This window comes from Streptomyces sp. NPDC029526, assembly GCF_040637405.1.
Taxonomy (GTDB): Bacteria; Actinomycetota; Actinomycetes; order Streptomycetales; family Streptomycetaceae; genus Streptomyces.
This window is the reverse complement of the sequence record NZ_JBEZWE010000004.1, coordinates 113,539-171,209: the sequence shown is the minus strand read 5'-3', so window position 1 is coordinate 171,209 and position 57,671 is coordinate 113,539. Positions and strand designations below refer to the sequence as shown.

Below are 57,671 nucleotides of genomic sequence, written 5' to 3'. Positions count from 1 at the left end.
GGCGATCTCCACCAGGGCGTCGAGGTGCGGTGCGGCCTTGTGGGCGAGTTCGTCCCCGACGGGGGTCGGTGTCACACCGCGGGCCTGTCGCAGGAACAGGGGCCGCCCGATCTGACGCTCCAGCGTCCGGATCTGCGAGGTGACGGCGGGCTGGGAGAGGCCGAGCAACGCGGCGGCGCGGGTGAAGGAACCGGCCCGGTGCACGGTGACGAACGTCCGCAGCAAGGCCAGATCCACGGCAGGCACTCCCCCTCGTCGGCACCGGCTGACGCCCCCGGCGGCGTCCCACTATAAATAAGTCGATAGGTCGCTGTCGTTTGTGTGATTGGACACTGACAGTGAGTCAACTAGCCTTGGTCACGCGGTTCTTCGCGCGCAGAACCGAGGACGGTCCGAGCCACGAGGGGGGAGGCTCGGACCGTCCTGTCGCCGGACCGTCCTGTCGCCGGGCCGACGGGGGCGCCGGCCCGGCCCGTGGGTCAGTCGGCCGACACGTCCAGGGCGTGCAGGACGTCCGCCACCAGGTCCTCGGCGTCCTCGGCACCGACCGAGAGGCGGATGAAACCCTCCGGCACGGCGTCCCCGCCCCACCGCCCCCGTCGCTCGGCCGTGGAGCGGACACCGCCGAAGCTGGTCGCGTCGTCCACGAGACGCAGCGCGTCGAGGAAGCGTTCCGCGTGGGCGCGCGTCGGCAGCGTGAAGGACACCACGCACCCGTACCCGCGCATCTGCCGCGAGGCGACCGGGTACGACGGGTCGCCGGCGAGTCCGGGGTAGCGCAGCCCCGTCACCTCGGGACGCTGCCGCAGCGCACCGGCGAGAACGAGCGCGGTCGCGTTCTGCCGTTCCACGCGCAGCTGCAGCGTGGCGAGCGAACGGTGTGCCAGCCATGCCTCCATGGGGCCCGGGATCGCGCCGGTGATCTTCCGCCAGCGCCGCACGGCCGCCATGGCCCGGCCGTCCCGCCCGGCGACGTAGCCGAGGAGGAGGTCACCGTGCCCGGTGAGCTGCTTGGTTCCGCTCGCCACCGTGAAGTCGGCGCCGAGTTCCAGGGGGCGCTGCCCGAGCGGGGTCGCCAGTGTGTTGTCGACGGCGACCCGGGCGCCGCGGGCATGGGCCTCGGCGACGAGCCGGCGGATGTCGCACACGTCCAGACCGGGATTGGACGGTGTCTCGATCCACAGCAGGTTCGCTCCGTCGAGCACGTCGAGCTGGGCGTCACCGCCCGTCGGCGCGGTGCGCACCTCGATGCCGAATGCCTCCAGCTGGGCGCGTGCCAGCGGCAGCGCCTGGTAGCCGTCGTCCGGCAGGACCGCCACGTCCCCGGAGCCGAGCTGGGAGAAGAGCACCGCGGAGATCGCCGCCATGCCGGAGGCGAACACCAATGTCTCGACGCCGTCCTGGCCGGGTGCCTCCAGCTCGCCGATGGCCCGTTCCAGCAAGGTCCAGGTCGGGTTCTCGTCCCGGCCGTAGGTGTATGGGCCGGTGGGGTCTCCGGAAAGGTGGAAATGGGCCGCGAACACCGGCCCGGGCAGGGTCGGCTCGTGCTTGACCGGCTCGGGGAGCCCGGCCCGCACCGCGCGCGTGCCGTCCCCGGGGCCGGGAGCAGCGGGGTGACCGTTCGTCGTGGGACCGCTCATGCCGCCCGTCCTTCCACCTGTGCGCGCACCGCGGCGAGCAGTCCGTCGCTCGCCGCCTCCACCATGGCCAGACATGTCTCGAACCCGTCCCGCTCGCCGTAGTAGGGGTCCGGCACATCGGGGTCGTCGGCCGCGCCGGGATCGTACGACCGCAGCAGACGCACCTTGGCCGCGTCCTGCTCGGTGGGGGCGAGCCGGCGCAGGGCCCGCAGGTGGCCGGTGTCGAGCGCGACGACGAGGTCGAGGCGGGGGAACCACGACGGATCGAACTGCCGGGCCGTGTGGTCGCAGTCGTAGCCGTTCTCACGGAGGACGGACACCGCCCGGGAGTCGGCGCCGTCCCCCTCGTGCCAGCCGCCCGTGCCGGCGCTGTCGACCTCGATCAGGCCCTCGAGCCCGGCCTCCGCCACGCGGGCGCGGAAGACGGACTCGGCCATCGGCGAGCGGCAGATGTTGCCGGTGCAGACGAAGCAGACGCGGTAGCTCATGTGTTCAGTCCCCGTCGGGCAGGACGAGGTTGAGCGCCCACGAGACGACCGAGATGATCAGTCCGCCGAGCACCGCGGTCCAGAAGCCCTCCACGTGGAAGCTCAGGTCGACCACCTCGGCGAGCCAGGAGGTCAGCAGCAGCATCAGCGCGTTCACCACCAGGGTGAACAGCCCGAGCGTCAGGATGAGCAGGGGCAGGCTGAGGAGCTGCACGACCGGCTTGACCAGGACGTTCACCACGCCGAAGATCAACGCGACGAGGATCAGGGTGCCGGCCTTCTTGCCCGTGCTGTCCCCGGTGAGGGTGATGTTGTCGACCAGCCACACCGCGACGGCGAGGGCGCCCGCGTTGGCGATCGTCTTGACTAGGAAATTCATCATGTGTCTGATCGTGGCAGACACGATCGGACCTGGGCAGTGAGGTGGGGGCGGGCATCGCCATGAAGGCATTCCGACTGGACGAACTGGAGGCCGAGCGGGCCGCCAACGACGGTGCGTACCTGCAGTTCCTGCGGGAACGGAACATGTCGGTCGGCCTGTACGCGCTCGATGCAGGGGTCCAGGACCCGCAGCAGCCGCACCGGCAGGACGAGGTGTACTTCGTCGTCAGCGGCCGTGCGTCGATCACCGTGGGCACGGAGACCACGCAGGTGGCGCGCGGCAGCGTCGTGTACGTACCGGCGGGCGTCCCGCACAAGTTCCATCACATCAGCGAGGACCTGCGGGTTCTGGTCGTCTTCTCTCCGCCCGAGAGCTGAGCCGGGGTCTCGGGGTTCCCTAGGGGTTCGCTCAGGGGAGGACAAGGGGTCCGCGACCCCCGCGGAACCTCCGGCCGTCCTAGCATCGAGTGCAGGACATCATCGACACGACCCGTATCCGGCGGGCGGAGAGGTAAGGACGAGGGCCATGCGAGAGATCTTCACGGGACTGCCGTGGTGGGTGAAGTGGATCGCGGTGCCGGTCATCGCCCTGGTCGTGTTCGGCGGCCTGATAGCGAGTGTGGTCGGCTTCGTGATCAGCCTCCTCTTCAAGCTGCTGGTGTTCGTCGCCCTGGTCGGCGGACTCATCTACGTCGTACGGAAGTTCATGGCCGGCTCCACCTCGCGCAGCGACTGGTGAGCCCGCCGGGAACCGGGGCGGCAGCACGGCACGTCACCGGTTCCCTCGGCCGAGGGAACTTCGCCGGTGGACCGGCCCATGGACGGTGACGGACGGTTAGAGTCCGACACGCGGCGTGGGGACGGCGCATCCCCGCGAGCGGCCCGCACGCCCACCCGTGTTCCCCGCACGGGCCGCCCCTCGCCCTCGGGAGTGATCCTTGGCCCCGGCCGACACCGCCCCTGCCCACGTGGCCTCCGTCCCCTCGCAGCCCGGCGCACCGGAGTCCGCCGCGGCCCTGCCGACCGCGACACTCATCGGCTCGGTACAGCGTGCGCTGCGGCTGCTGGAGTGCGTGGCGGGACACATGTACGGGGCTCCGGCCAAGCAGCTGGCCCGGGAGACCGGTCTCGCCCTTCCCACGACGTACCACCTGCTGCGGACCCTGGTCCACGAGGGTTATCTGCGCCGGGACAAGGGACTGTTCTTCCTCGGAGAGGCCGCCGAGCGGCTGAGCAGCAGCGGAGCGCGGCAGAAACGTCGCACCACGTTCCTCGAGACCCTCGCCCACTGGAGGGACGCTCTCGGCACGCCCGTGTACTACGCGGTGTACCGCGAGGGCGAGATCGACGTCCTGTGCGTCTCGGACACCCCCGGCAACCCCGCCGTCGAGGAGTGGGCCGCGTTCCGTGAGACCGGTCACGCCCACGCCATCGGGCAGTGCCTGCTCTCCCAACTGGGCGAGGAGGACCGCCGTGACCACCTCGCCCGCCACCCGGTCCGGCCCGTCACGCCGTACACGGTGCGCGACGGGCACAGTCTGCTCCGGCGCCTCGAACGTTCCCGCCGGACGGATGTGGTGACGGAGCGCCAGGAGTACGCCGTGGGGACGGTCTGTGCGGCGATCCCGGTCACGGTCGGCAGTACGGCCGCGGCGATCGCCATTTCGCTGCCCGCACACCAGGCCGACCGCCTGGTCCCCGCGGCGCAGCGTCTGCAGACAGAGGGGGCGCGTCTCGTCGGGTCGCTCGCACTCTCTATCAGTATCTGAAAACTTACTCCTTGTGATCTGCTGTGTACTTTCAGCAAGATTCCATCAGGTGTCAGGTGGTCCATTCCCGGCCAGTCGACGGCAAATGACGGGGTAGGCGATGCGCGAATCCGTGCAGGCAGAGGTCATGATGAGCTTTCTCGTGTCGGAGGAGCTGTCCTTCCGCATCCCGGTGGAACTCCGCTACGACACCTGTGATCCCTATGCCGTGCGGCTGACGTTCCATCTTCCGGGTGATGCGCCGGTGACCTGGGCGTTCGGGCGGGAGCTCCTGGTCGACGGTGTGGGGCGCCCGTGCGGTGAGGGCGACGTACGGGTCTCTCCCGTGGAACCGGACGCCCTGGGCGAGGTGATGATCCGGCTCCAGGTCGGCAGCGACCAGGCGCTGTTCCGCTCCTCGACGGCTCCGCTGGTGGCGTTCCTCGACCGCACGGACAAGCTGGTCCCGCTGGGCCAGGAAGGCGCGCTCGCGGACTTCGACGCCCACCTGGACGACGCACTGGACCGGATCCTGGCGGAACAGAGCGCCGGCTGACGCCCGCGCGGGCCGCCCGGGTGGGTGGAACGCTCCTGAGCGTTCCACCCACGATGCGCAGAAACGCTCCGTCAGCTTCCGGCGGCCACCTCCTGGTGGCCACCTCCGGCGGTCAGCCCGCGTCACCGCGGTGGACGACCGCTTCCCCCGCGGTGGAACGCGAGGGTCACAGCGGGGCACCACGGGTGCCGCAGTGCCGGGCAGCCGGTGGGGCGCCGGGGTTCGCCGGCCCTGGGGGAGGCCCGTCGGCCGGCGCAACACCTCGACGCGGGGCGTTCCGCGACGGAAGACCGGGCCGTCCGGCCGGGGCCGCCGAGGCTCAGCGCTTGCGCCGCCTCCCCCGCCCTCCGCGCGGGGAGGCCGGCCGGGCTTGCGGGACCGTCCCGCCGCCCCCGGCCTTCGCGGCTGCCTTCGGCCGACTGCCGTCCGTCGGACGGTCCGCCGAGACGACCAGGGCGGCCAGCGCCGTGGTCACCGGCACGGAGGCGACCAGTCCGATCGACCCGATGAGGGTCCGCACGATCTCCTCCGCCACCAGTTCGCTGTTGGCCACCGTTCCGACGCCGCTCTGCGCGATGGAGAACAGCAGCAGCAGCGGCAGGGCGGCACCCGCGTAGGCGAGAACGAGCGTGTTGACCACCGAGGCGATGTGGTCACGGCCGATCCTGATCCCCGCGCGGTACAGCGCACGCCGGCTCATCAGCGGATTGGCCTCGTGCAGTTCCCACACCGCGGACGTCTGCGTGACGGTGACGTCGTCCAGCACACCCAGCGAGCCGATGATCACTCCGGCCAGCAGCAGACCGCTCATGTCGATCCCCGGATACAGCCCGTGGATCAGACCGGTGTTGTCGTCCGTGTTCCCGGTCAGCGCCGCCCAGCCGATGAACACCGAGCCGAGGATGCCGATCAGCAGCAGGGAGATCAGGGTGCCCAGGACGGCGACCGACGTGCGGGCGGACAGTCCGTGACAGAGGTACAGCGCGATCAGCATGATGGCGCTCGCCCCGACCACGGCGACCGCCAGGGGGTTCGACCCCTGCAGGATCGCGGGCAGGATGAAGAAGTTGAGCACCACGAAGCTCATGGCCAGGGCGACCAGCGCCATGACCCCGCGCAGCCGTCCCACGGCCACGACCGCGAGCGCGAAGACGCCGGCCAGCAGCGCCAGGGGGAAGCGCCGGTTCACGTCGGTGACCGAATACTGCAGGTCCTTCGGCGCGGACGGCTCGTAGGCGACGACGACTTCCTGATCGCGGCTCAGCTGGCGGGACTGGTCGGGCTGCACGATCTCGGTGAACGTACGGCCCTTGTCCTTGCCGGAGTCCACGCGGATCGTGGCCTTCTTGCAGGTGCCGTCCGCCTGTTGCTGGGCCGACGAGCCCTCCGCCGTGGACGTGTCGCCGGTCGGCACGCCCCCGGAGGCGTTGACCGACCTGCAGCTCACCTCGACCACGTCGGTGACCGTCGCCTGCTGGGTCTGCCGGTCGAAGCCGACACCGGTGCGTTCGTGCCCGGGGGTACCGCCCGGCCACAGCACCACCAGGCCGGCCAGCACGGCCACGGCGAACGGGATCAGGATCGCCGCGATGACCTTGCGCAGGTGTCGCGAGACGGGAGCCGCCGGACCGTGGCTGTGGCTGTGGGCGTGGCCACCGCCCGGCCCCGCATGCCCGTGGCCCGGCTCGGTGCCGGTTCCGGGTCCTTGGCCGGGGACACCGCCGTTTCCGGCGCCGGATCCGTGGGGTGGTTCGGGCGGGGGGTACGGAGGATGGTGCGTCGAGGTCACCGCCCGATCATCGCAAGAACGGGGAGGGCCCTCTGGTCACCGCGCCAGAACGGAGGCTAGCGTGGGGGCAACTTTGTACACGCGGGAGCTCGGAGCACCGGGCTGAGAGGGCGCTGACCTCCGTTCCAGCGACGTTTCACATGAAACATCACCGAGTCCGAGTGATGTTGCACACGAAACGCCGACCGACGGAAGCCGCTGCGTCGACCGCCGAACCTGTTACCGGGTAATGCCGGCGTAGGGAGTAGGTCTCATGACCAACAAGGACGCACGCACGCCTGTCTCCACGCAGAACCCGACGGATGCGTCGGTGAGCGAGAACGGGGAGACCCCACCGTCCATCGGCTGGCACAAGGCGTACGTCGAAGGCACCCGCCCGGATCTGCGGGTGCCGGTCCGACAGGTGCATCTCACCAACGGGCAGTCGGTCACCCTGTACGACACCTCGGGCCCGTACACCGATCCGCACGTCGACACGGACGTGCGCAGGGGGCTGGCGCCTCTGCGGGAGCACTGGATCGTCGCCCGGGGCGACACCGAGGAGTACGCGGGACGGCCGGTGCGCCCCGAGGACGACGGAATCAGGCACACCTCACCCCGGGGCGGCCTGCGCAACCTCGACGCGGTCTTCCCCGGCAGGCCGCGTCAGCCACGCAGGGGACGCCCGGGTCGGCCGGTCACGCAGCTCGCCTACGCGCGACGCGGCGAGATCACACCGGAGATGGAGTACGTCGCCATCAGGGAGAACGTCACCCCCGAGGTGGTGCGCGAGGAGATCGCGGCGGGGCGCGCCGTGCTGCCGGCCAACGTCAACCACCCGGAGACCGAGCCGATGATCATCGGCAAGCGGTTCCTGGTCAAGGTGAACGCCAACATCGGCAACTCGGCAGTCACCTCCTCCATCGAGGAGGAGGTGGAGAAGATGACCTGGGCGACGCGCTGGGGCGCGGACACGGTGATGGACCTGTCCACCGGCCGCAACATCCACACCACGCGGGAGTGGGTGCTGCGCAACTCACCCGTGCCGATCGGGACCGTCCCGCTCTACCAGGCCCTGGAGAAGGTGGACGGCCGGGCCGAGGAGCTGACCTGGGACATCTACAAGGACACGGTCATCGAGCAGGCCGAACAGGGCGTGGACTACATGACGGTCCACGCGGGCGTGCGCCTGGCGTATGTGCCGCTCACCGCCCGCCGCAAGACCGGCATCGTCTCGCGGGGCGGTTCGATCATGGCCGCGTGGTGCCTGGCGCACCACAAGGAGTCGTTCCTCTACGAGAACTTCGAGGAGCTCTGCGAGATCCTCGCGGCCTACGACGTCACGTACTCGCTGGGGGACGGCCTCCGGCCCGGCTCGATCGCCGACGCCAACGACGAGGCCCAGTTCGCGGAGTTGCGCACGCTCGGGGAACTCAACCGGATCGCCAAGCGTTTCGACGTACAGACCATGATCGAGGGCCCGGGCCACGTCCCGATGCACAAGATCAAGGAGAACATCGACCTTCAACAGGAGATCTGCGATGAAGCTCCGTTCTATACGCTCGGCCCGCTGACGACGGACGTCGCGCCGGCCTACGACCACATCACCTCCGGCATCGGCGCCGCCATGATCGCCTGGTGGGGCACGGCGATGCTCTGCTACGTCACCCCGAAGGAACACCTGGGTCTGCCCAACCGCGACGACGTCAAGACCGGCGTGATCACGTACAAGATCGCCGCGCATGCCGCTGACCTGGCCAAGGGACACCCGGGAGCGCAGGAGTGGGACGACGCCCTGTCCGACGCCCGCTTCGAGTTCCGGTGGGAGGACCAGTTCAACCTGGCCCTCGACCCGGACACGGCGCGGGAGTTCCACGACGAGACCCTCCCGGCGGAGCCGGCCAAGACGGCTCACTTCTGCTCGATGTGCGGGCCGAAGTTCTGCTCGATGAAGATCAGCCACGACATCACCGAGCGGTTCGGAGGCACGGCGGCCGACGGTGCCTCCGCCGAAGAGGTCGCCGAGGGCATGCTGCAGAAGTCGAAGGAGTTCGCGGCGAGCGGTAACCGGGTGTACCTGCCGATCGCTGACTGACGCGCGTGCACGGCACGGCGCCGGCTGTTCTGCGGGGCAGTCGGCGCCGTGCGCCGCTCTTCTCGCCAGTCACGGCGGTGAGTGGGCCGTGGACAGCGGGGGACGTGCGGGGTGACCGGGGCCGCCCTCGGAACTCGGACCGGACCGACGGGCAGGCAGTGGCCGCCGACCGGGGGTGCCCCTGTCGGCGAGCCGTGGTCAAGGTCGCTGGGCGTTCCGCAGGCGTTCGACCTGGCGGCTGATCAGCTCGGTGGGGAACGAGAGGTCCTCGCCTGTGCTGAGCTCGCTGAACGTGGCGATGGTGTTCCCCGTGCGGACCACGACGTACTGCTGGTTGTGGCGGTCGCCTTCCGGCCCGGAGGGGTCTGTCTCCCGGTAGGCCACGGCTTCGTCACCGACCCGCGGGGCGGTCTCCGTCCTCACCCGCACCGTGTACGGCCCGACCCAGCCTTCTCCCTCGTACGAACGGCAGGTGGCGAGTGCCCGCTCGAGTTCGGCGAAGATACGTGCGGCCTCGCCCTCCGCGTAGGAAGCCAGTGTGGAGCTGCCGCCCATGAGGTTCTTCTTCCAGTTGAAGTGCTGGAAGACGTGGGCGGCCGACCCCTTGCCGTTCCGGACGTCGGGCAGCGGTCGGCAGGCAGGATCGGACGGGGGAGGAAACGAACGTCCGCTGTCCTCGGGCTCGGGTTCCTGCACCGTCAAGGGCTCGTGGACCTCGGGCACTTCACCGGGTTGGAAGGCGAGCGCCTTGAGCCGGGCGGTTGTCAAGGGCTGCACGGGGGGCCGGGCCGCAGACGCCGAGGACGATGCCTCGGGCGCGGCTTGCGTCTCCTGTGCCGGGGCGCACCCCGAGGTGAGGCACAGACCGATGACCGCCGCCGCGGCGGCTCTTCCCGGTCCTCTCGTGCGCGGTCGCATGAGTGGGTCCCCCCGGACGGATGTGGATGAGAGAGCGGTGCCGTGTGCGTGAGCGGGAAGTTACCAGGGGTGTGCGCGGGAGGTGCTGCCGGGACGACCACTTCGCGGTGAGGACCGCCGGGCGACGCATGGGTGCCTTCGCCCCGGGCGAGGTGCGCAGGTGCTCATCGGGTCCCGGCGCCCGGTCCGAGGACGCGAGTCCGTACGTCCGGAGGTGGCGCCGCCCCACGGGCGGAGGATCCGCTGCGCCCGGGCCGGCCGGTGGGTACGACCGGGTGCTCCCCGTACCCGGCACGGTGGGTTTCGGACACGCGGGGAGGCAGACTGGCCGCATGACTGCGACACCGATGAGCAAGGGTTCCAACCTCCCGGTCGATGCCCCCGTGGTGCGCGTCGAACTGGCCTGGGGGACCGGTCCCGGGGTGCCCGATGTCGACGCCTCGGCCCTGCTCCTCACCGAGGCCGGCCGGGTGCGGGACGACGGCGACTTCGTCTTCTACAACCAGCCGCGCCACTCGTCCAACGCCGTGACGCACCGCGGGAAGCATCCCGCCGCCGGGGGCACGACCGACACCCTGGAGGTCGACCTCCGCTCGCTGGAACCCGCCGTCGAGCGCATCGTGCTGTGCGCGTCGGCGGACGGGGGCACCTTCGGCCAGGTACCGGGACTCGTGCTGCGGCTGCTGGACGCCGGGACCGGAGCCGAACTGGCCCGCTTCGACATGGCGGCCGGGACGGAAACGGCCTTCATCGGCGGTGAGCTGTACCGGCGGCAGGGGGCCTGGAAGTTCCGGGCCGTGGGGCAGGGCTACGCCTCCGGACTGGCCGGACTCGCCACCGACTTCGGCATCTCGGTGGACGACGACGCCCCGGCCGCGCCCGCCACCGCGGCGCCGCCGCAGGTCCCGCCCGCCGCTCCCCCGGCCCCGGCCGCGCAGGCGCCGTACCCCTCGGCGCCGGTGCCGCCGACCGCGGTGCCCCCGCCCCACCCCGCGCCCCCGCCCGCACCCGCATCCCCGCCCGAACCGGTCACCGCGTCCGCACCGTCGCCCGGCCCGGTGGCTCCCCGGCTCACCAAGGGGGAGGAACGGCTGCCGGTGGACATGCGCAAGCGGCTGTCGCTGCGCAAGGAGCAGGTGGCGGTCAGCCTGCGCAAGCACGGGGCGGCCGGGATCACCGCCCGTGTGGTGCTCGTCCTGGACGCCTCCGGGTCGATGTCCTTCCTGTACTCCAAGGGCATCGTGGCCGACGTCGTGGAGCGCATGGCGGCGGTGGCGGCACAACTGGACGACGACGGAGAGATGCAGGCGTGGACGTTCGCCTCCCGTCCGGCCCGGCTGCCCGACCTGACCCTCGGTGAACTGCCCGACTGGCTGCGGCTCCACGTGCGGGTGGGGGAGATGAGCCTCTTCCGGCGCGGCCGCAAGAAGGGACTGGACCCGAGCCAGGTCGACATGCGCGAGGTCGGCATCCAGAACGAGGAGCAGAAGGTCATCGCCGAGGTGCGGTCCTTCGTGCGGTCCCACCCCGCGGCGGCACCCACCCTGGTGCTGTTCTTCTCCGACGGTGGCGTCTACCGCAACGGGGACATCGAACGGGAGCTCCGCGAGGCGGTGGAGGAGCCGATCTTCTGGCAGTTCGTGGGGCTCGGTCGGGCCGACTACGGCGTCCTGGAGCGGTTCGACACGCTGCCCGGCCGACGCGTCGACAACGTCGGCTTCTTCGCCGTCGACGACATCAGCACGGTGCCCGACCCCGAGCTGTACGACCGTCTGCTGTCCGAGTTCCCGTCATGGATCACGGCCGCGGGCAGGGCGGGCATCCTCTGACCGCCCGACGGGCGCAAGGACCACCGGACGACGGACCCACCTCCCCGCCCCCCGACGTGTCCACGTACGACCGCAGGCACCTCCGGGGCGTCCTCGGGCACCGCCGGCCCCGGGAACGGTCGCACGCGGCTCCCGAGCATCGGCGCGCCGGAGAGGTGCGGTGCGGCGCCGCGGGCGCGCACCGTGGGGCCCGACCCGCGCGGGCAAGCGTGGCGCGGTCGGACGTCGTGGCCCGCCCGGCGCGCCGTACCGCCCGTCCGGGCAGACGGTCAGGTCGCGGGCGCGCCGCAGGGGGCGCCGCAACCCGATCGTGAGCGGGGAGTGCCGGCCGGCGTTCGTTCCCGGCGAGCGCCTGCCCAGGACCTGGACCGGCGCGGTGTTCACGGCGCACTCGGCCGTGGCTCCGGGCTCGCCCCGGTCCGAGGTGGAGCAAGCGGTCGGGGGCCGCTCACTCCGGCTGGTGTTCCGGGCCGCCGAAGTCCGGGCTGCTGTAGTCCGGGCTCGAGTAGCTGGGCCGTGAGCCGCGCGCCCGCCCCTCGCCCGGGCTGGTGAAACCCGGCCGGTCGTAGCCCAGCTGCGGCATGCGGCCGGCCGGGGTGCCGGGTGCCGACGGGTGCAGTGCGGCGGCGGTGCCCGGATCGGACAGGGCGTCTCGTAGGAACGGCACGATGCCCCGCTCCAGCAGGGCTTCCCGCCACGCCTCCCGGGCCCGGGCCAGCTCTCCGTCGGCTTCCGCGTAGGAGCCGCCGCGCGCCGAGGGCTTGTTGCGCAGTGCCGTGAGCAGCAGACCCACCGCGGCGAGCAGGATGGCGACCGCGGTCACCGCGCCGAACACCCATCCGGTGGTGAGCATGGTCCGGGCGAAGGCGGCGTCCGGGTCGACGGCCCGCAGGACGTAGCCGACGAGCAGGAAGATCACGGCCGCGGTTCCGGCCAGGACGGGGGCCAGGACCGCCATCACGGCGACGGCGCCCGCGCCGGCGGTCTCGGCGACCTCGCCCACGGTGGCGGCGAGCCCCATCGCGCCGCCGGACTCCTCGGCGCCCGCGTCCCGGGCGGCCGGGGCGGGCCGGGACGGCGGGTGGCGCAGTTCCTCACGGACCTTGACGTAGTGCTGGTACTCGGTCGCCGCGGCCGCCGCGATGATCGCGGTGGCGTCGAGCGCCATGGTGCGCAACTGTTCGATGTTGAGCCGCTGTCCGGCGGCGCTCAGTTCGGGACGGTGTGGTGCGGTGCGCAGCGCCTCATCGAGAACCCGCTCGTACTCCTGGCGGTCCTCGCTCATCAGGTACTGCGGAACGCTGTTCATGTGCATCCCCCGATGCTCCGTAGGGCTTGGGGCTCGGCATGCTGACGAGCCGTCGGGCAGAAACGGAGGGGAGCCTGCTACGGATAAGCCGATGGTAGAGCGGTGACGGCGCGCGGTGACAGGGGGTTTACCGAAATTGACGACGGACCGCCGAGCGCCGGGGCCGGCGCCGGGCGGTCCGGTGAGGCCTCAGATGTGCAGCGGCAGTTGCCGGACCAGCAGCTTTCCCGCCATCGTCACGCCGCCGTCCATCGCGATGGCGAGTCCGTCGGCGTAGACGTGCGGCCCCTCGATGACCGGCCCGCGGTCGTCCTCGCCGTCCTCGGAGCCGACTTCGCCCAGGAGGTACGGAATGGGGCTGTGCCCGTGAACGACCCGGGTGCCCCCGTACGTATCCAGCAGGGAGCGCACCGCGTCGGCCCCGCCCTCGTCCCGGAAGGAGAAGCGCTTGGTGAACTTGCGGAACAGGTCCCAGACCTCGTCCGCGTCGTTGCGGGTGATCGTCTCGCGGACGGTGTCGTTGACCTCCTCGATGGAGCGGCCGTAGTCGAGGTAGGCGGTGGTGTCGGAGTGCAGCAGCAGGTGGCCGTCGACCTGCTCGACGGCGTCCAGGCGGGACATCCACTGCAGGTGGTGGTCCTGCAGGCGGTCCATGTCGGTCTTCTGGCCGCCGTTGAGGAGCCAGGCGGCCTGGAAGGTGGCGGTGCCGGCCCCGGAGTTGACGGGGGTGTCGCCGAACCGCTTGGCGCCGAGCAGCAGCAGCTCGTGGTTGCCCAGCAGGGCCTTGCAGTAGCCGCCGGCGGCAGCGGCCTCGGCGGACAGCCGCATCACGAGGTCGATGACGCCGATGCCGTCCGGGCCGCGGTCGGTGAAGTCGCCGAGGAACCACAGGCGGGCGGTGCCGGCGCACCACTGGCCCGCGGCGTCGATCAGGCCCTGTTCCTGGAGGGCGGCCACGAGCTCGTCGAGGTAGCCGTGGACGTCCCCGACCACGTACAGCGGCCCGGGGCCGGTGACGGACTGCGGGGCGGGGGCGGACTCGGGTTCGACGGTCACCTGGACAGTGTCCCCCCGATTGATGACGGGGAGGTCCCGCTGGGTGGGGGTGTATCCGTCGGGGTGGGGCTCCGCGGTCGGCGGGGCGACGTCGCCGGGATGCGTGCTGTGGACGTACGGGCCGGTCTCGTGGACGTACGCGGGCACCCGGAAGTCGCGCAACGTCGCCGTGCGCTGCACCTCGGGTCCCTGACCGGCCCCCTGAGTCATCGACCCCTCCACCACCATCGCGCCGCGTCTGCACCGCATCGGACTGCCTGGTCGCAGCGGTCCGCGGTGTCGTGGGCCCATCATAGGAATGCGAATCCCGCCATGTGATGACCCAGGGGTGGTGAATCAGGGCAACGCTCCGCCCGGCCGTGCGTTCTGTCCGGGTTGTGCCCGATTTCGCCGTCCCCGGATCGGCTCGGCGCGGGAGATCGGTAGGCGGGACAGGGCTGCCGTTTCACCGGACGGCGGCCCGATTCCCCCGGAGGAGTGGGCGTGGAGTGGCCCGCCCTTCACCCGCCGCGAGGCGCCTCCGCCGTCCCTGCCTTCACCTTCCGCCAAGCGCCCCGCCGTCCCGCGCCTTCCGGTGGCGCCGCGCGGTCCTCCCCCGGCGCCCCGTGCCCAGGCGTCCCGGCGCCCCGGGGCCCTGACGTCCCGGCGGACGTCCCCGTTTCCCGCCGCACCCAGTGGTGCGGCCGTATTGTCAGGTCCGCTCGGGATGCCCGGATGCTGACCGTCGTGCGGGTGTCAGGACCCCTCGGGGGACCTGGGCGGACTGACCGTCGTGCGCGGCGGCCGGCGTTGTGAGGAGGTGCGCACGATCAGCTCCGTCGGTATCACCTGCTCCACCGGCTGGTCCGAGGCGACCCCCTCGATCGCGTCGATGAGCAGCTGCACCACGGCCGTGCCGATGCGGCGCGGCTTGAGGGAGAGGGTGGTGATCGGGGGCTCGGTGTTGGCGTAGACGGCGGACTCGCTGCAGCAGACCAGCAGCAGGTCCTCCGGGACGCGCAGGCCGTATCGGCGGGCGGCGGCGAGCAGGTCGGTGCCGTTGGGGTCGAACAGGCCGTAGACGGCGTCCGGGCGGTCGGGCCGGGCGAGGAGCCGGTCGGCGGCGACGGCCCCCGCACACGGATCGTGCGCGGGGTAGGACTCGTAGACCGGATCCTGTCCCACCCGCTCGCACCAGCGCAGGTAGGCGGTGGTGGACAGGTGGGTGTAGGTGTCGGTGGTGGTTCCGGTCAGCAGGCCGATGCGGCGGGCGCCGGCGTCGGCGAGGTGGTCCAGGATGCCGAGGACGGCGGCCTCGTGGTCGTTGTCGACCCAGGCGGTGACCGGCAGGGAGCCGGCCGGGCGGCCGTCGGAGACCACCGGTAATCCCTGCCGGACGAGTTCGCTGACGACCGGGTCGTGGTCGGACGGATCGATCACCACGGTGCCGTCCAGGGCGACGTTGGACCACACGTCGTGCCGGGAGGTCGCCGGAAGGATCACGAGGGCGTAGCCGCGGTCGAGCGCGGCGGAGGTGGCGGCGCGCGCCATCTCCGCGAAGTACGCGAACTCCGTGAAGGTGAAAGGTTCATCCCCGTACGTGGTGACGGTCAGGCCGATGAGTCCCGACTTGCCGGTGCGGAGCGTGCGGGCCGCGGCCGAGGGACGGTAGCCCAGTCTGTCGGCGACCTCGCGTACATGACGCCGGGTGGCGTCCGGGAGCCTGCCCTTTCCGTTGAGGGCGTCGGAGACGGTCGTGATGGAGACTCCGGCGGCGGCGGCCACGTCCCTGATGCCCGCTCGACCCGGCCGGCTGCCTCGACGTGAGGTTTCCGCGCGGCTCACCTGGTGCTTCCCTGCTGCTGTCATGGCGAGCCGATAGTAGGGCTCATGCGGTGGGGTAGGGCGGACGCATATGCACGCGTTGACAGGCACGTTTCTGCATGATCATAAATGTCCAACCCCCTGGGAAACCAAGGTAGTTGAAGCGTCCAATTCACGGAAGTGACGTGTCGGCGCGCACGTGCCTGCCAAGGGTGCGATGTTGCGAAGAGGTCTCAACTCACCTGCACGAGGGATGCGCGCCACGGCGTGAACCACCGGCGCATAGATATATGTGAGGCGCGCCCCCTGTTCCCGCGCGCTTCGTCTGCCTTCGGGTGATCTTGCCCCTTTGCTGTGGCGTCGAGGGCCCCGGGGCGGTCACGGCGTCGGCCGGGGCGCCGGCATCCCGCCCCGCTGCGGCCCTACGCAGCGGAGGGGAATCCTCATAAGGTGAGCAGTATTGGATGTCGGCGGCGGTCATGGGCCGCCGGTCTTCGCGAGGAGGACTGCGGTGAGCGAGACGAGCCCCAAGCTGCGCGCCGAGCTGGAGGGGATCCCCACCTACAAGCCGGGCCGGCCGGCCGCCGAGGGCGGTCCCGCGGCGTACAAGCTGTCCTCCAACGAGAACCCCTACCCGCCGCTGCCGGGCGTGATGGAGACCGTGGCGGCAGCGGCCTCGTCCTTCAACCGGTACCCGGACATGGCGTGCACGTCCCTGATGGCCGAGCTGTCCGAGCGGTTCGCGGTGCCCGCGTCGCACCTGGCCACCGGGACCGGTTCGGTGGGTGTGGCCCAGCAGCTGCTGCAGGCCACCTCGGGCCCCGGCGACGAGGTGATCTACGCCTGGCGGTCCTTCGAGGCCTATCCGATCATCACGCAGATCAGCGGGGCCACGTCCGTCCAGGTGCCGCTGACGCCGGGTGACGTGCACGACCTGGACGCCATGGCCGACGCGATCACCGACCGCACCCGTCTGATCTTCGTCTGCAACCCCAACAACCCGACCGGCACCGTGGTCCGGCGGGCCGAGCTGGAACGCTTCCTGGACCGGGTGCCGAAGGACGTCCTGGTGGTGCTGGACGAGGCGTACCGCGAGTTCATCCGTGATCCTGAGGTGCCCGACGGCGTCGAGATCTACCGGGACCGGCCCAACGTCTGCGTCCTGCGGACCTTCTCCAAGGCCTACGGGCTGGCCGGGCTGCGGGTCGGTTTCGCGATCGCCCACGAGCCGGTGGCCGCGGCGCTGCGCAAGACGGCGGTGCCCTTCGGGGTGAGCCAGATCGCGCAGGAGGCGGCGATCGCCTCGCTGAGGGCCGAGGACGAGCTCATCGGCCGGGTGGGATCGCTGGTGTGCGAGCGGAACCGCGTGGTCGACGGGTTGCGCGGGCAGGGCTGGACGGTGCCCGAGACCCAGGCGAACTTCGTCTGGCTGCGGCTGGGAGAGCGCACGGCCGCGTTCGCGCAGGCGTGTGAGCAGGCGGGTGTCGTGGTCCGGCCGTTCCCGGGCGAGGGCGTGCGGGTGACGGTCGGGGAGGACGAGGCGAACGACATCTTCCTCAAGACGGCGGAGGCCTTCCGCAGGGAGGCCTGACCTCCACGACGCCACGGTGTCCGGGCGGCCGGCGGGTGATCCCGCCGGCCGCCCGCGTGTGTGCGGGGAGCCGGTCCGGTCCGCCCCGCGCGGACGGTCGTCGGGGCGGACCGGCGTCCCCGGTGCCGCGGAGGGGTTGACATCACAGGGGACCCCCCTTCCGGATACGAAAAGCAGTACGTCATAATTGCTTGTGAATGTGAACGCGTTCACAAGCGCAGGCTTGTTGTCCCGAGATGTTCCGGTGTGAACGGGAGCAAGCGGCAGCAAGCGGCCGTAATGACCACGGCGACGTAAGGAGCACGACGTGGAACTGGCTCTGGCCCCGGAGACCCTGGCGCGCTGGCAGTTCGGTATCACCACCGTCTACCACTTCCTCTTCGTCCCCCTGACGATCTCGCTGGCCGCCCTCACCGCCGGGCTGCAGACCGCCTGGGTGCGCACGGAGAAGGAGAAGTACCTCAGGGCGACCAAGTTCTGGGGGAAGCTCTTCCTGATCAACATCGCGATGGGCGTGGTCACCGGCATCGTGCAGGAGTTCCAGTTCGGCATGAACTGGTCCGACTACTCACGGTTCGTCGGTGACGTCTTCGGTGCCCCCCTCGCCTTCGAGGCCCTGATCGCCTTCTTCTTCGAGTCCACCTTCATCGGCCTGTGGATCTTCGGCTGGGACAAGCTGCCCAAGAAGATCCACCTGGCCTGCATCTGGATGGTCTCCATCGGCACGCTGCTGTCGGCCTGGTTCATCCTCGCCGCCAACTCCTGGATGCAGCACCCGGTGGGCTACCGGATCAACGAGGAGAAGGGCCGCGCCGAGCTCACCGACTTCTGGCTGGTGCTCACCCAGAACACCACCGTCAACCAGGTCTTCCACAGCTTCGCGGCGGCGTTCCTGACGGGCGGTGCCTTCATGGTCGGCATCGCCGCCTTCCACCTGATGCGCAAGAAGCACATCAGCGTGATGCGGACCTCGCTCCGGCTCGGTCTCGTCACCATGGCCGTCGGCGGCCTGCTCACCGCCGTCAGCGGCGACACCCTGGGCAAGGTCATGTACGAGCAGCAGCCGATGAAGATGGCCGCGGCCGAGGCGCTCTGGGAGACCGAGGGCCCCGCCCCCTTCTCCGTCTTCGCCTACGGGGACGTCGACGAGGGGCACAACAAGGTCGCGCTGGAGATCCCCGGCCTCCTGTCCTTCCTCGCGCACGGCGACTTCGACTCCGAGGTGCCGGGCATCAACGACACCAACGAGGCCCTGCAGGAGGAGTTCGGCCCCGGCGACTACCGGCCCATCATCCCGGTCGCCTACTGGAGCTTCCGATGGATGATCGGCTTCGGCATGGCCTCCTTCTCGCTCGCCCTGCTGGGTCTGTGGCTCACCCGGAAGCGGTTCATGCTGCCGCCCGCACTGCGTACCGGGGAGGACGAGGTGCCGCACCTGGTGCTCCTGAAGAAGCCGCTCGGAGACCGCCTGACCCGGCTCTACTGGCGCCTGGCCCTGTGGACGATGGCCTTCCCGCTGATCGCCAACGCCTGGGGATGGATCTTCACCGAGATGGGCCGTCAGCCCTGGGTCGTCTACGGGCTGATGCAGACCCGGCACGCGGTCTCCCCCGGGGTGTCCCAGGCCGAGGTCATCATCTCCATGTCGGTCTTCACCGCCCTGTACGCCGCCCTGGCCGTCATCGAGGTCAGGCTGCTCGCCAAGTACGTGAAGGCGGGACCGCCGGAACTCACCGAGTCCGACCTGAACCCGCCCACGAAGCTCGGCGGCGACCTCCGGGACGCCGACAAGCCGATGGCCTTCTCGTACTAGGCCGAGGGAGGCACCACCGTCATGGAACTGCACAACGTCTGGTTCGTCCTCATCGCCGTCCTGTGGATCGGCTACTTCTTCCTGGAGGGCTTCGACTTCGGCATCGGGATCCTCACCCGGCTGCTCGCCCGTGACCGGGCCGAGAAGCGGGTTCTGATCAACACCATCGGCCCGGTCTGGGACGGCAACGAGGTGTGGCTGCTCACGGCCGGCGGCGCGACCTTCGCCGCCTTCCCCGAGTGGTACGCAACGCTGTTCTCCGGCTTCTACCTGCCGCTGCTGATGATCCTGGTCTGCCTCATCATCCGGGGCGTCGCCTTCGAGTACCGGGCCAAGCGGCCGGAGGAGGCGTGGCAGCGCAACTGGGAGACCGCGATCTTCTGGACCTCGCTCCTGCCGGCCTTCCTGTGGGGCGTGGCGTTCGGCAACATCGTGCGAGGCGTGAAGATCGACTCCGAGTTCGAGTACGTCGGGCACGTCTGGGAACTGCTCAACCCGTACGCCCTGCTGGGCGGGCTGGTCACCCTGTCGCTGTTCACCTTCCACGGCGCGGTGTTCGCGGCGCTGAAGACCCTGGGCGACATCCGGGAACGGGCCCGCCGCCTGGCGGAGCGCGTGGGGCTGGTCACGGCCGCCCTGGCGCTGGGATTCCTGCTGTGGACGCAGGTGCGCGACGGGGACGGCGGCAGCCTGGTCGCCCTGGTCGTGGCGGTCGCCTCGCTGGTCGCCGCCCTGGCGGCCAACCGGGCCGGCCGGGAGGGCTGGTCGTTCACGCTGTCCGGCGTCACGATCGTGGCCGCCGTGGCGATGCTCTTCCTGACGCTCTTCCCGAACGTCATGCCGTCCACGCTGGACCCGGACTGGAGCCTGACCGTCACCAACGCCTCGTCCAGCCCCTACACCCTGAAGATCATGACCTGGCTCGCGGTGATCGCCACGCCGGTCGTCATCCTCTACCAGGGCTGGACGTACTGGGTGTTCCGCAAGCGGATCGGCACCCAGCACATCGCCGATCCCGTGCACTGAGGTGTGTTTCACGTGAAACCGATCGACCCGCGACTGCTCCGGTACGCCCGCGCCACCCGGTTCTTCCTGCTGGCGGTCGTCGCCCTGGGGGCCGTCGGCGCGGGGCTCGTCATCGGACAGGCCATGCTCATCGCCGAGGTGGTGGTGGGCGCCTTCGAGGGCGGCCTGGACGTGGCGGGTCTCGCCACTCCCCTGCTGCTCCTGGCCGCGGTCGGGGTGGGCCGGGCGCTGGTCGGCTGGCTCACCGAACTGGCCGCCCACCGGGCGAGCGCCGCGGTCAAGTCCGAGCTGCGGGGCCGGCTGCTGGAGCGGGCGACCGCCCTCGGCCCGTCCTGGCCCGGCGGGCAGCGGACCGGGTCGCTGGTGGCACTGGCCACCCGGGGCGTCGACGCCCTGGACGACTACTTCTCCCGTTACCTGCCGCAGCTGGGGCTCGCGGTCGTCGTCCCGGTGGCGGTGCTGGCGCGCATCGTCACCGAGGACTGGGTCTCGGCGGCGATCATCGTCGGCACCCTGCCGCTCATCCCCCTCTTCATGGTGCTGATCGGCTGGGCGACGCAGTCCCGGATGGACCGTCAATGGCAGCTGCTGTCACGGCTGTCCGGGCACTTCCTCGACGTGGTCGCGGGGCTTCCGACGCTCAAGGTGTTCGGCCGCGCCAAGGCGCAAGCCGAGTCGATCCGGCGGATCACCGCCGACTACCGCCGGGCGACCATGCGGACCCTGCGGATCGCCTTCATCTCCTCCTTCGCACTGGAACTCCTCGCCACGCTCTCGGTGGCCCTGGTCGCCGTGACCATCGGCATGCGGCTGGTGCACGGCGAGGGGGACCTGTACACCGGACTGGTCATCCTGATCCTCGCTCCGGAGGCGTACCTGCCGCTCCGGCAGGTCGGGGCCCAGTACCACGCCGCCGCCGAAGGACTCGCCGCGGCCGAGGAGATCTTCGAGGTGCTGGAGACGGCCGTTCCGGAGCCCGGGACGGCGCCCGCACCGGCCGGTGACCTGACGTTCGACGACGTGTCGGTCCGCTACCCCGGGCGCTCCTCGTCCGCGGTGACCGACGTGTCGTTCACCGTCCGTCCCGGAGAGACCGTCGCCCTGGTCGGACCCAGCGGCTCGGGCAAGTCCACCCTGCTGAACGTGCTGCTCGGCTTCGTACGGCCCAGTGGCGGGCGCGTCCTGGTCGGGGGAGCGGACCTCGCGGGGCTCGACCGTGCCGACTGGCACAGCCGGATCGCCTGGGTGCCGCAGCGGCCGCACCTCTTCGCCGGGACGGTGGCCGACAACGTCCGGCTGGCCCGCCCGGACGCGGACGAGGACGCCGTGCGGCAGGCCCTGCGGGACGCCGGCGCCCTGGACTTCGTGGACGCCCTCCCCGAAGGCACCGCCACACCGCTGGGCGAGGACGGGGCGGGACTGTCCGCCGGGCAGCGGCAGCGACTGGCGCTGGCGCGGGCGTTCCTCGCGGACCGGCCCGTGCTGCTGCTGGACGAGCCGACAGCCGCCCTGGACGGTGCCACCGAGGCCGAGGTGGTGGCGGCGGTCCGGCGGCTGGCGGCCGGCCGGACCGTGCTGCTGGTGGTGCACCGCCCCGCGCTGCTCTCCGTCGCGGACCGTGTGGTGCGGCTGGCGGAGCCCGCAGCCACCCCGTCCACCGGGCACACCACGGCGGACGGGGGGTCCGCGGAGCCCGCACGGGAACCTTCCGGTGTCGTCACCACCCCGGCCGCGGTGGAACCCGAGCCGGCCGCAACGGCGCCGGCCGGCACACCGGCCCCCTCCGGCGCCGGTGCCGGAGGGGTGCTCGCGAGGGTCCGTGAGCTGTCCGGCGCCCGGCGGGGACGCCTCGCCCTGGCGCTGCTGCTGGGCAGCCTGGCGCTGGGCAGCGCGGTCGGCCTCATGGCGACGTCCGGCTGGCTGATCTCCCGTGCCTCGGAGCAGCCGCCGGTGCTGTATCTGATGGTGGCGGTGACCGCCACCCGCGCCTTCGGCATCGGACGTGCCGTGTTCCGCTACGCGGAGCGGCTCGTGTCGCACGACGCCGTGCTGCGCATGCTGGCCGACACCCGGGTCGCCGTGTACCGGCGGCTGGAACGGCTGGCCCCGGCCGGGCTGCGCCGCGCACGGCGCGGGGACCTCCTGTCCCGGCTGGTCGCCGACGTGGACGCGCTGCAGGACTACTGGCTGCGCTGGCTGCTGCCGGCCGGTGCCGCCGTCCTGGTCTCGGCCCTGTCCGTCGGCTTCACGGCCTGGCTGCTGCCCGAGGCCGGAGCCGTCCTGGCGGCCGGTCTGCTGGCGGCGGGGGCCGGCGTGCCGCTGCTCACCGGGGCCGTCGCCCGCCGGGCCGAGCTGCGGCTGGCGCCCGCGCGGGGCGTCCTCGCCACCCGGGTGACCGATCTGCTCACCGGGACCGCGGAACTCGCCGTCGCCGGTGCCCTGCCCGGGCGGACCGCCGCGGCCCGGCGGGCCGACGGCGCGCTCACCCGGATCGCCTCGCGGGCCGCGACCGCCACCGCCCTCGGGGACGGTCTCACCGCGCTGATCCAGGGACTGACCGTCGTCGCCGCCGCCCTGGTCGGCGTCCAGGCGGTGGCCGCCGGCCGGCTGCAGGGGGTGGCCCTGGCCGTCGTCGTGCTCACGCCCCTCGCCGCGTTCGAGGCCGTCCTCGGGATGCCGCTCGCCGTGCAGTACCGGCAGCGGGTGCGCACGAGCGCGGAGCGCGTCCTCGACGTGCTGGACGCTCCGGTGCCGGTGCGTGAGCCGGAGCGGCCGCGCCAGGCGCCCGCCTCACCGTTCCCGCTCGTCCTCGGTGGGCTGTCCGCCCGGTACGCGGGGCAGGAGCGGGACGCCCTGACCGGCCTCGACCTGACGCTGGAACAGGGCCGGCGGATCGCCGTCGTCGGTCCGTCCGGCTCCGGCAAGACCACCCTCGCGCAGGTGCTGCTGCGGTTCCTGGACCCCCGGGCCGGCCGGTACACGCTGGCCGGTGTGGACGCGTTCGCCCTGGACGGGGACGACGTGCGGCGCCTGGTGGGGCTGTGTGCGCAGGACGCGCACCTCTTCGACAGCTCGCTGCGCGAGAACCTGCTGCTGGCGAAGCGGGACGCGACCGAGGAGGACCTGTACGACGCCCTGGGCCGGGCCCGGCTGCTGGAGTGGACGCGGAGCCTGCCGGACGGGCTCGACACCCTGGTCGGCGAACACGGCGCACGGTTGTCCGGCGGCCAGCGCCAGCGCCTGGCCCTAGCCCGGGCGCTGCTCGCCGACTTCCCCGTCCTGGTGCTGGACGAGCCGGCCGAGCACCTCGACCTGGCGACGGCCGACGCGCTCACCACCGACCTGCTGGCCGCGACCGAGGGGCGCACGACGCTCCTCATCACCCACCGGCTGGCCGGTCTCGAGGCGGTGGACGAGGTGATCGTGCTGGACGAGGGGCACGTGGTGCAGCGCGGGACGTACGCGGAACTGGCCGGGACCGACGGGCCACTGCGCGCGATGGTGCTCCGGGAGCAGGAGGCGGACCTGCTGGTCGGCGCCCACTGACAGGTCACCGCGCCACCGGGGGACAGCTCCCGGTGGCGCGGTGAGGGCGCGTCAACTCGTTGTCGGGGCAGGCCCACTGGGCCATCCGGGGCGTCCCGTTCCCCCGGGCGTACGCGGTGAACAGGACGGCGCGGCCGGGACGGGCAGAGGGTGGCAGTCATGCGCCTCATCCGCCGTCACCCGCTGTTCGCCGCCGTGTCGTTGTGCGCGCTGGCCGTGCTCGCCGCCCGGCCCTCCGACGGCGGTGGCGGCGGTGACGGCGGGGCGCACGTGCCCGGTCACGGCACCGCGTCCGGTGTCGGCGCGGAGGTGGTGCGGCTGTACGAGGAGGCCGCGGCGGCGACCCGGACGTACGAGGAGGGGCGACGCGCGGCCGAGAAGCAGCGGGCACAGGCGCGGCGGCTGGAGAAGCTGCTCGACCGGGAACGGCGCAAGGTCGACGACCTGAACGAGGACCTGGGCCGGATCGCGCGGTCGCAGTACCGCAGCGGCGGCGGGCTGCCGCTCACCGCGCACCTGATCCTCGCCGAGGACCCCGAGGGGGTGATGCGGGGTCAGCGCGCCCTGTGGAAGGCGGACCTGGCCCTCGACCACGCGATCGAGAAGAGCCGGCGGGCGGAGCAGCGGCTGGCCCGGGACGAGGCGGAGGCCGCCGCGGCATGGCAGCGGCTGGAGCGGCGGAACAAGCAGCTCTCCCGGGTGAAGAACGGCATCGAGCGGAAGCTGGAGGCGGCCCGCCGGCACCTCCAGGGCCAGGCCGACGCCTCGGTCGCGGCGGGTGCGTGCCGGGGCGCGGTCCGGCTCGACCAGCCGGAGACGCGGTACGACACCCCCTGGGTGGCGCCGGTGGAGGCCTACGGGCTGTCCGCCTCGTACGGCGCCGGCGGGGCCCGGTGGGCGAACCGGCACACCGGTCAGGACTTCGCGGTGCCGATCGGCACTCCGGTGCGGGCCGTGGGGGCGGGCAAGGTGGTGAAGGTGTCCTGCCACGGGGCCTTCGGCATCGAGGTCGTGATCGAGCACGCGGGCGGGTACTTCACCCAGTACGCCCACCTCGCCGCCGCCGCGGTCGACCAGGGCGAGCGGGTGCGGACCGGTCAGTGGATCGGCCAGTCCGGCACCAGCGGCAACTCCACCGGCCCGCACCTGCACTTCGAAGTCCGGGTCACCGCCGAGACGGGGTCGGCGGTGGACCCGGTGTCGTGGCTGGCCCGTCGCGACGTGCCGCTGTGAGCCGCTCCCGGGTCCGGCGGGCGGGGGACCGGGAGCGGGGGCGGCGCCCGGCCAGGGACGGCCGGTGTCCGGCCCCGGGCGCTGTGCTCCTCGTCCCGCCCCACGGGTGCGGGGCGCCCTACGTGTAGTGCTCCTCCAGGATCCGCTCGATGACGACGGCCACACCGTCGTCGTTGTTGGCCACGGTGCGTCCCGAGGCGGCGGCGAGGGCGTCCGGGTGGGCGTTGCCCATCGCGTAGGACCGCCCGGCCCAGGTGAGCATCTCGACGTCGTTGGGCATGTCGCCGAAGGCGACGACCTCCTCGTGGGAGATGCCGCGTTCGGCGCAGCACAGGGCGAGCGTGCTGGCCTTGGAGACCTCGGGGCCACTGATCTCCAGCAGGGCGCTGGGGCTGGAGCGGGTGACGTTGGCGCGGTCGGCGATCGCGAGCCGGGCCAGGGCGAGGAAGGCGTCCGGGTCGAGCGAGGGGTGGTGGGCGAGGATCTTGAGCACCGGCTCGTCGGCGGTCCGGGCGTCCGGCGCCAGCAACTCCTCCGCGGGGGCCAGGGTGTCCGGGATCTCCATGTGCAACTTCGGGTACTCGGGCTCCTGGTGGAAGCCGTAGGTCTGCTCGACGGCGTACATCGTGCCGGGAGCGGCCTCGCGCAGGCGGCACACGGCGTCCAGCGCGTTGTCCCGGGCGAGTTCGCGCACCTTGACGAAGCGGTGGGCGCCCGGCCCGCCGTGCAGGTCGACGACGGCCGCGCCGTTGCCGCAGATGGCGAGGCCGTGGCCGTGGACGTGGTCACTGACCACGTCCATCCAGCGGGCGGGGCGGCCCGTGACGAAGAAGACCTCGATACCGGCCTCCTCGGCGGCGGCCAGCGCGGCGACCGTGCGGGGGGACACCGACTTGTCGTCGCGCAGCAGGGTGCCGTCGAGGTCGGTGGCGATGAGCCGGGGTGGGGTGAGGGGGAAGGCCGGAGTCTCGGGCCGGCGGGTCGCTGAGGTCACGCGTCCATTGTCCCGCATATGCCCGCACGGGCGTGCGGCACTCCGCACATCTGAGTGACGACCCTCCCCACCTGCGCCGACAAGGTGCCGACGCCGGTGTCGCCCCGCATGCCAGGGGCCCTCACCGCCGCGGGGCCGCCCGGCGGGGGACGCCCGGAGCGCCCGCTCCCGGGCACGGGCCACCCCGACGGGACGGCGGTGACGGGTCCTTTCTGCCGTCAGCGCAGTTGGGCCGGTGCCTCCATGGCGATCTGCTCGAAGACCTTCTCGTCCGCGGCGAAGTCCGAGTCCGGGATGGGCCAGTGGACCACGATCTCGGTGAACCCCAGCTCCGCGTGGCGGCCCGCGAAGTCGACGAACGCGTCGAGCGACTGCAGGGGCCGGCCGCGGTCCGGGGTGAACCCGGTGAGCAGGACCCGGTCGAGGTCGTCCGGGTTCCGCCCCAGCTCGGCGCACGCGTCCGCCAGCCTCTCCGACTGATCGCGCAGGGCTTGGACCGACTGCTCCGGGGTTCCGGTCTCGAACAGCCTCGGGTCGCCCGTGGTCACCCAGGCCTGCCCGTGCCGGGCCGCGAGCCGCAGGCCGCGGGGGCCGGTGGCGGCCACGGCGAAGGGCAGCCGGGGTCGCTGCACGCAGCCGGGGATGTTCCGCGCCTCGTGCGCCGCGTAGAAGTCGCCCTCGTAGGAGACGGAGTCCTCGGTCAGCAGCCGGTCGAGCAGCGGGACGAACTCGGCGAAGCGGTCGGCCCGCTCCCGCTGGGTCCACGGTTCCTGGCCCAGCGCGGTGGCGTCGAACCCGGTACCGCCCGCACCGATACCGAGCGTGACCCGGCCGCCGGAGATGTCGTCGAGGGAGATGAGTTCCTTCGCGAGGGTGACCGGATGCCGGAAGTTCGGCGACGTCACCAGGGTGCCCAGTCGCATGCTCCGGGTGAGCGAAGCCGCGGCTGTGAGCGTGGGCAGGGCACCGAACCACGGCCCATCCCGGAACGACCTCCACGACAGGTGGTCGTACGTGTACGCGGCATGGAATCCGAGGTCCTCGGCCCGCCGCCAGATCTTCTGCCCTTCGGCCCATCGGTGGATGGGGAGGATTACCGTGCTCAGACGCATGACCCCGACGATACGCGGGCCTCTCGCCGCCACGGGTGTGCCGACGGAACAGATGCGGGAAGCCACGCCGACGTCGCGATGCGCCCTGACAGACAGCGCGCATACCGCAGATGCCGGCTCCATGGCTGATACGACCCGCATCACGGTCACTCTGCCCACCGAGCAGGTGGCGGAGCTGAAGAGGCTCACGGACAACGTCTCCGGCTATGTCGCGGAGGCCGTCGCCCACCGGATCAGGCACCAGCTGCTCGGCGAGGAGCTGCGCCGCTACGCGGAGGCACGGCCTCTTCGGCGTGCTCCCGGACCGCGCGGCCACCCTCGTGCCGGCGGCGGTGGGGGAGGATCACGGTGCTCAGGTGTAGACCCATGCCGCCGAGCCTCTGTGCCGTCCGGTGTTTCACGTGAAACCGTCACCGGCCTCGGGCACCGCGCCCGGCGGGCGGGCGACACGGGGCAGCGAGCCGCACGGCCGCGAGCCCTCGGTCGTCAGCGCACCCGCGCACTGAGCCAGGGCGTCAGCAGGAGCCTGGGGATGAACTCCTTGTGCGTCCGGTCCCCGGGCATCGGCACGATCAGGAAGTAACCCGGGGGGAACCGCCGGGCCTTGACCCACGCCCGGTCCTCGAAGACGGAGCGGAGGAAGGCCGGGACATCGTCCCGGGGGACGTCGGGGCATTCGACGCCCTCGACGTCGATCAGGGCGTCGTCCTCCGGGTAGAGCCGCACCCGTACCCGCGGACGCCCCCCGAACTCGACGTGGGCCTCGTGCGGGAGGGAGCCGTCCGCGTCGGTGGTGACGCCGACTCCTGCCGCGGTGCGACGCGAGGTCTGGTCCGCGCCGATGTCGTGGGACACCTCGATCTCGCGCGCGTACGTCTCCGCGAGCGCGCGCAGGGCGGTCACCGCGGCCTGAGTCGTGGGCAACTGGTTCATGCAACCGATCATGACGCTTCCCCGGCGTCGGGGGGAAACCCCAGGTGGCTGGAGGGTACGCAGGAGGTCAGCCACACGCCGTTCGCGCTCACCCGGAAGACGTGGCCGGCGTCGTGCAGGGGTCCGGCATCCACCGTGAGCACGACGGGGCGACCACGGCGGGCTCCGACCCGGGCCGCCGTCTCCCGGTCGGCGGAGAGGTGGACGTCGTGCCGGGTCATGGGCCGCAGGCCCTCGGCGCGGATCGCGTCCAGGAAACGGGTGACCGTGCCGTGGTAGAGGTACCGCGGCGGGACGGCCGGTGCCAGCCCCAGGTCGACCTCGACGCTGTGACCCTGACTGGCACGGATCCGGGTGCCGTCGACGGCGAAGCGGCGCTTGTCGTCCGCGACGACGACGTGCTCCAGCTCGTCCGGGCTGATCCGGAAACCGTGGGCGGCCGCTGCCGCGAGCAAGGTGTCGATCTCGACCCAGCCGCCCTCGTCGAGGGTGAGGCCGATGCGCTCGGGCCGATGGCGCAGATGCCGGGAGAGGTACTTCGACACCTTCACGGTCCGCTGCGGGTTCATGGCTCCAGACTGCCGGACGTAACCAGGATCACGCCAAGGGTTTCCGAATGGAGGTTTGATCCACAGCCAGGGGTAGTTATCCACAAGGAAAAGTGAAAATCCTGTGGACAGTCACGGCCGACGTCACCGGAACGGGCGATTCGGCCCTGCGGTCGGCGGTCGTGGACCGTGCCCGTGCGGGTTCCCGCGCCGTGTCCGGTGCCGTGTCCGGTGCCCGGAGGAGCCGGATCCGCCAGTGTCCCTGAGCCCTTGTCCGGCGAGCGGAGCCCTCTGCGGACGGAACACCCGGGACCCCTTCCGGACGCGCCCGCCCCGCACCGCGTCCCCGGTGCCGCCCCGCACCGCGTCCCGGTGCCGCCCCGTACCCCGTCCTGGTGCCACGCTCCCCCGTCGGCCGTCACATGCGCGGCTTCACCCGGGCGATCCGCCGCAGCATCCCCGGCATCCACCGCGACAGCGCGTACCCGCCCCGGGCCTCGGGAGTCACCGGGACCACTGCCTCGTCGCGCACCACCGCCCGCAGGACCGCCCGGGCGACCTTCTCCGGTGGATAGCCGCGCCGGGCGTAGAGCGCGGACGCCCGTTTCCGCAGCCGCTGCTCCTCCTGCGCCGACACGCCCGCGAACCGCGCGGTGGAGGTGATGGCGGTGTTGACGAAGCCCGGGCAGACGGCGGTCACCCCGATGTCCCGTTCCGCCAGCTCCGCGCGCAGGCAGGCGCTCAGCATCAGCACGGCCGCCTTGGACGTGCTGTAGGCGGGCAACGCGCGGGACGGCAGGAACGCCGCCGCCGAGGCGACGTTCACGATGTGGCCCCCCTGGGCGCGCTCCGCCATCTGCCGGCCGAAGAGGCGGCAGCCGTGGATGACACCCCACAGATTGACGTCGAGGACCGTCCTCCAGTCCTCCGGCGTGGTGTCGAGGAAGGAGCCGCCGAGGCCCACGCCGGCGTTGTTGACCAGGACGTCCACCACGCCGTACTCGGTGGCCACCCGCTCGGCGAACTTCTCCATGGCGCCCTCGTCGGAGACGTCCACCGTCTCCGCCCACGCCCCGGCCGCGCCCCCGTGCCGGGCCTCCCGCGCGGTGCGCTGCGCGGCCTCCGCGTTCCGGTCGGCCGCGATCACCCGGGCGCCCGCCGCGGCGAACGCCAGCGCGGTCGCCCGTCCGATGCCGCTGCCCGCCCCGGTGACGAGCACGAGCCGTCCGCCGAACCGGTCGGCGTGGGGGGCGGGCGCCGCCGCCCGCGTGCGGCCGTCCTCGACGGAGCCGACGAAGTCGGTGACCCAGGTTGCCAGCTGGTCCGGGTGGGTGCGCGGCACCCAGTGCCCGGCGGGCAGCGTCCGCCGGGTCAGGTCCGGCGCCCACCGCTCCAGCCGGTCGTAGAGCTGCTCCGACAGGAAACGGTCGCCCAGCGGGGTGATCAGCTGGACGGGCACGTGGGCGTACGCGTCGGGGCGCGGGGACCGGAGCCGGGGCCGGACGTTGTCCCGGTACAGCCAGGCCCCGTGGGCCGCGTCGTCCGGCAGGGAGGCGGTGGGGTAGTCGCCGCCGGGCACCTTCTCGACGCGTTCGAGGATGCGCGGCCAGCGCTTGCCGAGGGGGCCGCGCCAGGCCAGTTCCGGGACGACCGGGGTGTGCAGCAGGTAGATGTACCAGGACCTGGCGCCCTGCCCGAGGAGCTGTCCGACCCGGCGCGGGGTGGGCCGGGACAGACGGCGGTCGAGCCAGTGGCCGAAGTGGTCCAGCGACGGCCCGGACATCGAGGTGAAGGACGCGATCCGGCCCTCGGTGCGGGCCACGGTGACGAACTCCCAGGCCTGCACCGAGCCCCAGTCGTGCCCCACCAGGTGCACCGGGCGGCCCGGACTGACCGCGTCCGCCACGGCCAGGAAGTCGTCGGTCAGCTTCTCCAGGGTGAACCCGCCGCGGAGGGGCGACGGCGCCGTGGACCGCCCGTGGCCCCGGACGTCGTAGGCGACGACGTGGAAGTGCTCGGCGAGGCGCGGAGCGAGCCGCCCCCACACCTCCTTGCTGTCGGGGTAGCCGTGCACCAGGACGACCGTGGGACGCCCGGGGGCGCCCAGCTCGGCCACGCACAGCTCGACGTCACCCGCGTGCACCCGGCGCTCACGCGCCCCCTCGATCCCCGTCATGGCGGCGAATCTCGCAGTCGTCGGAGCATCCGTCAACAGCGTCTCCCGGCCTCCCCCGCCCCGCCCGTCGGGCCGCGCCGGGCGGGCCGTATGCGCCTCAGGCAGGGCTTCCCCTACGGGCCCGTACGACTCCAGGGGGACACCAAGACGGCTCTGCGGTCTGACGACCGGGGTGCCACGGGTCACTACCGTCTACGTCGTGACTGTGATCGCGACCGAAAGCCTGAGCAAGCGGTTCCCCCGGGTGACCGCGCTTGACCGGCTCTCCGTGGACGTCGGGCCCGGTGTGACCGGACTCGTCGGATCCAACGGGGCCGGCAAGTCCACACTGATCAAGATCCTGCTGGGTCTGTCCCCCGCCACGGAGGGCCGCGCCGAAGTGCTCGGCCTCGACGTCGCCACCAAGGGGTCCGCCATCCGCGAGCGGGTCGGCTACATGCCGGAGCACGACTGCCTGCCGCCGGACGTCTCGGCGACCGAGTTCGTGGTCCACATGGCCCGCATGTCGGGGCTGCCGGCGACCGCCGCCCGGGAACGCACCGCGGACACCCTGCGCCACGTCGGCCTCTACGAGGAGCGGTACCGCCCCATGGGCGGCTACTCGACCGGCATGAAGCAGCGGGTGAAGCTCGCGCAGGCCTTGGTGCACGACCCGCAGCTGGTCTTCCTCGACGAGCCGACCAACGGCCTCGACCCGGTCGGCCGCGACGAGATGCTCGGTCTGATCCGCCGCATCCACACCGACTTCGGCATCTCGGTCCTGGTCACCTCGCACCTGCTCGGCGAGCTGGAACGCACCTGCGACCACGTCGTCATCGTGGACGGCGGCCGGCTCCTGCGCTCCAGTTCCACGCGGGACTTCACCCAGACCACCACGACCCTCGCCATCGAGGTCACCGACACCGACGAGCACCCGGACGGCACCCGCGCCGTCCGTGAGGCCCTGCTCGCCCGCGGGGTGAGCGTGCAGGACGGCAGCGGACTGCCGGGCGCCGGACACGTGCTGCTGCTCACCGCGCGGGGCGAGGAGACGTACGACCTGGTCCGCGACGTCATCGCCGACCTCGGGCTCGGCCTGGTGCGCATGGAGCAGCGCCGCCACCACATCTCCGAGGTCTTCCAGAACAGCGACGAGACGCGGAAGGAGGCGGTCGGTCATGGCAGCTGAGCAGTCCGTGGGCACACCCGCCACCGCATCGGGTGACACCCGTATCCACAACATCGGCTACCGCTCCTACGACGGCCCCCGTCTCGGCCGTGCGTACGCGAGGCTGTCGCTGTACTCGCAGTCGCTGCGCGGCTCCTACGGCCTCGGCCGGTCGGTGAAGTCCAAGGTGCTGCCGATGCTGCTGTTCGTGGTGATGTGCGTGCCGGCCGCCATCATGGTCGCCGTCGCCGTCACCACCAAGGCCAACGACCTGCCCGTCGAGTACACCCGCTACGCGATCATCATGCAGGCCGTCATCAGCCTGTACGTCGCCTCGCAGGCGCCCCAGTCCGTCTCGCGCGACCTGCGCTTCAAGACCGTGCCGCTGTACTTCTCACGGCCGATCGAGACGTCCGACTACGTGCGGGCCAAGTATGCGGCGCTCGCCTCCGCGCTGTTCATCCTCACCGCGGCCCCGCTGCTGGTGCTGTACGTCGGCGCGCTGCTCGCCAAGCTCGACTTCGCCGACCAGACCAAGGGATTCGCCCAGGGACTCGTCTCCGTGGCACTGCTCTCGCTGCTCTTCGCCGGCATCGGCCTGGTCATCGCGTCGGTCACCCCGCGCCGCGGCTTCGGCATCGCCGCCGTGATCGCCGTCCTGACCATCTCCTACGGCGCCGTCTCCACGCTCCAGGCGATCGCCGACTACCAGGGCAGCGGCAGCGCCACCGTGGCCTGGATCGGCCTGTTCTCCCCGATCACCGTCCTCGACGGCGTGCAGTCCGCCTTCCTGGGCGCCACGTCCACCTTCCCGGGCGGCAGCGGACCCGGCACCGCCGAGGGCGTGGTGTACGTCCTGGTCGCGCTGGGGCTGATCGCCGGCTGCTACGGCCTCCTGGTGCGCCGCTACAAGAAGGTGGGAACGTGACCCCGCCCAGCCCGTCACCCGCCACCACCCTTCCAAGGAATGGGCTGCGCTCATGAGCACTCTTTCCATCGACCACGTCTCCCGCTGGTTCGGCAACGTGGTCGCCGTCAACGACGTCACCATGACCATCGGCCCGGGCGTCACCGGTCTGCTCGGCCCCAACGGCGCGGGGAAGTCCACCCTCATCAACATGATGGGCGGCTTCCTGGCCCCCTCCACCGGCACCGTCACCCTCGACGGGCAGCCGGTGTGGCGCAACGAGCAGATCTACCGGCACATCGGCGTCGTTCCCGAGCGCGAGGCGATGTACGACTTCCTCACCGGCCGGGAGTTCGTCCTCGCCAACGCGGAGCTGCACGGACTGGGCGCCCAGGCGGCGCAGAAGGCGCTCGCCACGGTCGAGATGGAGTACGCGCAGGACCGCAAGATCGCCACGTACTCCAAGGGCATGCGGCAGCGCGTGAAGATGGCCTCCGCCCTGGTGCACGAGCCGTCCCTGCTCCTGCTGGACGAGCCCTTCAACGGCATGGACCCGCGCCAGCGGATGCAGCTGATGGACCTGCTGCGGCGGATGGGCGACGAGGGCCGCACGGTGCTGTTCTCCTCCCACATCCTCGAGGAGGTCGAGCAGCTGGCCTGGCACATCGAGGTCGTCGTCGCCGGGCGGCACGCGGCCAGCGGCGACTTCCGCAAGATCCGGCGCCTGATGACGGACCGGCCGCACCGCTACCTGGTGCGCTCCAGCGACGACCGCGCCCTGGCCGCCGCGCTGATCGCCGACCCGTCCACGTCCGGCATCGAGGTCGACCACGGCGAGGGCGCACTGCTCATCCAGGCCGTCGACTTCGGCCGGTTCACGGCCCTGCTGCCCCGGGTCGCCAAGGAGCACGGCATCCGCCTGCTCACGGTCTCGCCGTCGGACGAGTCCCTCGAGTCCGTCTTCTCGTACCTGGTCGCGGCGTAGGAGGCCCTGATGTACGACCCCACTGTCGCCCGGCTCACCTATCGGGCCCTGCTCGGCCGGCGCCGGGCCCTCATCCTCGGCGCCCTGCCGCTGCTGCTGATCGTGATCTCCCTGGCGGTGCGCGCACTCGCCGGGGTGGACGACCAGACGGCCGCCGACGTCCTCGGCGGGCTCGCGCTCGCCACCATGGTGCCGATCATCGGCGTCATCGCGGGCACCGGTGCCATCGGTCCGGAGATCGACGACGGCTCGGTGGTGTACCTGCTGTCGAAGCCGATCAAGCGGCCCACCATCATCTTCACCAAGCTCATCGTCGCGATCGCCGTCACCATGGTCTTCTCGGCCGTGCCGACGCTGATCGCCGGTTTCATCCTCAACGGCAACGGCCAGCAGATCGCCGTCGCGTACACGGTCGCGGCGCTGGTCGCCTCCATCGCCTACGCGGCGATCTTCCTGCTGCTGGGCACGGTCTCGCGGCACGCCGTGGTGTTCGGCCTGGTGTACGCGCTGGTCTGGGAGGCGCTGTTCGGCTCCCTGGTGTCCGGGGCGCGCACCCTGAGCGTCCAGCAGTGGGCGCTGGCCGTCGCCGAGCGGGTCAACGACGGCACGCTGGTCACCTCGGACGTCGGTCTGACGACGGCGACCGTCCTGCTGGTCGTGGTCACCGTGCTGGCCACCTGGTACGCGGGGCAGAAGCTGCGCGCGCTGACCCTGGCCGGGGAGGAGTGACCGTCCGGGACGGCGGTTGTCCCTGACTCGTCCGCGACGGCGGGCGGTGACGTTCCGGCAGGTGCCGGACACACCGCCCGCCCCGTGCTGTCCGGGCCCGCCGACGGCCCCGCCCGCGTCCGCGTGGGCCGCTGTCCGGGGCCGCGGGTCCGTCCGGCTCGCCCGGTCCGCCGCCTGGTCTCTGCCTGGTCTCTGCCTGGTCTCTGCCTGGTCCCCGCCCGGTCCCCGCCCGGTCCCCGCGCGGATTATTCGGTGGCGTCCGGCCTGGCCGGCTGGGCACAGTGGGGGTGTCCGCAACGCCGGGAAGGTCCGGTGTCATGGTCCGGGAGAGGAGCGGGAGGGCGCCTGCACGGCGGCCGGTCCCACTCCCTTCGGGGCAGCCCGCGGCGGACTCCGGAAGCGGTCCCAGCGCTCCGTCGAGTCCGCCCCCACGCGGGAGCTGCCCGGGGCGGCCGCTTCGAGCACGCGCCCGCACAGCGCGTGGGCCGCCCACCCGGAGGATTGGCCGAGAGGCAAGGCACCGGTTCGCACGGGGTCCGGAAGCACCGTTCCGGGCACCGGCGGACCGCGGTCGGGCGGGAGCCCGCGCACGTTCGATCCGTGCATCCTTCCGCAGGGCGCTGGGGCGCTGGGGCGCTGGGGCGCTGGGGCGCTGGGGCGCTGGGGCGCCGGGGCGCCGGGGCCCCAGGGCCCGGGATCCCGGACCGTTGAGGCCCGGCGCATGGGTCCGGTGGGTCCGGTGGGTGCGTGGGGACAGTGGGGTCTGCCGGAGACCGGCGGTAGCCGTGCCGGTTCCGGCGCCGGTCCCTTGTCCCTTGTTCCTTGGTCCCTGTTCCGGGGGCCTGTCCCTGTCCCGCTGTGCGTCAGGCCAGGAGACGTTCCACGACGAGGGCGATGCCGTCCGCCTCGTTGGAGGCCGTCACCTCGTCCGCCACCGCCCGCAGCTCCGCATGGGCGTTGGCCATGGCCACGCCGTGGGTGGCCCAGGCGAACATCGGGACGTCGTTCGGCATGTCGCCGAACGCGATGGTCTCGGCGGCCTTGACGCCCAACCTGCGGGCCGCGAGCGACAGCCCCGTGGCCTTGGACAGTCCGAGCGGAAGCAGCTCGACGATGCCCTCGCCCGCCATGGTGACGGTGACGAAGCCGCCCGCGGTGCGCCGGGCGACGTCGGCGAGTTCGTCCGAGGTGAGCGACGGGTGCTGGATGTACAGCTTGTTCAGGGGCGCCGTCCACAGGTCGGACGCGTCGGTGAACGGGGTGGCGGGCAGCCCGCCCACGACCTCGTAACCGGGCCCCACCAGCACCTCGCCGTCCAGTCCGTCGCGGCTCGCCGCCAGGTGCAGCGGGCCGGTCTCGGCCTCGATCTTGGCCAGCGCGACGCCGGCCAGCTGCCGGTCCAGCGTGACCGACGTGAGCAGCCGGTGCTCGCCCGCGTGGTACACCTGCGCGCCCTGCCCGCACACCGCGAGGCCCCGGTACCCGAGGTCGTCGAGGATGGGCATGGTCCACGGCACCGCGCGACCGGTGACGACGATGTGGGCGGCGCCGGCCGCGGTGGCCGCGGCGAGCGCGTCCCGGGTGCGCTGCGACACCGAGTGGTCGTCACGCAGCAGCGTTCCGTCCAGGTCGGTCGCGACGAGCCGGTACGGGAAGGGCGGCGGGGCGGTACTCACTTCTTGATCGGCTCCAGCAGTTCACGGCCGCCCAGGTAGGGGCGCAGCACCTCGGGCACGCGCACCGACCCGTCGGCCTGCTGGTGGTTCTCCAGGATCGCCACGATGGTGCGCGGCACGGCGCACAGGGTGCCGTTGAGCGTCGCGAGCGGGCGCACCTTCTTGTCCTCGCGCATCCGGATCTGCAACCGCCGGGACTGGAACTCGGTGCAGTCCGAGGTGGAGGTCAGCTCGCGGTACTTGCCCTGGGTGGGGATCCAGGCCTCGCAGTCGTACTTACGCGCCGCCGAGGAGCCCAGGTCGGCCGAGGCGACGTCGATCACGCGGAACGGCAGTTCCAGCGACGTCAGCCACTGCTTCTCCCACTCCAGCAGCCGCCGGTGCTCCGCCTGCGCGTCCTCGGGGGCCACGTACGAGAACATCTCGACCTTGTCGAACTGGTGCACGCGGAAGATGCCGCGGGTGTCCTTGCCGTGCGAACCGGCCTCCCGGCGGAAGCAGGGCGAGAAGCCCGTGTAGCGCAGCGGCAGACGGTCCGCCTCGATGATCTCGTTCATGTGGTAGGCCGCCAGCGGCACCTCGGACGTGCCGACCAGGTAGAGGTCGTCCTTCTCGAGGTGGTAGACGTCCTGCGCGGCCTGGCCGAGGAAACCGGTGCCCGCCATGGACTCGGGGCGCACCAGGGCCGGGGTCAGCATCGGGGTGAATCCCGCGGCGGTGGCCTGCGCGATCGCCGCGTTCACCAGCGCCAGCTCCAGCAGGGCGCCGACACCGGTGAGGAAGTAGAAGCGGGAGCCGGAGACCTTCGCCCCGCGCTCGACGTCGATGGCGCCGAGGATCTGGCCGAGCTCCAGGTGGTCCCTGGGCTCGAAGCCCTCGGCGCCGAAGTCGCGGGCGGTGCCGTGCGTCTCCAGCGTGACGAAGTCCTCCTCGCCGCCGACGGGCACGTCGGGGTGGACGAGGTTGCTCAGCCGGAGCAGCAGTTCCTGGGTCTCGGCGTCGGCCGCGTCGCGTTCGGCGTCGGCGGCCTTCACGTCGGCGGCGAGCCGGCCGGCCTTCTGCAGCAGCTCGGCCTTCTCGTCACCGGACGCCTTCGGGATCAGCTTGCCGAGCGCCTTCTGTTCGGCGCGCAGCTCGTCGAAGCGGACGCCGGACGACCTGCGCCGTTCGTCGGCGGACAGGAGGGAGTCGACGAGCGCGACGTCCTCTCCACGGGCGCGCTGCGACGCACGCACACGGTCGGGGTCCTCACGGAGCAGGCGAAGGTCAATCACGCGGTCAAGGCTACCGGTGTGCGGTCACGGGCCACGACCCACTATTGCGGTCGGGGCCCCATACATGCCGTTACGGGGTAATTGCGCGGAGTGTTCCGCAGGTCAATTCGCAGGGTTGTATCCCTGGAACGGGGGAGCGGGACACGTGGTGGTTGACTGGATTCCCTTGCGGAGTACGGGACTTGAGCGCTGGTTGTCCACAGTGATACCCGGTTCCCGAAAAGTTTTCCACAGGCTGTGGGGAAGATCTGTGGACATTGGAATTGATCACTCCGTAAGGCTCGGGCGACGTCGAGGATTCCCGGCGCGACCTCCTTTTATCCCCACTTTCGAGGGGAAAGGCATCACCCTGAAGGGTTGATCGAGGGAAAAGCGTGGACGAAGGGTGAGAGGTCGAAGAGTGGGGGTGATCATGACGCGAAGGGTGATTTGTCGACTGTGCGACCCCTTGGTGTCGACTTGTCCCCAGGTCGAGAAGCGGACCTGTGGATAACTTCTGTGGATGGCGAAAATCAGCAGGTCGGACTGGTCGGACCGGTCGGACCGGCCCGGTCAGCCCGCGAGCACCCGGCCCACCGGACACCCTCAACCGCCGGACGCACCCGAGCCGTCGCCCCCTCCGGCCCACCGGAGGTCCCGAACCCACGTACCCACTGGACTCACCGGACTCACCGGACTCACGTGACTCACCGGGCCGACGGGCCCACTCGCCCCGACCGTCCGACGGAGGTCGAACCATCCGTCCGGGTCAGACCATCCGTCCGGGGCGTTCGGACCACCCGTCAGGCGTCAGTAACGGCCGTCCTGGCAGCGCGCCACCCAGTCCGCCGCCGCCGCGAACTCCTCGTCCGAGGTCCCCGGCAGGGTCGGCCGCCCCGCTCGCGGACCGTCGTCGGCCCGGGGATAGGAACCGAGGAAGCGCACCTGGAGGCAGATCCGCTTGAGACCCATCAGGGCCTCGGCGACCCGGCGGTCGGAGATGTGCCCCTCGGCGTCGATGCAGAAGCAGTAGTTGCCGATGCCCGCCCCGGTCGGCCGGGACTGCAGCAGCATCAGGTTGATGCCGCGCGTGGCGAACTCTCCCAGCAGGTCGCGCAGCCCACCGGGATGGTCGTCGCGCTGCCACAGCACCACGGACGTCTTGTCGGCCCCGGTCGGTGCCGCCGGCCGGGCCGGACGGCCCACCAGCACGAACCGGGTCTGGGCGTTCTCCGCGTCGTGGATCCCGGTCTCCAGCGGCACGAGGCCGTACCGGGCCGCCGCGAACTCCCCGGCGAAGGCGGCGTCGTACCGGCCCTCCTGGACCAGCCGCGCGCCGTCTGCGTTCGAGGCGGCCGACTCCCAGTGCACGTCCGGCAGGTGCGCCTTCATCCAGTTGCGGACCTGCGGCTGGGCCGCCGGATGCGCGGTGACCGTCTTGATGTCCGACATCTTCGTGCCGGGACGGACCAGCAGGGCGAAGGTGATCGACAGCAGCACCTCGCGGTAGATCATCAGCGGGCTGCCCGCGACCAGCTCGTCGAGGGTGGTGGTGATCCCGCCCTCGACCGAGTTCTCGATCGGCACGAACGCGGCCTCCGCCTCGCCGGCCCGCACGGCGTCGAGCGCGGACTGCACGGACACGTACGGGACGAGCTCCCGGGTGGCCGTCTCCGGCAGGGTGCGCAGGGCGACTTCGGTGAAGGTGCCCTCGGGACCGAGGTACGCGTAGCTCGCTGGCATGCCTTCACCCTAATGGGCCCGCACCCGCGCGCTCTCCGCAAGCGCCACCGAGGAGTGACGGAGGGGACTTCACCCCTCCAGGAGCCGCTGACCCACGTACTCTCCCTCCGCCGCGCCGCCCGGCACCGCGTACAGCCCGCTGGCCTCGTGCCGGACGAAGGGGGTCAGGGCGTCACCCCGGTCCAGCTTGCGCTGCACCGGCACGAAGCCGCGCAACGGGTCCGCCTGCCAGCAGATGAACAGCAGTCCCGCGTCCGGTACCCCGTCGGCGTCGATGCCGTCGTGGTACGAGAACGGGCGCCGGAGCATCGCCGCGCCGCCGTTCTGGTCGGGGCGGGTGATGCGCGCGTGCGCGTTGAAAGGGACGACCAGGTTGCCCCGGGAGTCGGTCTTCTCCAGGTCCATGTCGGAGGTCTCGGTGCCTCCGGACAGCGGCGCGCCGTCCGACTTGCGGCGCCCGATGACCGCCTCCTGCTCCGTGACCGGCAGCTTCTCCCAGTCGTCCAGCAGCATGCGGATCCGGCGGACGACGACGTAGGAGCCGTTGGCCATCCAGGCCGGCTCGCCCCCCTCCGGGACGAAGATCCGCTGGTCGAAGTCGGCGTCGGAGGGCTTGGGGTTGCGGGTCCCGTCGATCTGGCCCATCAGGTTGCGGGCCGTCATCGGGCGGGCGGTGGCGCCCGGGGTCCGGTTGAAGCCGTTCATCTGCCAGCGCACCCGTGCCGCCGACCCCGCGTCCTTCTGCACGGCCCGCAGCGCGTGGAAGGCGACCAGGGCGTCGTCGGCCGCGATCTGCACCCACAGGTCGCCGTCGCTGCGCTTCTTGTCGAGCCGGTCGGAGGAGAAGTCCGGCAGCGGGTCCAGGGCGACCGGCCGCTGCTTCTCCAGGCCCGTGCGCGCGAAGAAGCCGTGCCCGAAACCGAAGGTGACGGTGAGGGACGAGGGCCCGGCGTCACGGGCCACGTCGGTGTCGTCCCGCCCGGCCGGCTCGCCCGCCATCAGCCGGCGTGCCGTCTCGGACCAGCGCCGCAGCAGCGCCGCGGCCTCCTTGCGCCCGGCCCCGGGCATGAGGTCGAAGGCGACGAGATGGCCTCGCGCACGGAGCCCCTCGGTGATGCCGGGCTGATGTTTCCCGTGAAACATCAGCCGGCGTTCGCCCACCGAGGCGAGCGGGGTGGACGCACCGGCCGGCGCCGTCGCGTACCCCACGGCGCCGCCCGCCGCACCGAACACGATCCCCGCGGCACCCGCCGTGCCGAGCAGGCGGCGCCGGGAGAAGCCGTCCGGGGCGGCGCCCGCGGTGCTCGCCGCCTCGGGTGCCTCCGGGGTACGGGTCTCGGGAAGGGACTGGTCGGGCATGGTCGTTCAGCCGATCTGCGCGTTCTTGGAAACGGTCACCTGGTCGATGTCGGAGGTGCGCACGGTCACCTCGACCTTCCAGTCTCCGGCAAACGGGATCTGCACCCCGCTCGCCGACCAGTGTCCGGCGGAGACACGGTCGGGGACCACGGGCAGCGGCCCGACGTCCTTCGCGGCGAGAGTGAAGGCGATCTTCACCTCGGGGATGTCGAACGGCGTACCGTCGGTCCGCTCCACGTACACGTGCACCGCGTTGTCGCCCACCCGGGCGGGGTCGAGGTCGACCGTGACGACGCCCTTGCCCTGCGCGCTCCCGGTGTCGAACGGCATGTTCAGGGTCACCGCGCCGGATCCCTGCCCGGTGGCGGCCGACGGCACGTCCGAGGCCGAGGCGGCGGCCCGGGCCGCCTGCTCCGTACGGCCCGGCTCGGTCTGGGTGAGCACGGTGGTGACGGCGAGCAGCACCACGGCGACGCCGGCCTCGGCGAGCACCGAACGGCGCAGCCCGAACCGGTTCGGGTCGGAGTCCCGCACCCGCTTCTCCCGGGCCCGTTCCACCGCGGCCCGTTGCCGGGCCAGCTGCGCGGCCCGCACGGCGTCGGCCTGGCGTGCAGTCGCGGCAGCCCCGGCCTCGCCGCCCTCGCCGCCCTCGCCGGGCTCGCCGCCCTCGCCGGGCTCGCCGCCCTCGCCGGGCTCGCCGCCCTCGCCGCCCTCGCCGGGCTCGCCGGGCTCGTCCCCCCGGCCGCCGGTCGCGGCTGCGGCTCCGCCGCCGCGGCGGTCGCTGTTGCCGTCCCCGTCGCCCCGTCCGCTTTCGCTGTCGCTTCGTCCGCTGTCGCTGTCGCCGTCGCCGGAGCGGCCGCTTCCGGCATCGTCGTTCTCGCCGTCACCGTCCGGGCCAGCCGCCGTGGCCGTCGCAGTCGTGCCGGCCGGCGCGGTGACCGGGACCTTCGCCCGGTCCTCCGCCCGGCCCTGGTCCCGGTCGTTCTCCCCGCCCTTCTCCGCGCTCTTCTCCGAGCCCCTTTCCGAGCCCTTCTCCGCGTCCTGCTCCCGGCGCGCGGCCGGCACCTGGGCCGTCGATGCCGCCGGTTCCGCGAGCCGTGCCGTCCACCGGCGGGAGAGATAGGCGATCCCGACCAGCACGGCGACCAGCACGATCTTGGCGAGCAGCAGCTGCCCGTACCGGGTGTCGGTGAACGCCGACCAGGAGCCGAGCTGCCGCCAGCTCTGGTAGATCCCGGTCAGCACCAGCGCGACCACGCTGCCGAAGGCCATCCTCGAGAACCGCCGGACCGCCTCCGGGCCGACCGGGGTCTGTGCGGGCGCCCGGTAGAGCGCCACGAGGAGGGTGGTGAGCCCTCCGAGCCAGGCGGCGACGGCCAGCAGGTGGATCACGTCGAGGGGCATGGCGATGCCCGTCTGGATCCCGGTGGACGCGTGCTCCGACAGGGCCCACGTCGCCGCGAGCCCGGCCGCCACCACGGTTCCGCCGATGGCGAGGCCGAACGTCAGGTCCCGCTGCCGGTCGTCCCCGTCGGCGTCCGGGCCGGACCCGCCGCGGGACTCCCTGCCCGCGTCGCCGCTCCCGGCGATCGTGTCCCCGCCGTCCCGGTCGTCCCCGCCGTCCCGGCCGTCCCCACGGTCCCCGCCGTCCCCATGACCTCGGTGGTTCGCGTCGTCTCCGCCGTCTCCGTCGTGCTCGCTTCCGTCGGTGCCTACGCCCGCCGGACGGGCGTAGGCACCGAACAGCACGGCGATGAACAGCGCCGCCGCCGCGAGCAGCAGCAGCCGGGAGACCAGGGCCGCACCCGTCTTCGTCTGCAGCACCTGGCCGAGCAGCGACAGGTCGAAGACGTCACCGACGGACCCCGACGTGGTGTAGGAACCCCGCAGGAGCAGCATGCCCAGCGTGGACGCGGTGAGCGCGAGCCACCCGCCGACCACCAGCCGCTGCACGGCCCGCACCCCGGACCCGCGGCTCCAGCAGGCGAGGACGAAGGCGGCCCCGCCGACCAGCACCACGAACCCGGCGTACGCCACATAGCGCCCGACGCCGTACAGCAGGCCGACGACGCCGCCGTCGGACGCCTGGTCGGAGACGGAGACCGTGGTCTCGGAGGGGGCGCCGACGGAGAAGCTGAAGGCACCGGCGACCGGATGGCTGTCCGCCGACACCACCTGGTACGTCACCGTGTACGTGCCGTCGGGCAGCCCGCTGTGCAGGCGCACGGTGTACGTCGTGCCTTCGGGGTTGTCCGGGTCGCCCCGGTCGACGCGCTGGCCCTTGGGGTCGAGCACGCGCAGGGCGTCGTCACTGATCGCGACGGGTTCGGAGAAGGTGAGCGACACCTGGGCCGGGGCCGTGTCGACCACCGTGCCCTGCCGGGGGTCGCTGTCCGTCAGCGCGGCGTGCGCGGAGACGGGGGAGGCCCCGGCGAGCAGCGCACCGGTGACGGCCAGGAACAGCAGCACCAGGATCCGGACGCGGGGCGCGATGGTCTGGGTCACGGGGGGATCTCCCTAGTGTCCGTGCTTCGGCGTGTGGGTGGCGGCCTTGACCGGGATGTCGACGGTGACGGGGTCGGACTCGGCGAACCGCAGTTCGACGGAGACCTTCTGGCCCTCCTCCGGCTTGCGCTTGAGGTCCTCGAACATCAGGTGGTTGCCGCCGCTCTCCAGGACGAGGCGACCGCCTGCCGGGATGTCGAGGCCGTCCACCTCCCGCATGGACCCGTCCACCGTCTCGTGCACGGTGACCGAGGCGGCGACGTCGCTGTCCACCGAGGTCAGCCGGTCGGCCGCGTCGCCCTTGTTGGTGATGACGAGGAAGCCGGCCGCCATGTCCGACACCGGCTGCGGCATGTAGGCGGAGCCGACCGACAGCTCCGGGGCGCCGCCGGAGTCCTCGCCGTCCGCGTTCGAGCCCGAGCAGCCGGCCAGGACCAGCGCGCCCGTCAGGGCGAGGGCGGCTGCCGCGAAGCGCCTCACGGTGCCTCACCCTTGATGATCGCGGGCAGGTCCTCCGTGTAGTCGTCGACGGAGGCCTCGTCGTCGTAGAGCAGGTAGCCGGCGTCGGTCTTCGGGGAGAACGCGATGACCTGCGTGCCGTGGTCGGAGACCGTCTTGCCCTTGTCGTCCTTGCGCGGCGGGTTGATGGAGATGCCCAGGGTGCGCGCGCCGGCCTGGATGGTGGAGAAGTCTCCGGTCAGCCCCACGACCTGGGGGTCGATGCCCTTCAGCCACTTGCCCAGGGCGGCGGAGGTGTCGCGTTCGGGATCGGTGGTGACGAACACGACGCGCAGCTGGTCCTGCTGCTCCTGGGGCAGCTGCTTCTTCGCCACGGCGATGTTGTTCATCGTCAGCGGGCAGACGTCGGGGCAGTGCGTGTAGCCGAAGTAGATCAGCGTCGGCCTGCCCGCGGTCTCCTCGCGGAAGTCGTACTTCTTGCCGTTCGTGTCGGTGAGGACGAGGTCGGGCTTCTCGAACGGCTTGTCCAGGAGGGTGGCCGCCTTCTCGGCGCCGGTCGCTTCGGAGACCACGGCGACCGGCTTGTCCCCGTTGTCGTCGTTGGCGCCGCAGGCGGTCAGGGTCAGGGATGCGGCGGCGAGCAGCGCGGCCGCGGCGAAGGTGTTCTTGCGCATGAGATGGGTGTCCCGGTGGGTGAGTGTTCCGGCGGGCACCGGGAGGCCGTGGAGCAATCGCGGGCCTCCCGGTGGCCGCCTTCAGGTGGGGCGGGCTCAGGCGGTGGTGCGCCTGCGCCCGGCGAGTACGCCGTAGGCGACGCCGATGGCGCCGACCACGATGCCGACGACGCCCAGCACGCGGGCCGTGGTGTCCGAGCCGTCGGAGTCGGAGGCCGCCGAGGTCTCGGCGGACGCCTTCTCGGCGGAGTCGGCGTCGTCGGCCGCCTTGTCGTCCGACGCGCCGTGGTGGCCGTCACCGGACGCCTCCGCCAGGGTCAGCACGGGGGCCGGGAAGTCGGGCTCGTCCTGCCCTTCCTGCGGCACCTCGATCCAGCGGACGACCTCCTTGTTGGAGTACGTCTGCAGGGCCTTGAAGACGAGGTCGTCGGCGTCCTCGGGCAGCGTGCCGACGGACACCGGGAACTTCTGGAAGAAGCCCGGCTCGATGCCGTCGTCGTCGGCGGTCCAGGTGACCTTGGTGACGGCCTCGTCGATCTTTTTGCCGTGCATCTCCAGCGGCTTGTCCAGCTTGGACTTGGTCACCTTGACGTCCCAGCCGTCGACGGGCTGCGGCATCACCGACGCCAGCGGGTGCTCGGTCGGGAAGGTCACCTCCAGCTTGGTGGTGGAGGCGTTGTCGCGCTCGTTCGGCACCTTGAAGTTGAGGACCGCGTAGCCGCCCTTGGCGGCCTCGCCCTCGGGCTGCACGCTGACGTGCGCGAGGGCGGGGCCGGACAGGGCGAGCACGGCGATGCCGGCGACGGCGCCGACGGTGGTGAGACGGGAAGCCTTCATGGCAGAAGCACTCCGCTTCGTTGAGGTTCGTCGGGTTCGTGGAGCTCGTCGGGTTCGTGGAGCTCGTGGAACTCGTGGAGTTCGCTGAGGGTGAGGGACACGTGGCGCCGACCGGGTGCCGGTGCTCCCGGGGGCCGCGGCGCGGCGCGCACGTGCACGGACCGCTCGCGCGCAGGCCGCACGCGGGCACCCCGCCCTCACCCGCGAACCGGCCCTCCCGGGCCCGGCGGCTGCCCGGGTGGACCGGGACCGGGCCGGAGGAACCGGGGGCCGGGTCCTGGGACCGGGGGTGCCGTGGGACCGGTGACGGTCGCGGAGTGGTGGATCGGGACGTGGCGCGTCAGGCGGCGAGCGCGAAGGCGGCGCGGGCGATCGGCGGGCCGCGGCGGATCACCGTGTGCTGGAGTGCGGTGGTGTGGGGCACGGGGGGCGCGAGCAGCGGGGTGCGCGGCGCGCGGGGGGCCGCTTGCGGTGCCCCCGGGAGCCCGGCGCGCAGGGCCCGCACCAGGGCGAGCGCCGCCCGGAGCGCCCGGACGAGGGCGCCCTCGGCGACGCCGTGCGCGGACAGTTCGGCCAGCCGCAGCAGGGCCTGGTCCCCGCGGCGCAGCACCCAGCCCGTGGCCAGGGCCGCGAGGAGGTGTCCGAGCAGCATCGGCAGGGACGGCAGCAGCGTCACCCAGAAGCCCGCGGCGGAGGCCGCGGCGTCCCCCTGGGCGTGTGCCGTGTGGCCGCCGCCCGGGCTCGGCGGGATCCGCGCGTCGGTGAGGATCTGCTGGGCCTGCGCGGGACTGATGGCCGCGGCCGTGGTCCCGCACACCAGCCGCGCGGCCTGGGCGATGAGGGAGGCGTCGGACGCGGCCGGCGCCGGCCCCGCGGACGAGGCCGCGGACGCGCCGTGCTGTCCGAGACCGAACAGCGTGTGCAGCACGGTCTGGCAGAGCGCCAGCAGGGCGGTGATGCCCGGCACGGACCGGGCGCGTCCGGCCAGCGGCACCGCGACGGCGGCCGTGCCCAGGAAGCCCGCGACGAGGGTCCACGGAGGGACGGCGTCGTGGGCGGCGAGTGTGTGACCTGCCCCGGCCAGCACGACACAGACCGCGGCGAACACCGCGGCCCGCAGGACCCGGAGGCCTCGTCCGGTGCGCGCCGTGCGCGGGTGGGGGGCAGTCATGGCCGCCTCATCATCGCACTGGCCCCCCGGCCCCCGTACGGCAGGTCCGCAAGATGCGCTACGACCGGAAGATCACCTTCGCCACGGCCTGTCCCGCATACACCGATCGGCTCTCCGGCGCACCCGCCATATGGGCGGCATCACGTCGACTGGGCGCTTACGAGTGGGTACTCAGGGCAATACGTAACGGTATGTCGAGCCGCGGCCGGGAGGCTGGAGCATGAGCATCTGGTGGTCACTCCATCTGCGGCGCGACGCTGCGAGCGTGCCCCTCGCCCGGCGCCTGCTGCTCGGCGCGATGGAGACCGCGGGCGTCGACCCCGACATCTCCTACGACCTGTCCGTCGCCCTCAGCGAGGCCTGCGCCAACGCCGTCGAGCACGGCGGGAGCGGCACCCGGGACGGCGGATCCGAGGCCTACCGGGTGACCGCCTACCTCGACGGTGAGAAGTGCCGCATCGAGGTGGCCGACGCGGGGCCCGGCTTCCCCGCCGCGGGCGGACGCTCCCGCCCTCCGGCCCGCCCGGCCCCGTCGGACGCGGAGCACGGGCGCGGTCTCTGCCTCATCCGGGAACTCGCCGACCACGTCCACATCGGCAACAAGCCGGACCGCAGCGGCGCCGTGGTGAGTTTCGACAAGATCCTCAAATGGCGCGAGGACGCCCCGCTCGTCGCCGTATAGATGCGGGCCGCCCCACCCCCGGGCACCGGGCGTCCAGCGCGCCCCGGTGGCGGAGGCACGGAAGCAGCGGAACGGCCGGGCACACGCGTGCCCGGCCGTTCCCGGTTCGAGGCCCCGGCGGCCCGTGTCAGCCCTTCAGGCCGGCCATCCACTGCTCGACCTCGTCCGAGCGGCGCGGGAGGGCCGCGGAGAGGTTCCGGTTGCCGTCCTCGGTGACGAGGATGTCGTCCTCGATGCGGACGCCGATGCCGCGGTACTCCTCGGGCACCGTCAGGTCGTCGGCCTGGAAGTACAGGCCGGGCTCCACGGTGAGCACCATGCCGGGCTCCAGCGTGCCGTCGACGTACGTCTCGGTCCGCGCGGCGGCGCAGTCGTGGACGTCCATGCCGAGCATGTGCCCGGTGCCGTGCAGCGTCCAGCGGCGCTGCAGGCCCAGCTCCAGCACCCGCTCCACCGGGCCCTCGACCAGGCCCCACTCGACGAGCCGCTCGGTCAGCACCCGCTGCGCGGCGTCGTGGAAGTCCCGGTACTTGGCGCCCGGCTTCACGGCCGCGATGCCGGCCTCCTGGGCGTCGTACACGGCGTCGTAGATCTTCTTCTGCAGCTCGCTGTAGCGGCCGTTGACCGGCAGGGTGCGCGTGACGTCGGCCGTGTAGTAGGTGTGCGTCTCCACGCCGGCGTCGAGCAGCAGCAGGTCGCCGGAGCGGACGGGGCCGTCGTTGCGCACCCAGTGCAGGGTGGTGGCGTGCGGGCCGGCCGCGCAGATCGAGCCGTAGCCGACGTCGTTGCCCTCCACGCGGGCGCGCAGGAAGAACGTGCCCTCGATGTAGCGCTCGGAGGTGGCCTGCGCCTTGTCGAGGACCTTCACGACGTCCTCGAAGCCGCGCACGGTGGAGTCGACGGCCTTCTGCAGCTCGCCGATCTCGAAGTCGTCCTTGACCAGGCGCATCTCGGAGAGGAAGACCCGCAGCTCCTCGTCGCGCTCGGCGGTGACCTTGTCGGTGAGCGCCGCCTCGATCCCGGCGTCGTGGCCGCGCACGACCCGGACCGGGCCGGTGGCCTCGCGCAGCGCGCCGGCCAGCTCACGGACGTCGGAGGCGGGGATGCCGTACAGCTTCTCGGCCTCGGTGAGGGAGTGGCGGCGGCCCACCCACAGCTCGCCCTGGCCATCCAGCCAGAACTCGCCGTTCTCCCGGTCGGAGCGCGGCAGCAGGTAGAGCGTGGCCCGGTGGCCGTCGGTGGTGGGCTCCATGACGAGGACGCCGTCCTCGGTCTGGTTGCCGGTGAGGTACGCGTACTCGACGGAGGCGCGGAAGGCGTACTCGGTGTCGTTGGAGCGGGTCTTGAGGTTGCCCGCGGGGACGACCAGGCGCTCGCCGGGGAAGCGGGCGGACAGCGCGGCACGGCGGGCGGCGGTCCGGTCGGCCTGCGGGACCGGCTCCAGGTCGTGCAGCTCCGTGTCGGCCCAGCCGCTGCGCATGTTCTCGGCGAGCTCGTCGGACACACCCGGGTACAGGCCGTTCTTGCGCTGCTTGACGGGCTCCTCTTCGGCAGTCTCCGGGCCGGCGGTCTCCGGGGTCTCCGGGAGCTCTTCTGCCACGGTGGTCATCCTCCTCGATACGGCACTGGACCAGCCTCCATCGTACGGCCGGGTGAAACGGTCACCGGGGGCGAAGACCTGTTACGGGCGCACGGGAGACACGGGACCGCCGCTCGTGCCCGCTACTCGAAGCGCGCCGCCAGCAGGACGACGTCCTCCGTGGAGTCCGCCGGGCCCGCCGCGTCGGGCAGCACGGTGCGCAGCACGTGGTCGGCGACCGCCTCCGGGTCGCCGCGCAGCGCCGTCGGGACGCCGGCGGCCGCCGCGTGCAGCCGTGCGAAGGCCCGGTCGGTGGGGTCGCCGGTGCGGTGCAGCAGCCCGTCGGTGTAGAGCAGCACGGTCTCGCCCCGCTCCGCGTGGATCTCCACGCTCGGCGCCTCCCAGCAGGCGAGCATGCCCAGGGGGGCGGACACCGACGTCTCCACGAACTCGGTGCGGTGCTCACCCAGCAGCAGGGGAGGGCTGTGCCCGGCCCCGGCCAGGGTGATCTTCCGCAGCGCGGGTTCGCAGTAGCCGAACAGGGCGGTGGCCGACCGGGCCGGTTCGGTGAGCCGCAGCAGCAGCTCCAGGTCGGACAGGACGGCGACCGGGTCCTCGCCCTCCATCACGGCGTACGCGCGCAGGGAGGCCCGCAGCCGGCCCATGGCGGCGACCGCGCTGGGGCCGGAACCGGTGACGGAGCCGACGGCCAGGCCGAGCGCGGCGTCCGGCAGCGGCAGCGCGTCGTACCAGTCGCCGCCGCCGTGGGCGCTGGTGCGGTGCCGGGCGGCCAGCTGGACGCCGGGGACCCGGGGCAGGCGGGAGGGCAGCAGCTCGTCGGCGATGGTCGCCATGGAGGCGCGGGTGCGCTCCAGCTCCGCGAGCCGGGCGAGGTGCTCGGCGGCGTACCGGGTGTACAGGCCCACCAGGTGGCGGCGGTGCTCCGACGGCTCGGCCGGCTCGTCGTAGAGCCACACCGCGGCACCCAGCCGCCGCGCGTCGTCGGTGGCGGCACCGGCGGTCAGGGGCAGGGCGTAGCTGGCGGCGTAGCCGAGCCGGGCGGCGACGTCCCGGTGGCGGGGGTCCAGTCCCTTCTCGGCGAACAGGTCCGCCTCGACGACGCCGTCGTCGGTGCCGGGCAGGCCGTCCAGGATCCTGCCGAGGGGCAGGGAGCGGCGCGGCACCGTCTCGAGGTGCCCGAGGTCGGCGCGGCCCAGGCCGAGACCGACGGTGGTGTCCGGACCGAGACCGTCGGCGGGCTCCAGGGCCACCAGGCCCCGGCGCGCACCGACCAGGGCGGCCCCCGCGCGCAGCAGTTCCCGGAGGGCGGCGTCGAGCGTGTCGGTGCGCACCAGGCGCTCGGTGAGCTCGTGGAGGGTGGTGAGGTCCGACACCCAGCCGGCGAGACGGTCCTGCAGCAGTGCGCCGGGTGGGTGAGGCGTGTTTTGCGGGGCGCCCGGGGAGGTACTCGTCGAAACGGACGCGACAGTGTGTGCGGGCGCGGGAACCGTTGAATCGATTCCGGCCACTTTCGGAGGGTGCGGGGCGTTCATGGCGTCCGGCTTTCCGACCGGTACGTACTGCTCAAAAGCATCGCAAACCCCCATGTCATTCTGCGTCGCCGGCAGTGTCTCCACATGTACACGTACTCGTGAGGAGATGTCCAGCATTGTCCTGCTGGGATTCCTGGTGTCTGTGGGGCGTGAGAGGAAATTCCCCCCGGCCCCTTGCCGGGGGATGGAATTGGCCTGAAACTGCCTCAAGGGGAGGCTTATTGCGGTCGACTGGCCTTGCTCGACGGAGCGTCACAGCGGTCGTGATGGGTACGTACTCGGAGAAGGCCAGGGGTGGTCGGGAATCACTCGGGAACCTGGCGGCGGACCCGAGCGTCTTAACCACCGACGACCGTGCCCCATCCTCCCGTGGCGGAGGCGGAGAGAAATACGCGCGACGGCAAATGCCAGACTTCGCCACCCCCATGCCGTACCCACGCTCTTGATGGACGCAGTATGGGTGGAACGGCCGCGGAGGCAGCCCAAGCTCGGCCCCCAGGGGTTCCCCTTGCCCGGAGCAGGGGTGTGATGCGCCAACAGGTACGCACAGTGAAGCGATCGACACATGTTGTGATGTGGACCACGGTGTTGCCAGGCGTGCAACGGAAAGGAACGAGCGCTCATGCGCGAGATCCCCGGAAGGCGTCGCAGGTTCCTGTCCCGGCGAGGCGACGGAACGTCTGAGCTGATCGGCGCGGCCCTGACCTTCGCCACCGAATGGAAGTGGCCGGTGCTGCCGGGCGTGGCGGCGGACCCGGACAGCCGGTCCCGCTGCGCCTGCCCCGACCCGGACTGCACGGTGCCGGGCGCTCACCCCTTCGACCCCGGCCTGCTCGCGGCCACCACCGACGCGCGCATGGTGCGCTGGTGGTGGGGCAACCGGCCGACCGCTCCCGTCATCCTGGCCACCGGCGGCCGGGCCCCCTGCGCGGTGTCCCTGCCGGCGGAACCGGCAGCCCGCGCGCTGACGGCCCTGGACCGGCTCGGCATGCGCCTCGGCCCGGTCGTCGCCTCGCCCACCCGCTGGTCGATCCTGGTCAAGCCGTACTCCCTGGAACAGCTCGGCGAACTGCTCCACGCGAAGGACTTCGTCCCCGGGTCCCTCCGCTTCCACGGCGAGGGCGGCTACCTCGCCCTGCCGCCGTCCGGGACCGGCCAGGGCGACATCACCTGGGAGCGTGCGCCGCTGCCCGGCTCGGCCTCTCCCTGGGTGCCCGACGTCGAGGCCGTGGTGGACGCCGTCGTCGACACCCTCACTCGTACGGGTGTGAGCGCGCCGGAGCTGTAGACGCCCCGGCGCGGCGCCCACCGCGGCGGCCCGGGGGCGTTAGGTTGCGGAGCCATGCCGCGTCATGCCGAGGGGCGCGCCACCGACCCCCGAACAGCCCGAACTCCGGCTCGTCTGCTCGCCCTCGTGGGCGCCGCCGCGGCCTGCGCGGTGGCCGCCCTGCCGCCGACGGTGCTCCCGGCATCCGGCGGACCGTCCGGCCCGTCGGGCGGGGCGGGACCGTGGGGCCGGCCTGTCCCGGCAATCCCGGCACAGGTCTCGCCGGACGCACCGGCGGCGTCACGGGGCGTGCCCGGGACGGCTGACGCGAGGGAAGCGCCTGGCGGCGGTGAGACCGGCGGGGCCGGTGATGCCGCCGGGGCGCGGGGCGCGGGAAGCGACAGGGGCTCGGCGGGTGACGTCGTGGCCGGTAGGTCGGCACACGGCGTGCGGGTGGCGCCGGGTGCGTGGAACGCGTGGGGTGGCGCGCGGTCCCCGGACGGTGGACCGCGCGCCGGACAGGGCGTCGACGACGGGTCGGCGGGCGACCGGGACACCGTGTCGTCCGGGGTGGTGCACGGTCCGGGAGGCCGTGCCGGCAGCACATCGACCGGCGCTTCGGCACCCGCGGTCCTGCGCTGCGGTCCCGAAGTCTCCTCCCCCGAGGGCATCGAGGCGCAGACCTGCGTCGTCGCGCGGGGCGAGGAGATCTGGGGGCGCGCCTACTACCGCAACGCCACCGGCACGGTGCTGTCCGCGATTCTCGTCCTCCTGGCACCCGGCGGGAGCAGCGTGCGCGTGCACTGCGCGGTGGAGCCCGGCGACGAACCGGCTGTCTGCGAGACACCGCGCCGCGCGCGACGGGGAGCCCCCGGTGACCACGAGGCGGTCACGGAGTTCGCGGGCCGGGCCGGACCGGGGCCCCTGCTGCTGCGGTCGGGGAGCAATCCGCCCGGCGACTGAGGCGGGCGGCGGAGACGGCGGGCGGGGGGTGGGGGTGGGGCGGGTCGTGCTGACCGGACGGTGTTCCGGCAGGGGGTTCCGGCGGGCGTACCGGCGGGGATGCGGGGCGGGGGCGTTGTGAGGGATGCCCCGGCTGGGGGACGGCCGGACCGCCATGGATGCCTCCCGGACCCGGTCACGTTGACGCGAGACGCACCGGCGGCGACAGCATGACGCACCGTGGAGGCGGGCGCAGCGCACCGAGGAGACGGGCGCGGCGCACCGGGGGAGACGTGGTGGTGCGTCCGCCGGGACGTGGCGGCGCACCGGGGGAGACGTGGTGGTGCATCGGCCGGGACGTGGGGGCGCGCCGACGGAAACGTGGGGGTGCGGAGAAGCGCGAAGACGTACGGACCGCTCGGGTGGGCGTTCGGCACCGGCAACTCGCTCGCGCGGACTGTCGGTTGGCACCCGACCGCGTTCTGTCAACAACCCGCCGCACGGAAAGACCCGGTTGCTGGCGACGGGGGATGCACCAGCAACCGGGCTACTGGAACGGTAACAAGAGATCGGCTGTTCGCAAATTCGATCTCAGCTTTTCCGGACACCGACTTGCTTGCGGTGACCGGGAGTTGCGCATGGAGCGGGTGGTTCCGCCGGGGCGGTTGTGCTGATCGGTCGGTCAGCACATCAGCACAACCGGACCCCGGGACGGACGTCAGCTCAGCGTGACCTGGCGGTTGGTCAGACCGCCGCGCGCCCGGCGCTCGTCGGCGCTCAGCGGTGCCTGGGAGGCGAGTGCCTCGGCGAGCCGCTCGGCGAACTCGGCCGCCGGCTTCTCCACGTCCTCGGCGCGGACCTCACGGGGCAGGTCCCAGACCGGCACGGTGAGTCCGTGGGCGCGGAAGGAACCGACCAGGCGGGTGCCCTCCCCGAGCGAGGAGCGCCCGGCCGCGTGCAGCCGCGCCAGCGCGTCCAGAAGCTGCTCCTCCAGGTGCGGCATGACCCACCGCAGGTGGTTCTTCTCCGGCGTCTCGCACCAGTAGGCCGCGTCCACACCCGTCAGCTTGACCGTGGGGATGGCGGCGGCGTTGGCGCGTTCCAGCGAGGCGGTCACATCCGGGGTGGCGTTCTCGGAGTCCGGCACCCAGAACTCGAAGCCGCTGTGCACGACCGGTTCGAACGCGGCCTCGGGGTCGAGCAGGTCCTGCAGCCGGGGAGCGTCCGCCGGGGCACGCCGGCCCTGGACCGGGTTGCCGGGAGCTGCTTCCAGGGCGCGCTGCAGGGTGTCGGCCAGGTCGCGGCTGATGTCGCCGGACGAGGTGTCGTTCTGGAGGCCGAGCAGGACGGAACCGTCGTCACGGCGCAGCGCGGGCCAGGCCATCGGCAACACCGTCGCCAGGGTGACCGAGGGGACGCCCTCGGGCAGGCCGTCCTTGAGCGTCAGCTCGACGGTGGCCGCGGGCACCAGCTCCCGCAGCGCCACCCAGTCGCACTCGCCCGCCAGGCCCTCGAAGGGGCGGTGCACCAGCTCGGTCACGGCGTGCGCGGCAGCCCGACCGTGACAGGCCTTGTAGCGGCGGCCGCTGCCGCACGGGCAGGGCTCCCGCGCGCCGACGACCGGGATCTCCCCGTCCGTGAGCTGCGGGCGCTTGGCCGCCTTCGTCTGGGGGCGCTTCTTGGCCATCGTGGGTGTCTCCCGGTTACGGCTCGTCTCGTACGGGCGCGAGCCTAGCCGTTCGCCCGGCGCCGGTCGGTATCCGTGCGCGCGGGAGTGGGGCGGGAGTGGGGCGGGAGTCGGGCCGTACCCGGGAGGGGAGTCGCGGCGCGCTGGACGGGGCACCGAGCCGCCGGAGCGGTCGCCGGTCCAGCCGCGGGCCGGGCGCACCGCGCGCCGGTCGGGCCGTGGGTCGGGCGTACCGCGTGCCGGTCGGGCCGCAGGTCGGTGGAACCGCGCGCGGGGTCGGGCCGCGAGCCGGCGGTGCGCCGCGGGGCACGCAGCCGGCAGGACCACGGGGCGCGACGGCCGGGCCGAGCGGAGCCACGGGCAGACCGCGGACAGGCCACGGGCGGGGTCGCGGGAGACGCGGGTGATGAGCGATGACGGCTATGGGGGAGGGACGGCGAAGCGGACCAGCGCCGTGGAGGGCGAAGGCGACGGGGGCGCCCGCCCCTCGCCGGAGGGGTCGGCCGCGTGCCGCCGAGTCCTTGCCCTGCACCCTGCGCCGCCCGTTCGTGCGGACCGCGGCGCTCAGTCGAGGTCGTCGAAGGCGTCCGCGAAGCCGAGCCCGGGGATGTCGGCCACCGAGGGAGCCGCCACCTGTGCGGCGAAATCGGCCCGCCGGTGCCGGGCGGCGGGGTCGCGGACGGCGTCCAGGAGGATCACCCAGACCGTCACCTCGCCGGGGACCTCGTCGCGTACGCCCCAGTCGTCGGCGAGCGCGCTGATGATGTTCAGCCCCCGGCCGCCGCGCGCGGTCACCGAAGGGGTGGACGGGGCCGGGCGGGTCGGGCCGCCGCCGTCCGTGACCTCGACGACGAGCCGGCCGCACGGATCCGTCCGCCAGGCGGCGCGCACGTCCCCGTCGCCCGCCAGGGCGTCGCCGAGGGGTCTGCCGTGCTTGCAGGCATTGCTCAGCAGTTCCGAAAGGATCAGGACGGCGTCGTCGATGACCGTGTCCGCGACGCCGCTCGCACGCAGTTGCGTGCGCATGCGGTGCCGCGCTTCCCCCACGCCCGCAGGGCCGTGGGGTACGGCCATGCACGACGACGCGGGCACCTCCTGTGCCACCACCAACGCCACCCCCGAGACCTCCTTCGCCCCACGCCACGGTGTGGATGCCCCATTGGCCTGAACCGGAAACCGGCCGATCCGTGTGCGGTGACGCACTCGAAACGAGTGAACACGCACCGAACGCGCCGGAGCACTCCCCGTCATCGTATGGCTGGATTTCTTCGGTGTGGCCGAGACGTGAGGATGCTCCGGAGGTAAGGGTGTGGTCAAGAGGTGCGCGTCATCCTGGTGCATCCGTGACGTTTCGCTTCGGTGACGTCCTCCGGTGTGGTGCCGGAGTGTGCAGGCGGCGGGGGTTGTGCCGGGTGTGCGGATTCAGCGACCGAGCTGGTCGAGCACCGCGCGCGGGCGGTTGGTGATGATCGCGTCCACACCGAGGCCGACGCAGAGGTCCACGTCATCGGGTTCGTTGACGGTCCAGGTGTGCACCTGGTGACCGGACTGTTTCAGCCGCTCGATGTAGGTGGGGTGGCTGCGCAGGATCCGGATCGAGGGGCCCGCGATGGCGACGCCCGCCGGCAGCCGCCCGTCGCGCAGCCGGGGGGAGGCGAACTGCATGAGGTACACCGTCGGCAGCGTCGGGGAGGCCGCCCGGACGCGGTGCAGCGACCGTGCCGAGAAGCTCATGACGCGGACCGGGGAATCGGCGGGGTCGGCCGGTGCGTCCAGCCCGAACCGCTTCAGCAGGATCAGCAGTCGTTCCTCGACCTGGCCCGCCCAGCGGGTGGGGTGCTTGGTCTCGATGGCGAGTTCCACTCGGCGCCCCGCGTCGGCGACCAGTTCCAGCAGTCGCTCCAGGGTGAGCACGGAGGTGGCCTCCCGGTCCTCGGGGCGGTGCTCCCAGTCGGGTTCCTCGGCGCGTCCGGCGAAGGAGTCGCGGGCCTTCCAGGATCCGAAGTCCAGGGCGGCGAGATCGGAGAGCTCCAGCGCCGACACGGCGCCGCGGCCATTGGACGTACGGTTGACCCGACGGTCGTGAACGCACACCAGATGGCCGTCGGCGGTCAGACGTACGTCACATTCGAGCGCGTCCGCACCGTCCTCGATCGCTTTGCGATACGCGGCCAGGGTGTGTTCGGGGGCGTCCTCGGATGCCCCGCGGTGTGCGACGACTTGGGTGAGGTGCTGGCGTGCGTGGGTCACCGCGTCATGGTGCCACCGCGCGCGGGTACACGTGCGGTCGGTGCGCGAGGAGCGGTGCGGACGTTCGGTCGGAGGCATCGGAATGGCGCGCCTTAAGTGAAGAATGCCCTATATAAAGAATGACTCCGGACCCACAGGAACGGCTTATCGTGCCCTGACGGCCCGTGGGAAAAGCTGACGTCATACAAAGAAGGTCTGCCGGACCGCATCATGTCGGACCGGACGACGACTGTGAACGCGCGTGTCCGTACGCGACTCCGTATGCGACCGAGACGAAGCGTGGATCGAGGAGAGAAGCTGTGAGCACCGAGAACGAGGGCACCGCGGTCCCCCCGGCGCCGTCCGCCCCGCCCACGCGGACGGATGCCCCCGCTGCTCCGGCACCTCAGGAGCGCCCCGCCCCCGACGCGGGCGGCAACCCCACGACGCCCCTGCCCCCGGTCCCGCCGACCGCACCGGAGCACGCTGCCTACGGAGCCCCGGCGCCCGGCGCGGCGACCGCCGCCCACGGCACCCCGGGCACCCCCGACCAGCCCGGACACGGCGGCGCGCACGGCTCGGCGCCCGACGCCTCGTGGCCCCCGCCTCCGCCGCCCGGCACCCCGGCGCAGGGCGGCGGAGGCGGCGCCTACGGTCCGTTCGGTGACGGCGGCCCGGGCGGCGGCCAGGGAGGCGGCGGTGGCTGGGGCTCCTCGTACCCGCCCCCGGCGCCCAAGAAGAAGGAGGGCGGCCTCGGTCGTCTGCTCGCCGCGATCGGCGTCGCCGCGCTGCTCGCCGGCGGCCTGGGCGGCGGGCTCGGCTACACGCTGGCCAAGAACAACGACGACGGCGACTCCACCACCGTCTCCGCGTCGACCAGCGGCGGCAACGTCAAGCGCGACCCGGGCACGGTCGCGGCGGTGGCCGCCAAGGCGCTGCCCAGCACGGTCACCATCGAGGCCGAGGGCCGCGGCGGCGAGGGCGGCACCGGCACCGGCTTCGTCTTCGACACCCAGGGCCACATCGTCACCAACAACCACGTGGTGGCGGACGCGGTCGACGGCGGCAAGGTCTCCGCGACCTTCCCGGACGGCAAGAAGTACGCCGCCCAGGTCGTCGGCCACGCCCAGGGCTACGACGTCGCCGTCATCAAGCTCGACGACGCCCCGTCGAACCTGAAGCCCCTCCCCCTCGGCAACTCCGACGAGGTCGTCGTCGGCGACTCGACGATCGCGATCGGCGCCCCCTTCGGCCTGTCCGACACGGTCACCACCGGCATCATCAGCGCCAAGAACCGCCCCGTCGCCTCCAGCGACGGCACCGGCAGCCAGGCCTCCTACATGAGCGCCCTGCAGACCGACGCCTCCATCAACCCCGGCAACTCGGGCGGCCCGCTGCTGGACGCCCAGGGCAACGTCATCGGCATCAACTCCGCCATCCAGTCCACCAGCAACGGCGGCTTCGGCACCGGCCAGGCCGGCTCCATCGGCCTCGGCTTCGCCATCCCGATCAACCAGGCCAAGTACGTCGCCCAGGAACTCATCAAGACCGGCAAGCCGGTGTACGCCAAGATCGGCGCCTCGGTCTCCCTGGAGGAGGGCTCGGGCGGCGCCAAGATCACCGAGACGGGCGCGGGCGGCTCCGAGGCCGTCGATCCGGGCGGCCCCGCCGACAAGGCCGGCCTCGAACCCGGTGACGTCATCACCAAGCTGGACGACCGCGTC

General features: G+C 72.4%; 47 protein-coding genes and 1 riboswitch (2 of these 48 only partly in view). Of the genes, 19 read left to right on the top strand and 28 right to left on the bottom strand.

The window, feature by feature from the left end:
• The 4 genes from AB0F01_RS13645 to AB0F01_RS13630 form a co-directional block, all read right to left on the bottom strand.
• Nucleotides 1-237, bottom strand: partial view of a LysR family transcriptional regulator gene (locus AB0F01_RS13645; protein WP_362093929.1) — the start only. 669 nt of this gene lie to the left of the window's left edge; the window shows 237 of its 906 coding nt (coding positions 1-237); it begins with the start codon at nt 235-237; its stop codon lies beyond the left edge, outside the window.
• A 242-nt stretch (nt 238-479) separates the two neighbouring features.
• Nucleotides 480-1,640: a cystathionine gamma-lyase gene (locus AB0F01_RS13640; protein ID WP_362093926.1), complete on the bottom strand. Its 1,161-nt coding sequence runs from the start codon at nt 1,638-1,640 to the stop codon at nt 480-482.
• Nucleotides 1,637-2,128: a low molecular weight protein-tyrosine-phosphatase gene (locus tag AB0F01_RS13635; RefSeq protein ID WP_362093923.1), complete on the bottom strand. Its 492-nt coding sequence runs from the start codon at nt 2,126-2,128 to the stop codon at nt 1,637-1,639. Before AB0F01_RS13635 ends, AB0F01_RS13640 begins: the two co-directional genes overlap by 4 nt.
• A 4-nt stretch (nt 2,129-2,132) precedes the next feature.
• Nucleotides 2,133-2,510, bottom strand: a complete 378-nt coding sequence (locus tag AB0F01_RS13630) for a phage holin family protein (RefSeq protein ID WP_362093921.1) — start codon at nt 2,508-2,510, stop codon at nt 2,133-2,135.
• 59 nt (nt 2,511-2,569) lie between these two features.
• On the opposite strand from AB0F01_RS13630, the gene AB0F01_RS13625 reads away from it, so the two are divergent.
• The 4 genes from AB0F01_RS13625 (at nt 2,570) to AB0F01_RS13610 (ending at nt 4,813) form a co-directional block, all read left to right on the top strand.
• Nucleotides 2,570-2,887 carry a cupin domain-containing protein gene (locus AB0F01_RS13625; protein WP_362093918.1) on the top strand — a complete coding sequence of 106 codons (318 nt, stop codon included), beginning with the start codon at nt 2,570-2,572 and terminating at the stop codon, nt 2,885-2,887.
• A gap of 148 nt (nt 2,888-3,035) precedes the next feature.
• Nucleotides 3,036-3,248, top strand: a complete 213-nt coding sequence (locus tag AB0F01_RS13620; RefSeq protein WP_362093915.1) for a DUF5326 family protein — start codon at nt 3,036-3,038, stop codon at nt 3,246-3,248.
• A gap of 277 nt (nt 3,249-3,525) precedes the next feature.
• Nucleotides 3,526-4,278 (top strand): helix-turn-helix domain-containing protein, encoded by a 753-nt coding sequence (locus AB0F01_RS13615; protein WP_362094407.1) that lies wholly within the window; start codon nt 3,526-3,528, stop codon nt 4,276-4,278.
• Between the two features lie 100 nt (nt 4,279-4,378).
• The gene (locus tag AB0F01_RS13610) at nt 4,379-4,813 is read left to right on the top strand and encodes an SsgA family sporulation/cell division regulator (RefSeq protein WP_362093913.1); all 435 of its coding nucleotides are present in this window, start codon (nt 4,379-4,381) and stop codon (nt 4,811-4,813) included.
• Nucleotides 4,814-5,132: 319 nt separating this feature from the next.
• Here AB0F01_RS13610 and AB0F01_RS13605 read toward each other — a convergent pair whose 3' ends face one another.
• A complete protein-coding gene (locus AB0F01_RS13605) occupies nt 5,133-6,602 on the bottom strand; it encodes a YibE/F family protein (protein WP_362093910.1) in 1,470 nt (489 codons plus the stop codon).
• A 71-nt stretch (nt 6,603-6,673) separates the two neighbouring features.
• Nucleotides 6,674-6,863: riboswitch (TPP riboswitch) on the top strand.
• On the opposite strand from AB0F01_RS13605, the gene thiC reads away from it, so the two are divergent.
• Nucleotides 6,856-8,676, top strand: coding sequence for a phosphomethylpyrimidine synthase ThiC (thiC, locus tag AB0F01_RS13600; RefSeq protein ID WP_362093908.1), 1,821 nt, complete (start codon nt 6,856-6,858; stop codon nt 8,674-8,676). (Overlaps the previous riboswitch by 8 nt.)
• A gap of 198 nt (nt 8,677-8,874) precedes the next feature.
• Here thiC and AB0F01_RS13595 read toward each other — a convergent pair whose 3' ends face one another.
• Nucleotides 8,875-9,453 (bottom strand): hypothetical protein, encoded by a 579-nt coding sequence (locus tag AB0F01_RS13595; RefSeq protein WP_362093905.1) that lies wholly within the window; start codon nt 9,451-9,453, stop codon nt 8,875-8,877.
• Nucleotides 9,454-9,926: 473 nt separating this feature from the next.
• On the opposite strand from AB0F01_RS13595, the gene AB0F01_RS13590 reads away from it, so the two are divergent.
• Nucleotides 9,927-11,423 (top strand): VWA domain-containing protein, encoded by a 1,497-nt coding sequence (locus AB0F01_RS13590; RefSeq protein WP_362093902.1) that lies wholly within the window; start codon nt 9,927-9,929, stop codon nt 11,421-11,423.
• Between the two features lie 448 nt (nt 11,424-11,871).
• On the opposite strand, the gene AB0F01_RS13585 is transcribed toward AB0F01_RS13590, so the two are convergent.
• The 3 genes from AB0F01_RS13585 to AB0F01_RS13575 all read right to left on the bottom strand — a co-directional run bounded on the left by AB0F01_RS13585 (nt 11,872) and on the right by AB0F01_RS13575 (nt 15,636).
• Complete coding sequence (locus tag AB0F01_RS13585; RefSeq protein ID WP_362093900.1) at nt 11,872-12,738, bottom strand: hypothetical protein; 867 nt, start codon at nt 12,736-12,738, stop codon at nt 11,872-11,874.
• Nucleotides 12,739-12,921: 183 nt separating this feature from the next.
• Nucleotides 12,922-14,013, bottom strand: coding sequence for a metallophosphoesterase (locus tag AB0F01_RS13580; RefSeq protein WP_362094404.1), 1,092 nt, complete (start codon nt 14,011-14,013; stop codon nt 12,922-12,924).
• Between the two features lie 510 nt (nt 14,014-14,523).
• The gene (locus AB0F01_RS13575) at nt 14,524-15,636 is read right to left on the bottom strand and encodes a LacI family DNA-binding transcriptional regulator (RefSeq protein WP_362093897.1); all 1,113 of its coding nucleotides are present in this window, start codon (nt 15,634-15,636) and stop codon (nt 14,524-14,526) included.
• Nucleotides 15,637-16,102: 466 nt separating this feature from the next.
• On the opposite strand from AB0F01_RS13575, the gene hisC reads away from it, so the two are divergent.
• From hisC to AB0F01_RS13550, 5 genes are all read left to right on the top strand, one after another.
• Complete coding sequence (gene hisC / locus AB0F01_RS13570; RefSeq protein WP_362093894.1) at nt 16,103-17,182, top strand: histidinol-phosphate transaminase; 1,080 nt, start codon at nt 16,103-16,105, stop codon at nt 17,180-17,182.
• A gap of 307 nt (nt 17,183-17,489) precedes the next feature.
• Nucleotides 17,490-18,995, top strand: coding sequence for a cytochrome ubiquinol oxidase subunit I (locus AB0F01_RS13565; protein ID WP_362093891.1), 1,506 nt, complete (start codon nt 17,490-17,492; stop codon nt 18,993-18,995).
• 21 nt (nt 18,996-19,016) lie between these two features.
• Nucleotides 19,017-20,021 (top strand): cytochrome d ubiquinol oxidase subunit II, encoded by a 1,005-nt coding sequence (cydB, locus tag AB0F01_RS13560; protein ID WP_362093888.1) that lies wholly within the window; start codon nt 19,017-19,019, stop codon nt 20,019-20,021.
• Between the two features lie 12 nt (nt 20,022-20,033).
• A complete protein-coding gene (gene cydD, locus AB0F01_RS13555) occupies nt 20,034-23,567 on the top strand; it encodes a thiol reductant ABC exporter subunit CydD (protein ID WP_362093886.1) in 3,534 nt (1,177 codons plus the stop codon).
• A gap of 159 nt (nt 23,568-23,726) precedes the next feature.
• Nucleotides 23,727-24,800: a M23 family metallopeptidase gene (locus tag AB0F01_RS13550; protein WP_362093883.1), complete on the top strand. Its 1,074-nt coding sequence runs from the start codon at nt 23,727-23,729 to the stop codon at nt 24,798-24,800.
• 118 nt (nt 24,801-24,918) lie between these two features.
• Here AB0F01_RS13550 and AB0F01_RS13545 read toward each other — a convergent pair whose 3' ends face one another.
• From AB0F01_RS13545 to AB0F01_RS13525, 5 genes are all read right to left on the bottom strand, one after another.
• Nucleotides 24,919-25,812 carry an HAD-IIB family hydrolase gene (locus AB0F01_RS13545; RefSeq protein ID WP_362093880.1) on the bottom strand — a complete coding sequence of 298 codons (894 nt, stop codon included), beginning with the start codon at nt 25,810-25,812 and terminating at the stop codon, nt 24,919-24,921.
• A 200-nt stretch (nt 25,813-26,012) separates the two neighbouring features.
• Nucleotides 26,013-26,906, bottom strand: coding sequence for an LLM class flavin-dependent oxidoreductase (locus tag AB0F01_RS13540; RefSeq protein WP_362093877.1), 894 nt, complete (start codon nt 26,904-26,906; stop codon nt 26,013-26,015).
• 486 nt (nt 26,907-27,392) lie between these two features.
• Nucleotides 27,393-27,839: a hypothetical protein gene (locus tag AB0F01_RS13535; RefSeq protein ID WP_362093875.1), complete on the bottom strand. Its 447-nt coding sequence runs from the start codon at nt 27,837-27,839 to the stop codon at nt 27,393-27,395.
• Nucleotides 27,840-27,847: 8 nt separating this feature from the next.
• Nucleotides 27,848-28,408, bottom strand: coding sequence for an RNA 2'-phosphotransferase (locus AB0F01_RS13530; protein WP_362093872.1), 561 nt, complete (start codon nt 28,406-28,408; stop codon nt 27,848-27,850).
• Nucleotides 28,409-28,805: 397 nt separating this feature from the next.
• Entirely contained in the window at nt 28,806-30,563 is a 1,758-nt protein-coding gene (locus AB0F01_RS13525; protein ID WP_362093869.1) for an SDR family oxidoreductase, read from the bottom strand.
• 205 nt (nt 30,564-30,768) lie between these two features.
• Between AB0F01_RS13525 and AB0F01_RS13520 the strand changes: the two genes are divergently transcribed.
• From AB0F01_RS13520 to AB0F01_RS13505, 4 genes are read left to right on the top strand one after another with little or no spacing between them, the layout of a single operon-like run.
• On the top strand, nt 30,769-31,731 hold the full coding sequence (locus AB0F01_RS13520) for an ABC transporter ATP-binding protein (RefSeq protein WP_362094401.1): 963 nt from the start codon (nt 30,769-30,771) through the stop codon (nt 31,729-31,731).
• A complete protein-coding gene (locus AB0F01_RS13515; protein WP_362093866.1) occupies nt 31,721-32,638 on the top strand; it encodes an ABC transporter permease in 918 nt (305 codons plus the stop codon). The genes AB0F01_RS13520 and AB0F01_RS13515 overlap by 11 nt, the downstream gene beginning before the upstream one ends.
• 52 nt (nt 32,639-32,690) lie before the next feature.
• Nucleotides 32,691-33,602: an ABC transporter ATP-binding protein gene (locus AB0F01_RS13510; RefSeq protein WP_362093863.1), complete on the top strand. Its 912-nt coding sequence runs from the start codon at nt 32,691-32,693 to the stop codon at nt 33,600-33,602.
• A gap of 9 nt (nt 33,603-33,611) precedes the next feature.
• Nucleotides 33,612-34,331 carry an ABC transporter permease gene (locus AB0F01_RS13505; protein WP_362093861.1) on the top strand — a complete coding sequence of 240 codons (720 nt, stop codon included), beginning with the start codon at nt 33,612-33,614 and terminating at the stop codon, nt 34,329-34,331.
• Between the two features lie 863 nt (nt 34,332-35,194).
• Here the strand turns inward: AB0F01_RS13505 and AB0F01_RS13500 are convergent.
• The 9 genes from AB0F01_RS13500 to AB0F01_RS13460 all read right to left on the bottom strand — a co-directional run bounded on the left by AB0F01_RS13500 (nt 35,195) and on the right by AB0F01_RS13460 (nt 46,008).
• Nucleotides 35,195-36,007, bottom strand: coding sequence for an HAD family hydrolase (locus AB0F01_RS13500; RefSeq protein ID WP_362093859.1), 813 nt, complete (start codon nt 36,005-36,007; stop codon nt 35,195-35,197).
• Complete coding sequence (serS, locus tag AB0F01_RS13495) at nt 36,004-37,281, bottom strand: serine--tRNA ligase (protein ID WP_362093856.1); 1,278 nt, start codon at nt 37,279-37,281, stop codon at nt 36,004-36,006. Before serS ends, AB0F01_RS13500 begins: the two co-directional genes overlap by 4 nt.
• Nucleotides 37,282-38,070: 789 nt before the next feature.
• Complete coding sequence (pheA, locus tag AB0F01_RS13490; protein ID WP_362093854.1) at nt 38,071-39,003, bottom strand: prephenate dehydratase; 933 nt, start codon at nt 39,001-39,003, stop codon at nt 38,071-38,073.
• Between the two features lie 69 nt (nt 39,004-39,072).
• On the bottom strand, nt 39,073-40,362 hold the full coding sequence (gene efeB / locus AB0F01_RS13485) for an iron uptake transporter deferrochelatase/peroxidase subunit (protein WP_362093851.1): 1,290 nt from the start codon (nt 40,360-40,362) through the stop codon (nt 39,073-39,075).
• Nucleotides 40,363-40,368: 6 nt separating this feature from the next.
• Nucleotides 40,369-42,867 carry a copper resistance protein CopC gene (locus AB0F01_RS13480; protein WP_362093848.1) on the bottom strand — a complete coding sequence of 833 codons (2,499 nt, stop codon included), beginning with the start codon at nt 42,865-42,867 and terminating at the stop codon, nt 40,369-40,371.
• A gap of 12 nt (nt 42,868-42,879) precedes the next feature.
• Complete coding sequence (locus tag AB0F01_RS13475; protein ID WP_362093845.1) at nt 42,880-43,347, bottom strand: copper chaperone PCu(A)C; 468 nt, start codon at nt 43,345-43,347, stop codon at nt 42,880-42,882.
• On the bottom strand, nt 43,344-44,000 hold the full coding sequence (locus AB0F01_RS13470) for an SCO family protein (protein ID WP_362093842.1): 657 nt from the start codon (nt 43,998-44,000) through the stop codon (nt 43,344-43,346). The genes AB0F01_RS13475 and AB0F01_RS13470 overlap by 4 nt, the downstream gene beginning before the upstream one ends.
• A 96-nt stretch (nt 44,001-44,096) precedes the next feature.
• Complete coding sequence (locus AB0F01_RS13465; RefSeq protein WP_362093839.1) at nt 44,097-44,837, bottom strand: YcnI family protein; 741 nt, start codon at nt 44,835-44,837, stop codon at nt 44,097-44,099.
• Between the two features lie 340 nt (nt 44,838-45,177).
• The gene (locus tag AB0F01_RS13460; RefSeq protein WP_362093836.1) at nt 45,178-46,008 is read right to left on the bottom strand and encodes a hypothetical protein; all 831 of its coding nucleotides are present in this window, start codon (nt 46,006-46,008) and stop codon (nt 45,178-45,180) included.
• Nucleotides 46,009-46,228: 220 nt separating this feature from the next.
• Between AB0F01_RS13460 and AB0F01_RS13455 the strand changes: the two genes are divergently transcribed.
• Nucleotides 46,229-46,690 carry an ATP-binding protein gene (locus AB0F01_RS13455; RefSeq protein WP_362093833.1) on the top strand — a complete coding sequence of 154 codons (462 nt, stop codon included), beginning with the start codon at nt 46,229-46,231 and terminating at the stop codon, nt 46,688-46,690.
• Between the two features lie 127 nt (nt 46,691-46,817).
• Here AB0F01_RS13455 and AB0F01_RS13450 read toward each other — a convergent pair whose 3' ends face one another.
• Nucleotides 46,818-48,290: an aminopeptidase P family protein gene (locus AB0F01_RS13450; protein ID WP_362093830.1), complete on the bottom strand. Its 1,473-nt coding sequence runs from the start codon at nt 48,288-48,290 to the stop codon at nt 46,818-46,820.
• 122 nt (nt 48,291-48,412) lie between these two features.
• A complete protein-coding gene (locus AB0F01_RS13445) occupies nt 48,413-49,939 on the bottom strand; it encodes a PP2C family protein-serine/threonine phosphatase (RefSeq protein WP_362093828.1) in 1,527 nt (508 codons plus the stop codon).
• Between the two features lie 505 nt (nt 49,940-50,444).
• On the opposite strand from AB0F01_RS13445, the gene AB0F01_RS13440 reads away from it, so the two are divergent.
• Both AB0F01_RS13440 and AB0F01_RS13435 read left to right on the top strand, forming a co-directional pair.
• Complete coding sequence (locus AB0F01_RS13440; RefSeq protein WP_362093825.1) at nt 50,445-51,110, top strand: bifunctional DNA primase/polymerase; 666 nt, start codon at nt 50,445-50,447, stop codon at nt 51,108-51,110.
• Between the two features lie 402 nt (nt 51,111-51,512).
• Nucleotides 51,513-52,052: a hypothetical protein gene (locus tag AB0F01_RS13435; protein WP_362093823.1), complete on the top strand. Its 540-nt coding sequence runs from the start codon at nt 51,513-51,515 to the stop codon at nt 52,050-52,052.
• Between the two features lie 697 nt (nt 52,053-52,749).
• On the opposite strand, the gene AB0F01_RS13430 is transcribed toward AB0F01_RS13435, so the two are convergent.
• From AB0F01_RS13430 to AB0F01_RS13420, 3 genes are all read right to left on the bottom strand, one after another.
• The gene (locus AB0F01_RS13430; RefSeq protein ID WP_362093821.1) at nt 52,750-53,718 is read right to left on the bottom strand and encodes a DUF5926 family protein; all 969 of its coding nucleotides are present in this window, start codon (nt 53,716-53,718) and stop codon (nt 52,750-52,752) included.
• A gap of 564 nt (nt 53,719-54,282) precedes the next feature.
• Nucleotides 54,283-54,921: an ATP-binding protein gene (locus tag AB0F01_RS13425; protein ID WP_362093818.1), complete on the bottom strand. Its 639-nt coding sequence runs from the start codon at nt 54,919-54,921 to the stop codon at nt 54,283-54,285.
• A 219-nt stretch (nt 54,922-55,140) separates the two neighbouring features.
• Nucleotides 55,141-55,968, bottom strand: coding sequence for a glycerophosphodiester phosphodiesterase (locus tag AB0F01_RS13420; protein WP_362093815.1), 828 nt, complete (start codon nt 55,966-55,968; stop codon nt 55,141-55,143).
• Nucleotides 55,969-56,267: 299 nt separating this feature from the next.
• Here AB0F01_RS13420 and AB0F01_RS13415 point away from each other — a divergent pair, with 299 nt between their 5' ends.
• A protein-coding gene (locus AB0F01_RS13415; protein WP_362093813.1) for a trypsin-like peptidase domain-containing protein crosses the window boundary here: on the top strand, nt 56,268-57,671 show its 5' portion. It continues 135 nt past the right edge of the window; the window shows 1,404 of its 1,539 coding nt (coding positions 1-1,404); the start codon lies at nt 56,268-56,270; its stop codon lies off the right edge, out of view.

What these genes read in the sequence shown, in the direction of transcription:
- AB0F01_RS13640 (WP_362093926.1), bottom strand. Translation starts at nt 1,640, where the DNA reads ATGAGCGGTCCCACGACGAACGGTCACCCCGCTGCTCCCGGCCCCGGG.
- AB0F01_RS13635 (WP_362093923.1), bottom strand. Translation starts at nt 2,128, where the DNA reads ATGAGCTACCGCGTCTGCTTCGTCTGCACCGGCAACATCTGCCGCTCG.
- AB0F01_RS13630 (WP_362093921.1), bottom strand. Translation starts at nt 2,510, where the DNA reads ATGATGAATTTCCTAGTCAAGACGATCGCCAACGCGGGCGCCCTCGCC.
- AB0F01_RS13625 (WP_362093918.1), top strand. Translation starts at nt 2,570, where the DNA reads ATGAAGGCATTCCGACTGGACGAACTGGAGGCCGAGCGGGCCGCCAAC.
- AB0F01_RS13620 (WP_362093915.1), top strand. Translation starts at nt 3,036, where the DNA reads ATGCGAGAGATCTTCACGGGACTGCCGTGGTGGGTGAAGTGGATCGCG.
- AB0F01_RS13610 (WP_362093913.1), top strand. Translation starts at nt 4,379, where the DNA reads ATGCGCGAATCCGTGCAGGCAGAGGTCATGATGAGCTTTCTCGTGTCG.
- thiC (WP_362093908.1), top strand. Translation starts at nt 6,856, where the DNA reads ATGACCAACAAGGACGCACGCACGCCTGTCTCCACGCAGAACCCGACG.
- AB0F01_RS13590 (WP_362093902.1), top strand. Translation starts at nt 9,927, where the DNA reads ATGACTGCGACACCGATGAGCAAGGGTTCCAACCTCCCGGTCGATGCC.
- AB0F01_RS13585 (WP_362093900.1), bottom strand. Translation starts at nt 12,738, where the DNA reads ATGCACATGAACAGCGTTCCGCAGTACCTGATGAGCGAGGACCGCCAG.
- AB0F01_RS13575 (WP_362093897.1), bottom strand. Translation starts at nt 15,636, where the DNA reads ATGACAGCAGCAGGGAAGCACCAGGTGAGCCGCGCGGAAACCTCACGT.
- cydB (WP_362093888.1), top strand. Translation starts at nt 19,017, where the DNA reads ATGGAACTGCACAACGTCTGGTTCGTCCTCATCGCCGTCCTGTGGATC.
- AB0F01_RS13550 (WP_362093883.1), top strand. Translation starts at nt 23,727, where the DNA reads ATGCGCCTCATCCGCCGTCACCCGCTGTTCGCCGCCGTGTCGTTGTGC.
- AB0F01_RS13545 (WP_362093880.1), bottom strand. Translation starts at nt 25,812, where the DNA reads ATGCGGGACAATGGACGCGTGACCTCAGCGACCCGCCGGCCCGAGACT.
- AB0F01_RS13540 (WP_362093877.1), bottom strand. Translation starts at nt 26,906, where the DNA reads ATGCGTCTGAGCACGGTAATCCTCCCCATCCACCGATGGGCCGAAGGG.
- AB0F01_RS13535 (WP_362093875.1), bottom strand. Translation starts at nt 27,839, where the DNA reads ATGAACCAGTTGCCCACGACTCAGGCCGCGGTGACCGCCCTGCGCGCG.
- AB0F01_RS13530 (WP_362093872.1), bottom strand. Translation starts at nt 28,408, where the DNA reads ATGAACCCGCAGCGGACCGTGAAGGTGTCGAAGTACCTCTCCCGGCAT.
- AB0F01_RS13525 (WP_362093869.1), bottom strand. Translation starts at nt 30,563, where the DNA reads ATGACGGGGATCGAGGGGGCGCGTGAGCGCCGGGTGCACGCGGGTGAC.
- AB0F01_RS13515 (WP_362093866.1), top strand. Translation starts at nt 31,721, where the DNA reads ATGGCAGCTGAGCAGTCCGTGGGCACACCCGCCACCGCATCGGGTGAC.
- AB0F01_RS13510 (WP_362093863.1), top strand. Translation starts at nt 32,691, where the DNA reads ATGAGCACTCTTTCCATCGACCACGTCTCCCGCTGGTTCGGCAACGTG.
- AB0F01_RS13505 (WP_362093861.1), top strand. Translation starts at nt 33,612, where the DNA reads ATGTACGACCCCACTGTCGCCCGGCTCACCTATCGGGCCCTGCTCGGC.
- pheA (WP_362093854.1), bottom strand. Translation starts at nt 39,003, where the DNA reads ATGCCAGCGAGCTACGCGTACCTCGGTCCCGAGGGCACCTTCACCGAA.
- efeB (WP_362093851.1), bottom strand. Translation starts at nt 40,362, where the DNA reads ATGCCCGACCAGTCCCTTCCCGAGACCCGTACCCCGGAGGCACCCGAG.
- AB0F01_RS13470 (WP_362093842.1), bottom strand. Translation starts at nt 44,000, where the DNA reads ATGCGCAAGAACACCTTCGCCGCGGCCGCGCTGCTCGCCGCCGCATCC.
- AB0F01_RS13465 (WP_362093839.1), bottom strand. Translation starts at nt 44,837, where the DNA reads ATGAAGGCTTCCCGTCTCACCACCGTCGGCGCCGTCGCCGGCATCGCC.
- AB0F01_RS13460 (WP_362093836.1), bottom strand. Translation starts at nt 46,008, where the DNA reads ATGACTGCCCCCCACCCGCGCACGGCGCGCACCGGACGAGGCCTCCGG.
- AB0F01_RS13455 (WP_362093833.1), top strand. Translation starts at nt 46,229, where the DNA reads ATGAGCATCTGGTGGTCACTCCATCTGCGGCGCGACGCTGCGAGCGTG.
- AB0F01_RS13445 (WP_362093828.1), bottom strand. Translation starts at nt 49,939, where the DNA reads ATGCTGGACATCTCCTCACGAGTACGTGTACATGTGGAGACACTGCCG.
- AB0F01_RS13440 (WP_362093825.1), top strand. Translation starts at nt 50,445, where the DNA reads ATGCGCGAGATCCCCGGAAGGCGTCGCAGGTTCCTGTCCCGGCGAGGC.
- AB0F01_RS13430 (WP_362093821.1), bottom strand. Translation starts at nt 53,718, where the DNA reads ATGGCCAAGAAGCGCCCCCAGACGAAGGCGGCCAAGCGCCCGCAGCTC.